General features: G+C 67.8%; 55 protein-coding genes and 1 riboswitch (2 of these 56 running past the window's edge). Of the genes, 27 read left to right on the forward strand and 28 right to left on the reverse strand.

Annotation, left to right across the window (positions count from 1 at the left end; all coding sequences use genetic code 11):
- Window positions 1–171, forward strand: partial view of a protein-methionine-sulfoxide reductase catalytic subunit MsrP gene (gene msrP / locus V5F74_RS16410; protein ID WP_394009229.1) — the 3' end only. 807 nt of this gene lie to the left of the window's left edge; only the last 171 of its 978 coding nucleotides appear in the window; the start codon falls outside the window, past its left edge; its stop codon occupies window positions 169–171.
- A 15-nt stretch (window positions 172–186) separates the two neighbouring features.
- On the opposite strand, the gene V5F74_RS16415 is transcribed toward msrP, so the two are convergent.
- Entirely contained in the window at window positions 187–1,416 is a 1,230-nt protein-coding gene (locus tag V5F74_RS16415) for an alanine racemase (protein ID WP_394009654.1), read from the reverse strand.
- A 307-nt stretch (window positions 1,417–1,723) separates the two neighbouring features.
- On the opposite strand from V5F74_RS16415, the gene V5F74_RS16420 reads away from it, so the two are divergent.
- A complete protein-coding gene (locus V5F74_RS16420; protein WP_394009655.1) occupies window positions 1,724–2,212 on the forward strand; it encodes a hypothetical protein in 489 nt (162 codons plus the stop codon).
- Between the two features lie 56 nt (window positions 2,213–2,268).
- Window positions 2,269–2,931, forward strand: a complete 663-nt coding sequence (locus tag V5F74_RS16425) for a ribonuclease T2 family protein (RefSeq protein WP_394009231.1) — start codon at window positions 2,269–2,271, stop codon at window positions 2,929–2,931.
- Window positions 2,932–2,962: 31 nt separating this feature from the next.
- On the opposite strand, the gene V5F74_RS16430 is transcribed toward V5F74_RS16425, so the two are convergent.
- Window positions 2,963–3,361, reverse strand: coding sequence for a hypothetical protein (locus tag V5F74_RS16430; RefSeq protein ID WP_029557107.1), 399 nt, complete (start codon window positions 3,359–3,361; stop codon window positions 2,963–2,965).
- 170 nt (window positions 3,362–3,531) lie between these two features.
- Here V5F74_RS16430 and V5F74_RS16435 point away from each other — a divergent pair, with 170 nt between their 5' ends.
- A complete protein-coding gene (locus V5F74_RS16435) occupies window positions 3,532–4,404 on the forward strand; it encodes a 23S rRNA (adenine(2030)-N(6))-methyltransferase RlmJ (RefSeq protein WP_250167665.1) in 873 nt (290 codons plus the stop codon).
- Window positions 4,405–4,525: 121 nt separating this feature from the next.
- Window positions 4,526–5,125: a glutathione S-transferase N-terminal domain-containing protein gene (locus V5F74_RS16440; protein ID WP_394009234.1), complete on the forward strand. Its 600-nt coding sequence runs from the start codon at window positions 4,526–4,528 to the stop codon at window positions 5,123–5,125.
- 57 nt (window positions 5,126–5,182) lie between these two features.
- On the opposite strand, the gene V5F74_RS16445 is transcribed toward V5F74_RS16440, so the two are convergent.
- Together V5F74_RS16445 and V5F74_RS16450 are read right to left on the reverse strand one after the other, a co-directional pair.
- The gene (locus tag V5F74_RS16445; protein WP_029557104.1) at window positions 5,183–5,584 is read right to left on the reverse strand and encodes a DUF1236 domain-containing protein; all 402 of its coding nucleotides are present in this window, start codon (window positions 5,582–5,584) and stop codon (window positions 5,183–5,185) included.
- 179 nt (window positions 5,585–5,763) lie between these two features.
- Complete coding sequence (locus tag V5F74_RS16450) at window positions 5,764–7,197, reverse strand: aspartate aminotransferase family protein (protein ID WP_250167662.1); 1,434 nt, start codon at window positions 7,195–7,197, stop codon at window positions 5,764–5,766.
- A gap of 130 nt (window positions 7,198–7,327) precedes the next feature.
- Between V5F74_RS16450 and tmpT the strand changes: the two genes are divergently transcribed.
- Window positions 7,328–7,966 carry a thiopurine S-methyltransferase gene (tmpT, locus tag V5F74_RS16455; RefSeq protein WP_394009237.1) on the forward strand — a complete coding sequence of 213 codons (639 nt, stop codon included), beginning with the start codon at window positions 7,328–7,330 and terminating at the stop codon, window positions 7,964–7,966.
- Between the two features lie 190 nt (window positions 7,967–8,156).
- Here the strand turns inward: tmpT and V5F74_RS16460 are convergent, their stop codons facing one another.
- From V5F74_RS16460 to V5F74_RS16470, 3 genes are all read right to left on the reverse strand, one after another.
- Window positions 8,157–9,638, reverse strand: a complete 1,482-nt coding sequence (locus V5F74_RS16460) for an aldehyde dehydrogenase (protein ID WP_394009239.1) — start codon at window positions 9,636–9,638, stop codon at window positions 8,157–8,159.
- Between the two features lie 92 nt (window positions 9,639–9,730).
- Window positions 9,731–9,937: a DNA gyrase inhibitor YacG gene (gene yacG / locus V5F74_RS16465; protein WP_394009241.1), complete on the reverse strand. Its 207-nt coding sequence runs from the start codon at window positions 9,935–9,937 to the stop codon at window positions 9,731–9,733.
- Window positions 9,934–10,554: a Maf-like protein gene (locus V5F74_RS16470; protein ID WP_029557100.1), complete on the reverse strand. Its 621-nt coding sequence runs from the start codon at window positions 10,552–10,554 to the stop codon at window positions 9,934–9,936. Before V5F74_RS16470 ends, yacG begins: the two co-directional genes overlap by 4 nt.
- Window positions 10,555–10,744: 190 nt before the next feature.
- Between V5F74_RS16470 and V5F74_RS16475 the strand changes: the two genes are divergently transcribed.
- The 5 genes from V5F74_RS16475 to V5F74_RS16495 all read left to right on the forward strand — a co-directional run bounded on the left by V5F74_RS16475 (window position 10,745) and on the right by V5F74_RS16495 (window position 15,030).
- Window positions 10,745–11,182 carry a thioredoxin family protein gene (locus tag V5F74_RS16475; RefSeq protein ID WP_374254302.1) on the forward strand — a complete coding sequence of 146 codons (438 nt, stop codon included), beginning with the start codon at window positions 10,745–10,747 and terminating at the stop codon, window positions 11,180–11,182.
- Window positions 11,183–11,189: 7 nt separating this feature from the next.
- Window positions 11,190–11,912 carry a cytochrome c biogenesis CcdA family protein gene (locus tag V5F74_RS16480; RefSeq protein ID WP_029557098.1) on the forward strand — a complete coding sequence of 241 codons (723 nt, stop codon included), beginning with the start codon at window positions 11,190–11,192 and terminating at the stop codon, window positions 11,910–11,912.
- Between the two features lie 200 nt (window positions 11,913–12,112).
- Entirely contained in the window at window positions 12,113–13,465 is a 1,353-nt protein-coding gene (locus V5F74_RS16485; RefSeq protein WP_394009244.1) for a (Fe-S)-binding protein, read from the forward strand.
- Between the two features lie 120 nt (window positions 13,466–13,585).
- Entirely contained in the window at window positions 13,586–14,401 is an 816-nt protein-coding gene (locus V5F74_RS16490) for a WYL domain-containing protein (RefSeq protein WP_029557096.1), read from the forward strand.
- A 77-nt stretch (window positions 14,402–14,478) separates the two neighbouring features.
- A complete protein-coding gene (locus tag V5F74_RS16495; protein ID WP_394009246.1) occupies window positions 14,479–15,030 on the forward strand; it encodes a hypothetical protein in 552 nt (183 codons plus the stop codon).
- A gap of 3 nt (window positions 15,031–15,033) precedes the next feature.
- On the opposite strand, the gene zapE is transcribed toward V5F74_RS16495, so the two are convergent.
- Complete coding sequence (gene zapE, locus V5F74_RS16500) at window positions 15,034–16,221, reverse strand: cell division protein ZapE (RefSeq protein ID WP_024277467.1); 1,188 nt, start codon at window positions 16,219–16,221, stop codon at window positions 15,034–15,036.
- Window positions 16,222–16,331: 110 nt separating this feature from the next.
- Window positions 16,332–16,976 (reverse strand): glutathione S-transferase family protein, encoded by a 645-nt coding sequence (locus tag V5F74_RS16505; protein ID WP_394009248.1) that lies wholly within the window; start codon window positions 16,974–16,976, stop codon window positions 16,332–16,334.
- A 148-nt stretch (window positions 16,977–17,124) separates the two neighbouring features.
- Here V5F74_RS16505 and V5F74_RS16510 point away from each other — a divergent pair, with 148 nt between their 5' ends.
- Together V5F74_RS16510 and V5F74_RS16515 are read left to right on the forward strand one after the other, a co-directional pair.
- On the forward strand, window positions 17,125–19,356 hold the full coding sequence (locus tag V5F74_RS16510; protein ID WP_029557093.1) for an FUSC family protein: 2,232 nt from the start codon (window positions 17,125–17,127) through the stop codon (window positions 19,354–19,356).
- A gap of 155 nt (window positions 19,357–19,511) precedes the next feature.
- Complete coding sequence (locus V5F74_RS16515; RefSeq protein WP_051679015.1) at window positions 19,512–19,841, forward strand: hypothetical protein; 330 nt, start codon at window positions 19,512–19,514, stop codon at window positions 19,839–19,841.
- Between the two features lie 164 nt (window positions 19,842–20,005).
- Here V5F74_RS16515 and V5F74_RS16520 read toward each other — a convergent pair whose 3' ends face one another.
- On the reverse strand, window positions 20,006–21,133 hold the full coding sequence (locus V5F74_RS16520; RefSeq protein WP_029557091.1) for a 2'-deoxycytidine 5'-triphosphate deaminase: 1,128 nt from the start codon (window positions 21,131–21,133) through the stop codon (window positions 20,006–20,008).
- Between the two features lie 69 nt (window positions 21,134–21,202).
- Window positions 21,203–21,283, forward strand: a riboswitch (SAM riboswitch).
- Window positions 21,284–21,366: 83 nt separating this feature from the next.
- Here V5F74_RS16520 and V5F74_RS16525 point away from each other — a divergent pair.
- The 3 genes from V5F74_RS16525 to V5F74_RS16535 all read left to right on the forward strand — a co-directional run bounded on the left by V5F74_RS16525 (window position 21,367) and on the right by V5F74_RS16535 (window position 24,751).
- Entirely contained in the window at window positions 21,367–22,584 is a 1,218-nt protein-coding gene (locus V5F74_RS16525; protein WP_394009251.1) for an O-succinylhomoserine sulfhydrylase, read from the forward strand.
- Window positions 22,585–22,708: 124 nt separating this feature from the next.
- Window positions 22,709–23,101 (forward strand): Co2+/Mg2+ efflux protein ApaG, encoded by a 393-nt coding sequence (apaG, locus tag V5F74_RS16530; RefSeq protein WP_024277461.1) that lies wholly within the window; start codon window positions 22,709–22,711, stop codon window positions 23,099–23,101.
- Between the two features lie 141 nt (window positions 23,102–23,242).
- The gene (locus V5F74_RS16535; RefSeq protein ID WP_024277460.1) at window positions 23,243–24,751 is read left to right on the forward strand and encodes a TrkH family potassium uptake protein; all 1,509 of its coding nucleotides are present in this window, start codon (window positions 23,243–23,245) and stop codon (window positions 24,749–24,751) included.
- Between the two features lie 8 nt (window positions 24,752–24,759).
- Here the strand turns inward: V5F74_RS16535 and V5F74_RS16540 are convergent, their stop codons facing one another.
- From V5F74_RS16540 to V5F74_RS16605, 14 genes are all read right to left on the reverse strand, one after another.
- On the reverse strand, window positions 24,760–25,515 hold the full coding sequence (locus V5F74_RS16540) for an SDR family oxidoreductase (RefSeq protein ID WP_029557088.1): 756 nt from the start codon (window positions 25,513–25,515) through the stop codon (window positions 24,760–24,762).
- 47 nt (window positions 25,516–25,562) lie between these two features.
- Entirely contained in the window at window positions 25,563–26,687 is a 1,125-nt protein-coding gene (locus V5F74_RS16545; RefSeq protein ID WP_394009254.1) for a hypothetical protein, read from the reverse strand.
- The gene (gene ccoS / locus V5F74_RS16550; protein ID WP_394009256.1) at window positions 26,684–26,878 is read right to left on the reverse strand and encodes a cbb3-type cytochrome oxidase assembly protein CcoS; all 195 of its coding nucleotides are present in this window, start codon (window positions 26,876–26,878) and stop codon (window positions 26,684–26,686) included. Before ccoS ends, V5F74_RS16545 begins: the two co-directional genes overlap by 4 nt.
- Window positions 26,875–29,103: a heavy metal translocating P-type ATPase gene (locus V5F74_RS16555; RefSeq protein ID WP_394009258.1), complete on the reverse strand. Its 2,229-nt coding sequence runs from the start codon at window positions 29,101–29,103 to the stop codon at window positions 26,875–26,877. The genes ccoS and V5F74_RS16555 overlap by 4 nt, the downstream gene beginning before the upstream one ends.
- 217 nt (window positions 29,104–29,320) lie before the next feature.
- On the reverse strand, window positions 29,321–29,839 hold the full coding sequence (locus tag V5F74_RS16560) for a FixH family protein (protein WP_051679013.1): 519 nt from the start codon (window positions 29,837–29,839) through the stop codon (window positions 29,321–29,323).
- A 26-nt stretch (window positions 29,840–29,865) separates the two neighbouring features.
- The gene (ccoG, locus tag V5F74_RS16565; RefSeq protein ID WP_081837824.1) at window positions 29,866–31,329 is read right to left on the reverse strand and encodes a cytochrome c oxidase accessory protein CcoG; all 1,464 of its coding nucleotides are present in this window, start codon (window positions 31,327–31,329) and stop codon (window positions 29,866–29,868) included.
- A 274-nt stretch (window positions 31,330–31,603) separates the two neighbouring features.
- On the reverse strand, window positions 31,604–32,485 hold the full coding sequence (ccoP, locus tag V5F74_RS16570) for a cytochrome-c oxidase, cbb3-type subunit III (protein ID WP_024277453.1): 882 nt from the start codon (window positions 32,483–32,485) through the stop codon (window positions 31,604–31,606).
- A 4-nt stretch (window positions 32,486–32,489) separates the two neighbouring features.
- Entirely contained in the window at window positions 32,490–32,651 is a 162-nt protein-coding gene (locus V5F74_RS16575; protein ID WP_029557082.1) for a cbb3-type cytochrome c oxidase subunit 3, read from the reverse strand.
- Window positions 32,652–32,654: 3 nt separating this feature from the next.
- Entirely contained in the window at window positions 32,655–33,404 is a 750-nt protein-coding gene (gene ccoO / locus V5F74_RS16580) for a cytochrome-c oxidase, cbb3-type subunit II (protein ID WP_029557081.1), read from the reverse strand.
- Window positions 33,405–33,414: 10 nt separating this feature from the next.
- Window positions 33,415–35,079, reverse strand: a complete 1,665-nt coding sequence (gene ccoN, locus V5F74_RS16585) for a cytochrome-c oxidase, cbb3-type subunit I (protein WP_394009261.1) — start codon at window positions 35,077–35,079, stop codon at window positions 33,415–33,417.
- Window positions 35,080–35,393: 314 nt separating this feature from the next.
- On the reverse strand, window positions 35,394–36,530 hold the full coding sequence (locus V5F74_RS16590) for an ABC transporter permease (RefSeq protein ID WP_394009263.1): 1,137 nt from the start codon (window positions 36,528–36,530) through the stop codon (window positions 35,394–35,396).
- Window positions 36,527–37,504 carry an ABC transporter ATP-binding protein gene (locus V5F74_RS16595; RefSeq protein ID WP_394009265.1) on the reverse strand — a complete coding sequence of 326 codons (978 nt, stop codon included), beginning with the start codon at window positions 37,502–37,504 and terminating at the stop codon, window positions 36,527–36,529. Before V5F74_RS16595 ends, V5F74_RS16590 begins: the two co-directional genes overlap by 4 nt.
- The gene (locus tag V5F74_RS16600; protein ID WP_029557077.1) at window positions 37,501–38,478 is read right to left on the reverse strand and encodes an HlyD family secretion protein; all 978 of its coding nucleotides are present in this window, start codon (window positions 38,476–38,478) and stop codon (window positions 37,501–37,503) included. Before V5F74_RS16600 ends, V5F74_RS16595 begins: the two co-directional genes overlap by 4 nt.
- Window positions 38,475–39,146, reverse strand: coding sequence for a TetR/AcrR family transcriptional regulator (locus V5F74_RS16605; protein WP_029557076.1), 672 nt, complete (start codon window positions 39,144–39,146; stop codon window positions 38,475–38,477). Before V5F74_RS16605 ends, V5F74_RS16600 begins: the two co-directional genes overlap by 4 nt.
- Before the next feature lie 232 nt (window positions 39,147–39,378).
- Between V5F74_RS16605 and V5F74_RS16610 the strand changes: the two genes are divergently transcribed.
- Entirely contained in the window at window positions 39,379–40,062 is a 684-nt protein-coding gene (locus V5F74_RS16610; RefSeq protein ID WP_029557075.1) for a transglutaminase-like cysteine peptidase, read from the forward strand.
- Window positions 40,063–40,173: 111 nt separating this feature from the next.
- On the opposite strand, the gene V5F74_RS16615 is transcribed toward V5F74_RS16610, so the two are convergent.
- Complete coding sequence (locus V5F74_RS16615) at window positions 40,174–40,704, reverse strand: gamma carbonic anhydrase family protein (RefSeq protein WP_024277444.1); 531 nt, start codon at window positions 40,702–40,704, stop codon at window positions 40,174–40,176.
- Window positions 40,705–40,860: 156 nt separating this feature from the next.
- Here V5F74_RS16615 and V5F74_RS16620 point away from each other — a divergent pair, with 156 nt between their 5' ends.
- On the forward strand, window positions 40,861–42,561 hold the full coding sequence (locus V5F74_RS16620; protein WP_051679012.1) for an O-linked N-acetylglucosamine transferase, SPINDLY family protein: 1,701 nt from the start codon (window positions 40,861–40,863) through the stop codon (window positions 42,559–42,561).
- 9 nt (window positions 42,562–42,570) lie between these two features.
- Here the strand turns inward: V5F74_RS16620 and V5F74_RS16625 are convergent, their stop codons facing one another.
- Window positions 42,571–43,080, reverse strand: a complete 510-nt coding sequence (locus V5F74_RS16625) for a low affinity iron permease family protein (RefSeq protein WP_051679011.1) — start codon at window positions 43,078–43,080, stop codon at window positions 42,571–42,573.
- Between the two features lie 157 nt (window positions 43,081–43,237).
- Between V5F74_RS16625 and V5F74_RS16630 the strand changes: the two genes are divergently transcribed.
- The 3 genes from V5F74_RS16630 (at window position 43,238) to V5F74_RS16640 (ending at window position 45,676) form a co-directional block, all read left to right on the forward strand.
- Window positions 43,238–43,597: a hypothetical protein gene (locus V5F74_RS16630; RefSeq protein ID WP_029557072.1), complete on the forward strand. Its 360-nt coding sequence runs from the start codon at window positions 43,238–43,240 to the stop codon at window positions 43,595–43,597.
- A 92-nt stretch (window positions 43,598–43,689) separates the two neighbouring features.
- On the forward strand, window positions 43,690–44,352 hold the full coding sequence (locus V5F74_RS16635; RefSeq protein WP_029557071.1) for a 5'-methylthioadenosine/S-adenosylhomocysteine nucleosidase: 663 nt from the start codon (window positions 43,690–43,692) through the stop codon (window positions 44,350–44,352).
- Window positions 44,353–44,374: 22 nt separating this feature from the next.
- A complete protein-coding gene (locus V5F74_RS16640; protein ID WP_394009269.1) occupies window positions 44,375–45,676 on the forward strand; it encodes an RsmB/NOP family class I SAM-dependent RNA methyltransferase in 1,302 nt (433 codons plus the stop codon).
- Window positions 45,677–45,686: 10 nt separating this feature from the next.
- On the opposite strand, the gene V5F74_RS16645 is transcribed toward V5F74_RS16640, so the two are convergent.
- Window positions 45,687–46,283: a T4SS efffector SepA family protein gene (locus tag V5F74_RS16645; RefSeq protein ID WP_394009271.1), complete on the reverse strand. Its 597-nt coding sequence runs from the start codon at window positions 46,281–46,283 to the stop codon at window positions 45,687–45,689.
- A 103-nt stretch (window positions 46,284–46,386) separates the two neighbouring features.
- On the opposite strand from V5F74_RS16645, the gene V5F74_RS16650 reads away from it, so the two are divergent.
- From V5F74_RS16650 to V5F74_RS16670, 5 genes are all read left to right on the forward strand, one after another.
- Complete coding sequence (locus V5F74_RS16650) at window positions 46,387–46,608, forward strand: hypothetical protein (protein ID WP_029557069.1); 222 nt, start codon at window positions 46,387–46,389, stop codon at window positions 46,606–46,608.
- Window positions 46,609–46,716: 108 nt separating this feature from the next.
- A complete protein-coding gene (gene guaA, locus V5F74_RS16655) occupies window positions 46,717–48,294 on the forward strand; it encodes a glutamine-hydrolyzing GMP synthase (protein WP_029557068.1) in 1,578 nt (525 codons plus the stop codon).
- Between the two features lie 316 nt (window positions 48,295–48,610).
- Window positions 48,611–49,867: a tyrosine-type recombinase/integrase gene (locus V5F74_RS16660; protein ID WP_394009656.1), complete on the forward strand. Its 1,257-nt coding sequence runs from the start codon at window positions 48,611–48,613 to the stop codon at window positions 49,865–49,867.
- A 298-nt stretch (window positions 49,868–50,165) separates the two neighbouring features.
- The gene (locus tag V5F74_RS16665) at window positions 50,166–52,487 is read left to right on the forward strand and encodes an AAA family ATPase (protein ID WP_394009273.1); all 2,322 of its coding nucleotides are present in this window, start codon (window positions 50,166–50,168) and stop codon (window positions 52,485–52,487) included.
- Window positions 52,484–54,364, forward strand: coding sequence for a UvrD-helicase domain-containing protein (locus tag V5F74_RS16670; protein ID WP_394009275.1), 1,881 nt, complete (start codon window positions 52,484–52,486; stop codon window positions 54,362–54,364). Before V5F74_RS16665 ends, V5F74_RS16670 begins: the two co-directional genes overlap by 4 nt.
- A 112-nt stretch (window positions 54,365–54,476) precedes the next feature.
- On the opposite strand, the gene V5F74_RS16675 is transcribed toward V5F74_RS16670, so the two are convergent.
- Entirely contained in the window at window positions 54,477–54,866 is a 390-nt protein-coding gene (locus tag V5F74_RS16675; protein ID WP_449361629.1) for a helix-turn-helix transcriptional regulator, read from the reverse strand.
- 362 nt (window positions 54,867–55,228) lie between these two features.
- On the opposite strand from V5F74_RS16675, the gene V5F74_RS16680 reads away from it, so the two are divergent.
- Window positions 55,229–55,256: the 5' end (the start) of a DUF2958 domain-containing protein gene (locus tag V5F74_RS16680; RefSeq protein WP_394009277.1), read on the forward strand. Its footprint extends 326 nt past the window's final position; the window shows 28 of its 354 coding nt (coding positions 1–28); the start codon lies at window positions 55,229–55,231; the stop codon falls past the right edge of the window.

Consider the following 55,256-nt stretch of genomic DNA (forward strand, 5'->3'; position numbering starts at 1 on the left):
TACGGCTTCTGGGCCAATGTGAACCCCAAGGTGCCGCACCCGCGCTGGAGCCAGGCGAGCGAAGAGGACATCGCCACCGGCCAGCGCGTACCGACCGAGATCTTCAACGGCTACGGCGAGTATGTGGCCGAGCTCTACAAGGGCCGCGAGACCCAGAAGATCTGGTTCTAGGGCCGGGAGGGGCGCCTATCCCTCCACTCGGCCCCGCCGCTCGGGCTCGGCGAAGCCGTCCGGCGCCTCACCGGCGTCGAACGGCGTCGTCACCTCCACGAAGGTGTCGGGGTAGAAGCCGTTGAAGCGGGTGCGCAGGGAGAGGGAATAGGCGCCGATGTGGCCGATCTCGATCCAGTCGCCCGTATCCACGCTCTCCGGCAGATAGAACGGGCGGGAGAGCACGTCCACGCTGTCGCAGGTGGCGCCGTAGATGCGGAACGGCGCCATCACGTCCGCCCGCCCCGGCCGGCGGCGGCGGGCGGGATCGGGGATGTGACGCACCGGAAGCAGGATCTTCCCCGTCCACGAATCCGACAAGGACGACCACACCCCGTCATTGATGTAGAGCCGCTGGCCCTTCTTCAGCAGCACCCGCACGATGACCGAGAAGGCGCGGGCGACGATGACCCGCCCCGGCTCCGCCACCAGCGGGATGCCGGAAAAGCCGTGCCGCTCCACCGCCCCCATCAGCCCGCCGACGATCTCGCCCAGCGGCGGCATGGGCGGCACCGGCCGGCGCGGGTCCACCGCATAGGTCGCGGGAAAGCCCCCGCCCACGTCGAGCACCGAGATGGGCACCTTCGCCGCGTCGCGCACTTCGGCGGCGGTGGCGACGGCGCGGGCATAGGTGTCCACATCCTCCACCTGGCTGCCCACGTGGAAGCACAGGCCGCAGCGGATGCCCAGGCCATGGATGCGCTGGAGCAGCTCCGCCGCATGGCCCGGCGCCGCACCGAACTTGCGCGACAGCTCGTAGGCCGCCTCCCCCTTGGAGGCGATGCGCACGAACAAGGTGAGGTCTTCCGGATCGAGATCGAGCGCGCGAACGATGCGCAGGATCTTCGCCACCTCGTCCTCATGGTCGAGGGCGGTGGCGCGGATGCGGTAATGCTCCAGCGCGAGGCGGATGTCCGACTGCGCCTTCACCGGGTGCATGTAGAACAGCTCCGCCCCCGGCGCCGCGGCCCGCGCCGCCGCGAACTCGGCGGGAGACGCCACATCGAAGGCGTTGATGCCCGCGCGCGCCAGCACGTCGAGCACCATGGGCTCGCCATTGGTCTTCACCGCATAGGCCGTCTTGCCGGGAAAGGGCTTGAGGAAGGCTGCGGCGTCGGCGGCCAGCACCTCCGGGCGGAAGCAATAGACCGGCTGGTCCGGCCGCATCTCCAGCGCCGCCTCCCGCCCGGTGGAGAAGCGCGGCAGGCCCGAAGGCACAGGTCCGCTCCGGCCGGTGGCCACGAGGTGGGGCGTCGTTTGCGGCATTCGGGGCTCCTCCCGCGAGTCGGACCCAGGCAGCTTGCCGTTCTTTTCCGGCGAGAGCACGACAGGCGCCATCGAACCGCTCGTTCATTTTCTCTTAAGGTGTTGCCGCCGCGTCCTTGACCGCGGCCGAACCCGGCCGCATCGTCCCGCCGAGGTACGCCCGGAGGGGCGGAAGGCCGAAGTGGAGACGACCATGGGTGAGCGGGCGCTGGGCGCGAAGGCCGTTGGCGAAAAGGCTGGCGGCAAGATGAAGCGCGTGCGCGCGGCCTTGGGAGCCTCCATCGGCCGGATCGCCGCGACGGCGGCCGTGGCTGCTCTTGCGTTCGCGCCCGTGTCCCTCGCCCCGGCCAAGGCGGCGAACCTCCTGGAGCTGAACTTCTGGCTCTCCGGTCCGAACTATTCCGGCGTCGTCCCGGCCTGCGACAGCCAGGAGGCGCTCGACCTCATCGCCACCCGCTTCGCCGAGACCGAGCGGCGCTTCTGGGCCTCCAGCCTCTCCATCACCGACTTCGAGAAGGTGCACGAGATCGCCTTCCGGCCGTGGGGGCAGGAATACCAGCCGCGCCGCTACTGCCGCGGCACGGTCTTCACCAACGACCTCAAGAAGCGCGTCATCTATTATTCCATCATCGAGGACGGCGGCTGGACCGGCGCCACCTGGGGCGTGGAATGGTGCGTGGTCGGGCTCGACCGCAACTACGCCTACGCTCCGTCCTGCAAGATGGCGGGTCCGTGACGCGGCCTTTGGCGCAGGCCTCTTTCGCACAGGCCTCTTTTGCGCAGGCCCTGCGGATGACCGCAGGCCGGCTCGCCGCCGGTTTCGCGCTGCTGCTGGCGCTCGCGGCTTTCGGCCCGGCGCGGGCCGAGGGCCAGCCCGGCCAGTTCGATTTCTATGTGCTCTCCTTGTCCTGGTCGCCGACCTATTGCGAGGACCAGGGCAAGCGCGCGGACAGCGAGCCGCAATGCTCGCTCACCCGCCCCTACGCCTTCGTGGTGCACGGCCTGTGGCCGCAATATGAGCGCGGCTTCCCGCAATATTGCCAGAACCCGCCGCCCTACGTGCCCAACCCGCTCGTCAATTCCATGCTGGACGTGATGCCGAGCCGGCGCCTCGTCATCTATGAATGGAAGAAGCACGGCACCTGCTCCGGCCTGTCGCCGCAGGCCTATTTCGATCAGGTGCGCGCGGCGAAGGCGAAGGTGGTCATCCCGGCAGAGTTCTCCCGCCTCGACGACTACAAGATGGTCGCGCCGCAGGAGGTGGAAAATGCCTTCCGCGCCGCCAATCCCGGCCTGGAGGCTGGCATGATCTCGGTGGACTGCGACCGGCGGCGCCTCAGGGAAGTGCGGGTGTGCCTCAGCCGCGACCTCGCCTTCCAGCCCTGCCCGGAGGTGGAGCGCCGCGCCTGCCGCCTCTCGCGCATGGTGATGCCGCCGGTGCGCGGCGGGCGCTGAGGGCACCCGCCGGCCGGTTTGCGAACCTGCCTTACGGCTGCTTGGTGAGGCGCGCGCAGAGCGCCAGCGCGTCGTCATCGTCCGCTTCGAGATAGCAGAGGTCGATCACGCCGTCGGGCTGGATCGTCCCGATGTGGATGCCGTCGTCACCCGAGAGATAGAGGGTTTTCAGATCGGGCGTGAGCGTGCCGAAGACCGGCTCGGACTTGGTGCCGCCGCGCACCGGATAGACCACCTTGGCCTTGAAGGAGCGGCCGCGCTGCTCCTCGACGACGAGGCCGTAGTCGGCGTTCACATAGCCCATTTCCATGCCCACACCGTCGCTCGGCCCCTTCCAGGTCCCGACGAGGGAGGGCGCCTGCTGCGCCGAAGCGGGCACCGCGACCGCGAGCGTGGCAACAAGGGACAGCGCGAAAACGAGAGGCTTCATGTTTCCCTCCTGCGGACGCGGGGGGCGCGGGTGGAGCACTGCCGCTTGACGTCCCGGCGTCCATGCGTCACGCCGGAACGGTCGCACGGCGTCACGAGGGCCACAATACCGCTACGTCACAGCTGCCCGCGCCATCCACACCCTCCCTTCCGCGCCATCGCCGAGCCGAGATGAATTATCGCCACGCCTTCCACGCCGGAAACCCGGCCGATGTCATGAAGCACGCCGCGCTCGCCCGCGTGCTCGCCTATCTCGGCAAGAAGGATGCGCCCTATCGCGTGCTCGACACCCATGCCGGCACCGGGCTGTATGATCTCGACGGCATCAACGCCCGCAAGACCGGCGAGGCCGATGCCGGCATCGAGGCAGTGCTGGCGGCGCAGGACGCCGGCACCCTCCCCGCCCCCGCCGCGGCGCTGCTCGCGCCCTATCTCGACTGCGTGCGCGGCCTGCGCGAAGGCGGCCGCAAGCTCTATCCCGGCTCGCCGGCCCTCGCCCTCGCCCTGTCGCGGCCGCAGGACAAGTTCCTGTTCTGCGAGCTGAACAAGGAAGAGCGTGTGAAGCTGGAGAAGCGCGTGGGCGAGGACCCGCGCGCCGAGGGCCGGGTGAAGATCCTCGCCCAGGACGGCTGGCAGGCGCTTGCCGCGCACCTCCCCCCGCGCGAGCGGCGCGGCGTGGTGCTGGTGGATCCGCCGTTCGAGGAGCCCGGCGAATTCCAGCGCATGGTGGCGGGGCTGGAGGCGGCGCACCGGCGCTTCGCCACCGGCATCTTCATGCTCTGGTACCCCATCAAGGATTTGCGCGCGGTGGACGCCTTCCGCCGCGATGTGGCCAGTCTGAAGCTGCCCAAGACCTTGCGCGTGGAACTGGATTTCGCGCAGGTGCGCGCGCTGGACACGCTCTCCGGCTCCGGCCTCATCATCGTCAATCCGCCCTTCACGCTGGCCGACGAGATGAAAACCGTGCTCAACGCCCTCGCCCCGCTGCTGGCACGGGACGGCAAGGGGCGGGCGCGGGTGTCGTGGCTGACGGAAGCCGGCTGAGGGCGCCGGAAGAACGGGGTAGCGACGACGCTGCGCCGAATCCCGTTGTTTTTGCGTGGCAGCATGGCCATGGCCGGGCTATCCAGAAGGTCCCTCCTCCCGTCCCCACGGACCCCCGCCCATGCTGCTCCGCCACTCCCCCACCTCTCCCTTCGTGCGCAAGGTGCGCGTCGCCGCGGCCATCCTCGGCATTCCGCTCCAGCTGGAGGCGGCCGACACGCTCGATCCCAACGACACGCTGCGCCAGCAGAACCCGCTGGGGAAGATCCCCGCGCTGCTGGCCGACGACGGAGAGGTCCTGTTCGATTCGTCGGTGATCCTCGCCTATCTGGACCATCTGGCCGGCGACGGGCGCATCCTGCCCACCGCGCCGGCTGCGCGCATCAAGGTGCTGCGCCGCGAGGCCCTCGTGGACGGGATGATGGATGCTGGCATCCTCATTCTCTATGAGACGCGCTTCCGGCCGCAGGAGAAGCACGAGCCGCGCTGGCTGGAGCATCAGGCCGGCAAGCGCCTGCGCGCGATCGATGCGCTGGAGATGGAGGTGGAGCCCTATTCCGGCACGCCGAACGCGGGCGACATCGCCCTTGCCTGCGCGCTGGGCTGGTTCGATTTCCGCTTCGGCGGCGACTGGCGGGCCGAGCATCCCAAGCTCGTCGCATGGTTCGACGCCTTCAGTGCCGCGCATCCTGAGTTTGCGGACTCCGCGCCGGTGGCCTGACACGCCAAAGGCGCCACCCCGAGGGGTGGCGCCTTCGACGCGGTACCAGCGCTTTCGTCACTCGACGATGTAGACCACCTTGCGGGTCTTGGGCTCGACGATGACGCGGCGGTCGTTCACCACCGTGTATTCATACTCGCTGTTCTGCGGGATGTCGTAGAGCGTCACGCTGGGCGGAAGCTGTCGGCCCACCACCACTTCCTGCTCCATGCGGACGGAAGGACGGCGCTCCTTCATCACATAGGTGCGCACCTCCTGCGGGGGCTCGGCGGCCGCGCCGACACCGGCACCGACCACGCCGCCCACCACCGCGCCCACGGGGCCACCCACCACGGCGCCCACGGCGGCACCGCCGACCGCGCCCGTGGCGGTGGAGGCCTGCGCGAAGGCCGCGGCGGGAGCGATCACGGGAGCCGCAAGGGCGGCGATCACGGTACTCATCAGCAACGTCTTTCGCATCTTACCTCTCCTGCTGCGTTCAGATCGCATCAGAAACAGTGGTCGAGGCAAAAACGTTCCCGGCAGCGTCCAAGAGCTGCAGATACCTGGGACTGACGTGGGGCAAACAGGGGGCGAAAACCTTGGCCTTCGCCCCAATGCCGTCATCTTTGACTTCGGCTTTGCCGTGCGCGGCGCGCTCAGGCGCTCGCCACGGCCTTCGCAGGCACGCGCGGAACGGGAACCATCATCCCCCGCTTGATCAGCTCCGCATGGGTGAGGTCCAGCACCCGCCAGGCGGTGGCGACCAGTTCGTCCGCCTCCTCGTGCGACAGCGTGAAGGGCGGGGCGAGGATCATGCCGTCGCGCACCGCGCGCATCACCAGCCCCTCCTTGAATGAAAAATCGCGGCAGATGAGGCCCACCGTGCCCTCCTCGGCCGCGAAGGCGGCGCGGGTGGATTTGTCGGGGGTCAGCTCCATGGCGCCGATCAGCCCCACCATGCGCGCCTCGCCCACCAGCGGATGCTCGGCGAGCTTCAGCCAGCGTTCCTGCAGGTAGGGGCCGATATCGGTCCGCACCCGGTCCACCAGCTTTTCCTCGTGCATGATCTTGAGGTTGGCCAGCGCCGCCGCGCAGCCGCCGGGATGGCCGGAATAGGTGTAGCCGTGGTTGAAGTCGCCGCCATGCTCGATGAAGCCTTCGGCGAAATGATCGCCGACGATCACGCCGCCCAGCGGGAAGTATCCGGAGGTCACGCCCTTCGCGAAGGTGATGAGGTCCGGCTTCACGCCCATGAATTCGCAGCCGAACCAGCGGCCGGTGCGCCCGAAGCCGCAGATGACCTCGTCGCAGATCAGCAGCACGTCGCGCTCGCGGCAGATCTTCTCCACCTCGGGCCAGTAATTGGCGGGCGGGATGATGACGCCGCCGGCGCCCTGGATGGGCTCGCCGATGAAGGCCGCCACATTCTCCGGCCCCGCCTCGTCGATGGCGCGGGCCACCTCGCGCGCGGCATAGAGGCCGAAATCCTCGCGGCTCATCTCGCCACCCTCGGCCCACCAGTAGGGCTGGGCCACGTGGATGATGCCGGGAATGGGCAGGCCGCCCTGGGCATGCATGGGCTTCATGCCGCCGAGCGAGGCGCCGCCCATGGTGGAGCCGTGATAGCCGTTGCGGCGGGAGATGAAGATGTGCTTCTCGGGCTTGCCCAGCGCCGCCCAATAGTGGCGGACCATGCGCAGCACCGTGTCCACCGCCTCCGAGCCGCCGGAGGTGAAGAACACATGGTTCATATGGGCCGGCGCCACCTCGGAGATGGCCGCCGCCAGCTCCGCCGCGGCGGGGTGGGTGGTCTTGAAGAAGGTGTTGTAATAATCGAGCTGGTAGAGCTGCTGCGCCATGGCATCGACGATGGCGTGCCGCCCGTGCCCCACCTGCGAGCACCACAGGCCCGACATGCCGTCGAGGATTTTGTTGCCGTCGCTGTCGAAGACATAGACCCCCTCGGCCCGCGTGATGACCCGCACCCCCTCGGCGTTCAGCGCCTTCGTGTCGGAGAACGGATGCAGGTGGTGCGCCGCATCCAGCGCGCGCCAGTGGGCGGTGGAGTTGGACAGGGGGGCGGACGTCACGATGGCGATGCTCCGTGTTGAACCTCTGCGGTTCTAGCGCGAAAGCGGGACCGTGGGCACCCCCGCGCTCGCACGGCGCGCCTGATCTGCTAAAGCTGCGACCGGTGATGGAGTCAGCGGAGGCGAGGGCATGGAACCGGGGTTCTGGCAGGCGCGGTGGGAGACGAAGCAGATCGGCTTTCACGAGGGAAAGCCCAACGCCTATCTGGTGAAGCACCTCGACCGCCTCGGCCTCGCGCCCGGCGCGCGCATCTTCCTGCCCCTGTGCGGCAAGACACGGGACATCGCCTATTTGCTGGGGCAAGGCTTCGCCGTGGCCGGCGCGGAACTGAGCCGCATCGCGGTGGAGGAGCTGTTCGCCGAGCTGGAGGTGGTGCCCGAGATCACCGCGGCCGGCGACCTCCTGCGCTTCAGCGCGCCCGGCCTCGACATCTTCCAGGGCGACATCTTCGCGCTCGAAGCCGAGACCCTCGGCCCGGTGGATGCGGTCTACGACCGCGCCGCGCTGATCGCCCTGCCGCCCGACATGCGCCCGAGCTATGCCGCCCACGTCACGGCCATCACCGGGGCGGTGCCGCAGCTGGTGGTCACGATCGTCTATGACCAGTCCCTGGTCGGAGGCCCGCCCTTCTCCGTGCCTGCGGTGGCGGTCCATGCGCTGCACGACGCCGGCTATCGGGTGACGCACCTCGATGCCGTCACCCGCCCCGATGCCCTCAAGGGCCAATGGGAAGCGACCGAAGAGGTGCATCTGCTGGAGCGGCGGTGAGGGGTCTCGCATCCCGGCCGACTGGAGCGCAGCGGAAGGAGAGCCGGGATCCAGCGCAAGGACGACCGCGCAGCGGACAATTCCTGCAACCGCTGGATTTTGAAGCGCCTGCGGCGGACTTTTGCGCTGGCCCCCGGATCGGCGCTCCACCTCCGGTGTCGCTTGTCCGGGGAGCCGGGCCGCTCCAGTCTCAGAGCCGCGTCCACACCGTCTTGAGGTCGGAATACTTCTCCAGCGCGTGCAGGGACTTGTCGCGCCCGAAGCCGGACTGCTTCACGCCGCCGAAGGGGGTGGTGATATCGTCGGCGTCGAAGCAGTTCACATAGACGATGCCGGCCTTGAAGCGCCGCGCCACCTTGTGCGCGGCGGCAAGGTCGGCGCTCCACACCGAGGCGCCGAGGCCGTAAACGGTGCCGTTGGCGATCTCCACCGCCTCGTCCAGCCCGTCGAACCCGATCACCGACAGCACCGGCCCGAAGATCTCGTTCTGCGCCAGCGCGGAGGACGGCGCCACGTCGTCGAACACGGTGGGCGCCACGAAGGCGCCGCCGGTCTCGGTGCGCACCGCCGTGCCGCCCGTCACCAGCCGTGCACCGCTCTCGCCGCCGGCCTGGATGGCGGAGAGGATGCGGCCCTGATGCTCGCGGCTCACCACCGCACCGGCCGGCGCATCGGGATCGAGCGGATCGCCCGGCATCCAGCGCGGGGCGAGCGCGGCGACGCGCTCCACCAGCTCGGCGCGGATGCGGTTGTCCACGAGCAGCCGCGAAGCCGCCGTGCACATCTCGCCCTGATTGAAGAAGATGCCGCCGGCCACCGCCTCGGCCACGGCGCCGAGATCCTTCACGTCGTGGGCCACCACGAAGGCGGTCTTGCCGCCCAGCTCCAGGGCCACGCGCTTGATGTTGCTCTCGGCGGAATAGCGCAGGAAATAGCGGCCGACCTCGGTGGAGCCGGTGAAGGCGATGGCGTCCACATCCATGTGGAGCCCTAGCGCCTTGCCGGCCTCGACGCCGAGCCCCGGCACCACGTTGAACACCCCGGCGGGAATGCCGGCCTCCGCCGCCAGCTCGGCGAGGCGCAGCGCGGTGAGCGGGCTTTCCTCCGCCGGCTTCAGCACCACAGAATTGCCCATGGCCAGCGCCGGCGCCACCTTCCAGGCGGCCATGATCATGGGGAAATTCCACGGCGTCACGCAGCCGACCACGCCGAGCGGCTCGCGCAGCACGAGGGCGAGGTTGTCGTCGGTGGTGGGCGCGACCTCGCCATACACCTTGTCGCAGCACTCCCCGTAATAGGCGAAGCAGTCGGCCGCCGCGCGCACGTCGATGGCGCGGGCATCCGAGATGGGCTTGCCCATGTTCAGCGTCTCGGTGAGGGCCAGCTCGTCCCGGTGGGCGCGGATGAGCTCGGCGAAGCGCAGCAAGGCGCGCTTGCGCTCCAGCGGGCGCTGGCCGGCCCAGCGGCGATCCTCGAAGGCGCGGCGCGCGGCCTTCACGGCGCGGTCCACATCCTCCGCATCGCAGGCAGCGACCTCGGCGATGGCGTGGCCGGTGGCGGGATTGACGGCGCTGAAGGTGCGGCCCGAGGCGGCCGGCACGAAGGCCCCGTCGATGAAGGCGTGGGTCCGGAAGGAAGGAATGTCCGCCGCCGCCCGTTCCACCGCCGCCATGATGTGCGCTCCGCTGCCAGACCCGGCCCGTGCCAGACCTGCGGCACCCTCGCGCGCCGTAACAGGAGCCGTCAAGGTGGGGCGGCGGGCGCCTATTCGCGCTCGGGCGGGCCGCTCTCCCCGTCCTCGTCCTCTTCGGGACGGCCGGGGATGGCGTAGCTGCCGGACAGCCAGCGGTTGAGGTCCACGTCGGCGCAGCGCTTGGAGCAGAAGGGCTTGTAGCGCTCCACCGGCGGCTTGCCGCAGATGGGGCACGGCCGGGCGGCGGGGATGGGCTTCGTCGGTGCTTCCCCGCTCACGCCGCGCGCTCCACCCAGCCGGCGCGCACGTCGTAGCCCTGTCCGGTCAGCAGGCCGAGGGTTTCCGAAAGCGGCAGGCCGACCACGTTGGTGTAGGAGCCCACGAGCTTCACCACGAAGCCGCCGGCGATGCCCTGGATGGCATATCCACCGGCCTTGCCGCGCCACTCGCCGCAGGCGAGGTAATCGTTGATCTCGTCACGCGACAGCCGCTTGAAGCGCACCCGCGTCTCGACGAGGCGGGTGGCGGTGCGGCCGCGCGGATCGATGAGGCAGACGCCGGTATAGACGCGATGGGTGCGGCCGGAGAGCAGGCGCAGGCACGCCTCCGCCTCGTCCACGAGATCCGGCTTGGGCAGGATGCGCCGGCCCACCGCCACCACCGTGTCGGCGGCGAGCACCAGCGCGTTCATCTCGGCGTCCTTGGCCCGGCCGGCCACCAGCTTCGCCTTCTCCTGCGACAGGCGCTGGGCGAGGCGGCGGGGCAGCTCGCCGCGCTCGGGCGTCTCGTCCACATCGGCGGGCATGAGAAGGTCCGGCTCGATGCCGGCCTGGTTCAGCAGCGCGAGGCGGCGGGGAGAGCCGGAGGCAAGGACGAGCTTCACCTGATCGTTCACGGAGCAAAATCCTCCCGGGCCGGATCGCGCCGGCCGAATGCAGGACCGTGGTCTAGCGGAATTGGGGGAGCCTGTGAACGCCGATCAACTGCCCGTGATGGCAGTCGCCACCGGTAACCGCCGCCGGCCGGCGCCCGAAAAGCCCCATGTCGGCCAAGCGCAGCCGATCCAGGGAAGAAGGACGCCATCCATGTTCACCCGCCGTTTCACCCTCGCCTTCGCGATCGCCCTCCCCCTCGCCGCAGCCGCTTTCGCCGGCGCATCCGCCCTCGCCGGCACCGAACACGGCGCCACCACACACGCCGCAACTGACCATGCCGCCTACACGCCCGCCGCCTTTGCCGACGCGCAGAAGGCGGGCAAGCCCATCCTCGTGGAGATCCACGCCAGCTGGTGCCCGGTGTGCGCGGCCCAGGCCCCCATCCTCGGCGAGTTGCTGGCCACCCCCAAATTCAAGGACGTGGTGGTGTTCCGCGTGGATTTCGACAGCCAGAAGGATGCGGTGAAGGCGTTCGGCGCCCGCTCGCAGAGCACCCTCATCGTCTACAAGGGCAAGACCGAGGAAGGCCGTTCCGTGGGTGATACCGCGAAGCCCTCCATCGAGGCGCTGCTGGCCAAGGGCGTCTGAGGCGACCATGGCCCTCGGCAGCCTCGGCCTCGCGTTTCTCGCGGGCGTCCTCTCCATCCTGTCGCCCTGCGTGGTGCCGCTGCTGCCCCTGGTGCTCGGCGCGGCAGCGGCCGAGCACCGCCTCGCCCCGCTGGCGCTGGCGGTGGGGGTGACGCTCTCCTTCACCGTCATCGGCCTGTTCGTCGCCACCGTCGGCTACGCCATCGGGCTGGAGGGCGACGCTTTCCGCATGGTGGGCGCGGTGCTGATGATCGGCATCGGCGCGGTCCTCGCCGTGCCGCCCTTGCAGACGCGGCTCGCCACCGCGGGCGGGCCGGTGAGCGACCTCGCCAGCCGGCACCTCTCCGGCTTCGCGACCGAGGGGGTGGGCGGCCAGTTCGCCGTCGGGCTGCTGCTCGGCGCGGTGTGGAGCCCCTGCGTCGGCCCGACGCTCGGCGCCGCCTCGGTGCTCGCCGCGCAGGGCCGCAACCTCGGCGAGGTGGCGGCGGTGATGGGCCTGTTCGGCCTCGGCGCCGGCCTGCCGCTGGCGCTTGCCGGAACCCTCTCCCGCCCCACGCTGATGCGCTGGCGCTCGCGGATGATCTCCGGCGGCAAAGGGGCGAAGGCGCTCATGGGTCTTGTGCTGGTGGTGGTCGGCCTTTTGATCGCCACCGGCGCCGACAAGCGGATCGAAGCGGCGCTGGTTCAGGTCTCCCCGGCCTGGCTCACCACGCTGACGACGCGGTTCTGACCTCCCGCAGGTCGTCTCCGCTTCGATCCAGAGACGGGCCGCACAGGGGCCGTCTCCCTCCGGCCGCAGGTGTCCTGCTCGTCCCGCAGGCTGTGGCCGGCGCCCGGTGGCGCACGCCTATCCCACGTGCGCCGCCGGGCTCTTCGCGTGTCCGGGGGTATGCCTCTTGCATGGGCGCGGGTGAAAAGGACCCGCGCGGCATGAAAACCTTCCTGGATTGGTCGGCTTACGACACCTACGGCATCGGCGACGCCTATTCCGGCATTCCCGCCACGGGCGGGAACTACGCCAAGGCCGTGGCCGTGTGCATGCACAGCCGCGATTGTCAGAATACCGGCAAGGGCGTGATGTGCCCGAGCTACCGCATCACCGGCGACCGCGCCCACTCCACCGAGGCCCGCGTCGCCGCCTTCAAGACGGCTTTGAACGACGGCGGCGACGCGGCCGCCTTCGCCGATCCGCGGCTCGACGCCGCCATGGACCTCTGCGTGTCCTGCAAGGCCTGCAAGAAGGAATGCCCGAGCGCCGTCGACATGACGCTCATCAAGACCGAGTATCTGGCGCAACGGCACGAGATCAAGGGTGTGCCCCTGCGCACCCGCCTGTTCGGCGGGGTGCCGGAATGGACCGGCCGCCACCGCCGCCTGCTGCGCCGTGCCATTCTCCTGCGCAACCGCGTGCCGCTGATGGCCCGGCTCGCCGAGTGGTTCCTCGGCATCACCGCCCGCCGGCCGATCCCGGAGCCGGCACCAGCGGCCTATGTGGCGCCGCCCGCCGCGCCGCATCTGGCGGAACGGGGCGACGTGATCCTGTTCGTGGATACCTTCTGCCACCATTTCGAGCCGGAGGTGGCGGAGGCCGCACGTGAGGTGCTGACTTTCGCCGGCTATCGCGTGCGCATCGCCAAGCCCGACCCATCGGACGCCGAGCCCGACCGGCCTTTGTGCTGCGGCCGCACCTATCTCACCACCGGCATGGTGGAAAAGGCGCGCAGCGAGGGAAAGCGCGTGCTCGCCGCCTTCGAGAGCGAGATCGCCATCGGCACGCCCATCATCGGCCTCGAGCCTTCCTGCCTGCTCTCGCTGCGGGACGAACTCTACAGCCTCGGCCTCGGCCCGAAGATCGGGGCGCTCGGCAAGCAGCTCTATCTGTTCGAGGAATTTCTCGCCCGCGAGCACCAGAACCGGGGCCTGCGGCTGAAGCTGAAGGCGCTGCCCGGCGCGAAGGCGGTGCTGCACGGCCACTGCCACCAGAAGGCGTTCGGGGTGATGAAGGCGACGCGCAAGGTGCTCTCCTTCATTCCCGGCTTCTCCTACGACATCGTGGAGACGAGCTGCTGCGGCATGGCCGGCAGCTTCGGGCTGGAGGCGGAGCATTATGATGCCTCCATGCAGATGGCCGAGATCGCCCTGCTGCCTGCCATGCGCGCCGCACCGGACGACGCACCCCTGATCGCCAACGGCTTCTCCTGCCGCCACCAGATCGAGCACGGTTCGGGCCGCAAGGCGCGCCACATCGCGCTCCTGATCCGGGATGCGCTGGACCGGGACTGAGGCACAGACAGGGGTAGGCCCCACGGGGAAAAGCTTTATCGGCGACGCTGCGCCAGCTATCTATGGGAGAACCGTCGTCGGCCCGATGCGTGAACCGTCGGCCTCAATGCGAGCGCCCCCATGAACGCCATCACCTCGCTGAAGTCCTTCATCCTCGACCGGGTCGAGATGATCGGCGCCCCTTTCTATACCGACGCCCACCGCCTTTCGGTGCCCGAGGACGATCCGCACGACACCCTCGCCGCCGGCGCGGCGGAGGACCATGACCCCGCCGACGGGCAGTCCTTCGCCATCGATTATGTGGACCATGCGGGCAACATCAGCCACCGCCGCATCTCGGTGTGGGCGGTGCAGCGCAATGTGGAGGGCGTGCCCATCCTCATCGCCAAGTGCCACGAGCGGCAGGCGGCGCGCGCCTTCCGGGTGGACCGCATCACCGGCGTGACGGACCTCGACGGGGCGAAGCGCGAGCCGCTGTCGCGCTTCTTCTACGAGACCTTCGGCTTCATCTGGCCCAAGGACGCCGAGGTGGTGGCCCCCGAGGAGCCCGAGGACCAGCGCTGGGACCGCATCCGCATGGTCATCCGCAAGGCCGGCATCGCGCTCCTCGCCGCCTTGGCGCGGGCGGACCGGGAGATCGGCGCGGCGGAGGTGGAGGAGATGGTCTTCTTCTGCGAGCGCGCCTGCGCCGCCGAGGAGATCGACCTCACCGGCGCCGAGCGCGAGCGCCTTGCCGCCTGGGTCGCCCGCCTGCGGCCCACGCCCGAATCCGTGGAAACCTCCCTCGACACCCTGTTCGAGAGCGGCACCGAGGCCATCGCCACCCTGCTGAAGGCCGGCATGCGCGTCATCAACGCCGACGGCTCGCTCAAGGAAGCCGAGGCCGAGATGCTCGACGCCTTCTGCTATGCCCTCACCGGCCGGCACGTAAGATAGGGTTCACCGAAAGCAGAGGCGCGGCGGCACCATATGGCCGCGCCTGCGTTGTCCTCCGAAACCATCCGGAGGACACAATGCCGTCTGCCCGCCCGATCCGCCTCTTTCGTCCCGTCCTTGCGGGAGCCTTCCTCGCGGGTGCGCTGCTGAGCGGCCCCGCGCTGGCGCAGCAGGCCGCCCCGGCCGATCCCCTCCCCTCACGGCCCGCGCCCGCCACGGCCGCGCCCGCACCGGGGACATCGCCCGTCGTCTCGCCCCAGATCGCGCCGCCGCTGGCCGCGCCAAAACCGGGGGATGCGCTGAAGGCGCGGGCGGAACAGACCGTCACCGAGGAGGCGCTCAAGGACGCCGAGGCCGAGGCGCCCGAGGATGCCGAGCGCGCCGCCGCCTGCAAGGCCCACGCGATGGCGCGGCTCAAGGCCCGCTCGCCCTCCGTCGACGACATCTTCATCGACATGGACGGCCTCACCATCGCCAAGGCCGACGCGACCGTGGGGCAGGAGAAGATCACCGCCGTGCTGATGGGCGAGGCCTATATCAAGCGCGACCGCTCGGACAAGGCCCACCGCTTCCTCTGCCTCGTGGGCGAGAAGGACAAGGTGGTGATGACCTTCTTCACCGAACGATAAGCCTCAGGTCTCGACCAGGCCCGTGGTGTTGCCGGAGGCCACCGAATCCGTGCGGCCGTGGGGCTTGGCCAGATATTCGTCCGAGCGCATCTCGTGCAGGCGCGAGATGGTGCGGGCGAACTCGAACGCCTCCGCCCCCTCGGTGCCGAGATAGAGCTGCTCCGGCTCGGCGGCCGCCGAGGCGATGAGCTTCACGTTGGCGTCGTAGAGCGTGTCGATGAGCGAGATGAAGCGCTTCGCCTCGTTGCGCTGGTCCGGCCCGAGAATGGGGATGTGCTCCAGCACGATGGTGTGGAACTGGCGGGCGAGGCTGAGATAGTCCGGGTTCGGTCCCAGCGCCGCCTCGCACAGATCAGCGAAGGAAAAGCGCGCCGCGCCCTGCCCCATGGCGGGGATGGCGAGCTTGCGCCCCTTCAGCAGCATCTCCCCCGGCTTGCCGCCGGTGGGGCCGGCGAGACGCCGCCAGGCCGCCGCCACCGCCGCGTCGGCGGCCGGGCCGAGCGGCGTGTGCCAGGTGCTCACGCCTTCCAGCTTTTCCATACGGTAGTCGGTACGGGAATCGAGGGACATGACACGCATGCGCTGCTCGATCTCGCCGATGAAGGGCAGGAACAACGCGCGGTTGAGGCCCCCGGCATAGAGGTCCTTCGGCGCGACGTTGGAGGTGGCCACCACCACTACCCCGTCGGCGAACAGCTTCTCGAACAGCCGGCCGAGAATCATGGCATCGGCGATGTCGGTGACGTGGAATTCGTCGAAGCACAGCACCTTGGCCTCGTCGGCCAAAGCCTGCGCCACCGGGGCGATGGGATCGGCGCTCTTGCGCTCGCCCTGCTTCTGCGCCTGCCGCTCGCGGAAGATGCGCTCGTGCACGTCGCCCATGAATTCGTGGAAATGCGCCCGGCGCTTGCCCTTGGCCGGCAGCGCATCGAGGAACAGGTCCATGAGCATGGTCTTGCCGCGGCCGACCTTGCCGTAGACATACATGCCCTTGGGCTGGACCGGGGCGCGGCGCTGGAACAGCCAGCCGAGCGCCGAGGATTTCTGCGCCAGCGCCCGCTGCCGCAATTCCAGCTCCAGCCGGGCGAACTCGTTCACCACTTCGGCCTGGGCCGGATCCTCCGAGATTTCCCCAGCGGCAAGTTTCGCCGCATAAAGCTCCGTGACCCGCGCCGTCGTCTCACCCGCCATGAACGTGTTCCCGTTCACCCGCCGTTCCCGGCGCCTTCACCTGCCGCGCCGCGGTTCGGCGCTTGTGCACTGCCGCATCCGCTTAGAGCAGATCGGCGGAAAGTTGAAGCTCAGAGCGTCTCGGCGATGACCAGAGGATGGCCGGGCATGAGCTCGTAGGGCGCCTTCCACCCCGGCAGGGCGGCGATGCGGCCGGCCCAGCGGGCCAGGGCGGGATAATCCTCCACCACCACGCCTGCCCGTTCGGGATAGTAGATGTATCCGGCGAGCGAGATGTCGGCGATGGTGGGCCGGTCGCCCACGAGGAAGTCGGAAGCCTGCAGGTGCTTGTCCGCGACGGCATAGGCCGCCCTCGCGCGCGTCCTGAGGAAGGCGCTCAGCTCGTTCTCGCCCTCGCCCCGCAGCTCGACCATGAAGCGCAGGGTGGCGAAGTAGGATGTGAACTTGTGGTTGTCGAAAAGAATCCAGCGTAGCACCTCGCGCCGGCCTTCCTCGTCGTCGGGCAGGAAGTGGCCGGTCTTCTTCGCGAGATAGTCGAGGATCACGCCCGACTGGGACAGCTTCAGCGCGCCATCCACCAGCACCGGCACCTCGCCCATCTCGTTCACATCGCGCTTGTAGGCCTCGGTGCGGGTCTCGCCGTTGAAATAGTCGACGAACCGGGCCTCCCAGGCGAGCCCGCACAGCTCCAGCATGAGGGCGACACGATAGGCATTGCCCGACTGGGCGAAGCAGTAGAGTTTGAAGGGTGACACGCCGACCGGTCTCCGTGTTGACCACCAGAGCACACTATCCCCATCAGACCCGCCCCCGTCAGGCCCGCCTGCGAAAAGGCGACCGCGCTTAGGCCAAATTCTTTCGTCATCCACCGTCCCGCCCGACAGGAACAGCCGAGCCCGCACGATGGAACCCCTTGCCCCGCCCCGCCACCGTCCGCGCGAGCCGTTCGCCCGCCGCGTGAAGCACTGGCTGGCCGACCACGATCCCGGCGGCATCGACACCACGCGCGCGCTCGCGCTGGGCATCTCTTTCGTCATCGTCATCGCCACCGGCTACGCCACCTCGGTGGGGTTCCGCTTGGGAATGGACACCACCTTTCCGATGATGGCCGGCTGCGCCGCGCTGGTGATGATCTCGTTCAATCCCGGCGCCAGCGCCGCCGCCGAGGGGCGCACCATGCTGCGCCTGTTCGGCGTCTCCGTCGCCTTCCTCGTGCTGCTCACCGCCATCGGCCCCGGCAACGGCACGGCCAACGACATGGTGCAGAAGCTGCTGCTGATCCCGCTGTCCTTCATCGCGCTGGCGCTCAGGCGCTCCGGCATGGACGGCCAGCGCCTCGGCCTCGCGCTGATCGTGGTGGCGACGGTGGGCACCATCATCCGCCCGACGCGGATGGAGGCGGCCATGCTGCTCCTCGCCTTCTGCCAGGGGGCGCTGGTGGCGGCGGCGGTGCGGCTCTCGCCGTGGCGGCCGTCGGCGGTGAACGCCTTCGTGGACACCACCCTCGACATGCAGAGCGCCGTCGCCACCTACCTGCGCGAGCTGTCGGCGGCGGTGCGCGACAATCATCCCTTCCCGCCGGACGCGTCCGAGGTTCTGGAGCACCTGCGCGGGCGCGTCTGGAACGCCCTCGCCAACGCCATCGCGGAAGATCCCGCCGCCCAGCCCGATTTCGAGCAGCTGCGCGTGCGCTTCTATCGCCTGCGCGTGGCGGTGCAGCTTCTCGCCGGCTGCGTGCCGCAGAAGACGCCCGACACCGTGGACTGGCGCCAGCCCTTCGCCGCCGCAGCCGACCACATCGCCCGCCGGCTGGAGGCGGTGGATGTCTCCGATGTCCATGCGGAAGAACGGTTCGAGCGCGCGGTGGCGCAATTGCGTCTCGTTGCCTTCTCGCCGGACCTGCCCGGCGAGGCGCGCTTCGCGCTTCTGCGGGCGCTCACCGCCTTCGATCGCCTCTCCATGGTGGTCACCGGCATCGCGGCGGCCGAGATGGCGCCCTTCCCGCCGCCCCATCCCGATGACGAGCAGGACGCCCTGCCCCCGCCGCCCAGGGCGATCCCCCTCTTCGTCAAGGGGCCGGACGGCCGCCAGATCCTCTCCGCGCCCTACCGGGTCGCCTGCCAGGGCGCCATGGCGACCGCCATCACCACCGCCTTCGACCTCCTCGTCCATCTCGATCACGCCTATTGGGCGACGATGACGGTCATGTTCGTCATCGGCAACAGCGTGGGCGAGACCTACATGCGGGTGCGCTATCGCACGGTGGGCACGCTCATCGGCGTGGCGCTGGGCTTCGGCCTGTTCCTCGCGCTGGAAGGGCAGATCTGGGTCATGGCCGGCTTCTGCATGCTGGCGCAGATGATCGCCGTGGTGACCCAGAAGGACCGTTACGATATCGCCTCCGCCGCGGTCGGCCTCTCGGTGGTGCTGGGCCTTCACATCATCTCCGGGCTCGGGCCGGAGGGCATGGTCGCCCGCGTCTACGAGACGGCCATCGGCGCGGCGGTGGCGCTGGCGGTGTCGTTCATCGTGCTGCCGGTCTACCTCACCGATCAGGTGCGGCCCGAGGTGCGCGCGCTGCTCCGGCGCTGCCGGGCGGCCTTTGCATCGTGGTGGCCGCACCCCGGCGAGACGACCAGTGTCGCGGCGCTGGTGCGGGATGTCCGCTCCCTCGGCCTGCGCCTGCCCAATCTCGGCGCCGAGCAGGTGTTCGGCCATTCGGCGGGAGACGTGGCCAACATCGTCTCCACCCTCGACGTGCTCATCACCTATCTCGCCCTCATGGAGGACGTGGCCCACCGCCTCGCCGCCGCGAACCCCTCGGAGCAACTCGTGACCGTGGTGGAGGCCGCCCGCTCGCGCACCCTCACCGCCTTCGAGGTGGTGCTGGGGGAGGCCGGCGCCGGCAGCGCCGATGCCGCCAATCCCGCTGTGGCCGCCGCCGTTTCCACCGTGCTCGGCCTCGCCGACGACGCCAAGCTCAGGGAAACGTTGCCGCTGGTGGCGGACTATCTCGCCTATTCGGAAGCGCTGCTGCGCCCCCTGCGCGAACTCAATGCGGGCCTGCGCGACAAGCCATGGCGCAAGGAAGACATGATCGCTGCGGGTGCCGCCCCGGCCACGCCAGCGCCTTAGATCCCGCCTTGCCCGCAGTCCACGTGGCTGTACAGTCGAAATCGGGGTGACGGCCGGGCAAAATTGGGGGCCACGACCATCACCCATGGGGGGAGACGATGACGCGGGCTGGCGTTTGCAATTTGGTCGCCGTGATGGCGCTTACGACTGCGGGAATGCATCTGGCCAACGCCCAGACGCCCGTCGATCTGGGCACAATCTGGAACGAGCAGGAAGCCGGATGGCAGGGCGTGTGGACGCGCGTCGGCCGGTCCAACACATTTCAGGCCGTCTGGACCAAAGACAATCGCGTTGTCCGCGCCAGTCTTCAGATGACCGTGAGTGGAAATGTCGTTTCGATCACGCGGGATGACACGTCCGGGCCCGGCGTCGGCAAGGCCGGCTGCGAATATACCGGAACCGTAAAGGGCAATATGATCGCCGGCGATTACAATTGCGCCTGGTCGAAAGCTGCCGGAAAGTGGAAGGCGACCATTTCGCGTTGACCCGTCATACGCAAGCCGTGTCTGGCGCCCGCAGCGGCTTTCTTTAGCGGCGGCCCCCTCGACACGCGCAACGGAGCGCTCCAAGGACGAGCCGGCGCGTTCTCCACTCTGGGTTCAGAGGCCACTCACTGAGCGGGTTGATTCTAATCCGCTCGGGTCGCGCTCTAGAGCGCGACCGGCTTGAAGTGCTTGGAGAGCTTCAGCCCCTGGCCCTGATAGTGGGAGCGCATGTCGGCGCCATAGAGCGTGTGGGGGCGCGCGGCCATGCGCTCGTAGACGAGGCGGCCCACGGTCTGCCCGTGCTCCAGGATGAACGGCACCTCACGGGAGCGCACCTCCAGCACCGCTCGCGCACCGCGCCCGCCGGCCGCCGGATTGCCGAAACCGGGATCGAAGAAGCCGGCATAATGCACCCGGAACTCGCCCACCAGCGGATCGAACGGCACCATCTCCGCCGCATAGTCCGGCGGCACATGCACCGCCTCGCGGGAGGCGAGGATGTAGAAGGCGTCCGGGTCGAGCACGAGGCTGGCCGGCCGGTCCGGCCGCACATGGATGGGCTCCCAGAAGTCCGCCACGTCCAGCACGCCCGCCTGATCCACGTCGATCACGCCCGTATGCTTCTTGGCGCGGAAGCCCATGAGCCCGCCCAGCGCATCGCCCGCGAGGTCCACCCCCAATGCGATGCCGCCCGCCGCCACATCCGGGCTCGTCGCATCCACGAGGCATTCGGCGGTCTGGAGGTTCAGAAGCTCCAGATCGGACAGGCGCGACACACCCCGGCGGAAGCGCACCTGCGACAGGCGCGAGCCGGTGCGCACGAGAATGGGGAAGGTGCGCGGGGAAATTTCGAGATAGAGCGGGCCATTATAGCCGGCCGGGATGGTGTCGAACGCGCGGGCGCCATCGGTGATGACACGCACGAACACGTCGAGCCGCCCGGTGGAGCTTTTGGGGTTGGCGGCGGCAGCCAGATCCGCCGGCAGCTTCAGCCGCTCGAACAGTTCCACCAGATAGACGCAGCCGGTTTCCAGCACCGCGCCCTTGGTGAGATCGAAATCGTGCAGGGCGAGGTCGCCGAGCCGTTCCTTCACCGAGACGCCGGCGCCCGGCAGGAAGCTCGCGCGCACCCGCCATGCGGTGCGGCCGAGGCGCAGGTCCAGGCTCGCCGGCTGGATCTGGTCGTCGTCCAGCGCCTTGCGGCAGGCGATGGCGCCGGACGCCTTCAGCGCCCCGATTGCCTCTGCAGGCAGGATGCCGGGCTTCAGATGCTCCGTGGCACGCATCGTCATATCCGCTTTCCCGTCCTTTTTGTTCGATTTACCGGACGGAGCCCTTGACGCCAAGGGGGCCCCGCTCTTTAGTGCGGCCGTGGAGAATTTGAGCCGGCCGGCTTGCAGCCACGTTAAACAACCATGCTAAAAGGCCGGGGAGACGACAAGGTCGGTCCGTCTGTGCAGCAGCTCCGTCTGCGCATATGGCGAACGCCCGGTCCGGTCCCCTCGGCCTCCCCTCGGAGACCGTCATGTCCGTGGCGCCAAAGCCCCCCCGGTTCGTCCCCCGCGATCCCCTTACACTCCACCCGGAAACACGGCTAGTCCATGGCGGGACGACGCGCTCCCCCTTCGGCGAAACCTCCGAGGCGCTCTTCCTGACGCAGGGCTTCGTCTATGACGATGCCGAAAGCTGCGAGGCGCGCTTCAAGGGCGAGGACCCCGGCTTCGTCTATTCCCGCTATTCCAACCCCACCACCGCCATGTTCGAGGAGCGCATGGCGCTGCTCGAAGGGGCGGAAGCGGCGCGCGCCACAGCGTCCGGCATGGCGGCGGTGAATGCCGCGCTGCTGTGCCAGCTCTCCGCCGGCGACCACGTGCTCGCCGCCCGCGCTTTGTTCGGCTCCTGCCGCTGGATTCTGGAGGATTTCCTCCCCCGCTTCGGCGTCGAGACCACGCTGATCGACGGGGGCGACCTCGACGCCTGGAAGGCGGGCGTGAAGCCCAACACCAAGATCCTGTTCCTCGAAAGCCCCACCAACCCGACGCTGGACCTGATCGACATCGCCGCGGTGGCCGAGATCGCCCACGCGGCGGGGGCGCGCCTCGTGGTGGACAACGTGTTCGCCACCCCCCTCCTCCAGCATCCGTTCGAGCTGGGAGCGGACGTGGTGGTCTATTCCACCACCAAGCATGTGGACGGCCAGGGCCGCTGCCTCGGCGGGGTGATCCTCTCCTCCAAGCAGTTCGTCACCGACCACCTCCAGACCTTCCTGCGCCAGACCGGCCCCTCCATCTCCCCCTTCAATGCGTGGATCATGCTGAAGGGGCTGGAGACGCTGGCCCTGCGCGTGGAGCGCATGCAGGCGAGCGCCGGCAAGGTGGCCGACGCCCTCGCCGCCCTGCCGGGCGTGGAAAAGGTGATCTATCCCGGCCGGTCCGATCACCCGCAGGCGGAACTGGCGAGACGGCAGATGAAGGGCGGCGGCACCCTCGTCACCTTCGTGGTGAAGGACGGCAAGGCCGGTGCCTTCCGCTTCGCCAACGCCCTGCGGCTCATCCGCATCTCCAACAATCTGGGCGATGCGAAGAGCCTCATCACCCACCCCGCCACCACCACGCACCAGCGATTCACGCCGGAGACGCGGGCGGAAATGGGCATTTCCGACGGCCTCCTGCGCCTCTCCGTGGGCCTCGAGCATGCCGACGACCTGATCGCCGACCTGACCGGAGCCGCCGAAGCCTTGTGATTGCAGGCTTCCTGCCGCGCGGACTGCCGCGCCGCACCATGTCCTGTTGCGCGCGGGCGACAACGCAGGTTCACTATGCGCCGCGGGGGCATTTTCTCCCGCGGTGTGAGGAGGTCGAGCGGGTATGTACCGCGCCATCACTCGGAATATTCAGGTGACTGCGACGCCGCGTTATGTGGCCGAGCGGTCGGAGCCCGACCAGGGCCGTCATTTTTGGGCCTATACGATCGAGGTGGCCAATTTGGGCCAGGAGACGGTGCAGCTCAAGGCGCGCCACTGGATCATCACCGACGCCAACGGCCGCACCGAGGAGGTGCACGGGGCCGGCGTCGTCGGCGAGGAACCGACCCTGCCGCCCGGCGGCCGGTTCGAATACACGAGCGGGGTGCCGCTCAACACGGCCACCGGCATCATCCGCGGACGCTACGAGATGGTCACCGACACCGGGGAGGCCTTCTCCATCGAGATCCCGGCCTTCTCGCTGGACGTGCCGGACGTGCGCCGCGTCCTCAACTGACCCCACCCATCCGCCCGGCTCAGGCCGGGCGGGGAAACCTGTTCAGCTTTAACCTTTTTCAGCCTTGGCCTTTTCGGCTTTAGCTTTTTTTGGCCCCTGTCCTTTATTGACGTTGCAGCGAACCGGGCGAGAGGGGAGATCATGCACGCGGGCATTCCCACCGTGGAGGCCGAGGCCGTATCGGTCCTCAGCCTGCGCCCGGTCGCGGCCACGCTCGGCATCCTGCTCGCCATCCTCGGCGCCGCCATGCTGGCACCCGCCGTGGCCGATTTCGCCGCCCGCGCCAACAGCCGGGAGACGTTCGCGGGCGCGGCTTTCGTCGGCTCGGCCGCCGTCACCATCTTCGTCGGCGTGCTCCTGTGGATGACCGGGCGCGGCCAGCTCACCCGCAAGCTCGATCTGCGTCAGGCCTTCGTGCTCACCACCTCGGTCTGGGTGGTGCTCTCGGTGTTCGCCGCGCTGCCGCTCATGTGGGGGTCTTCGCGCCTCTCCTTCACGCGGGCCATGTTCGAGAGCATGTCCGGCCTCACCACAACCGGCGCCAGCGTCATGTCGGGGCTCGACGCCATGTCGCCGGGCATCCTCCTGTGGCGGGCGCTGCTCCACTGGTTCGGCGGCATCGGCATCATCGCCATCGCCATCGCCGTGATGCCGGTGCTCTCCATCGGCGGGATGCAGCTGTTCCGCACGGAATCCTCTGACAAGTCCGACAAGTTCCTGCCCCGCGCCGGCAGCATCGCCAAGCGCCTGCTCCAGGCCTATGTGCTGCTCACCGTCATCTGCGCCGGGTGCTATCTGGCGGCGGGCCTCAAGCCGTTCGATGCGGTGACGCTCGCCATGTCCACTTTGTCGAGCGGCGGCTTCGCCAATTCGGACGCCTCGCTCTCGGTTTTCGCGAGCCCGGCGGTGGACTATGTGGCCATCGTCTTCATGCTGGCCGCGGCCCTGCCCTTCCCGCTCTATGTGCGGGCGCTGTCGGGGGATGCGAGCCGGCTGTTCACCAATCCCGAGGTGCGGGTCTTCCTCGCCATTGTCGGCGTGTTCACGCTGCTGTCCTTCGCCCAGCAGAGCCTGCAGGGCATCGCCAGCGGCGAGATGGCGCTGCGCAGTGCGCTGTTCACGGTCAGCTCGCTCATTTCCACCACCGGCTTCATGTCGGTGGACTACACGAACTGGGGCCCGTTCTCGGATGCCCTCTTCTTCGTTCTGATGTTCCTCGGCGGCTGCACCGGCTCCACCTCGGGCGGGCTGAAGGCGCTCCGGCTCGCCATCACCGCCAAGGCCATCCGCCAGCACCTGAAGCGCATCTCGTTCCGGGCCGGCATCTTCCCCATCCGCTATGGCGGGGCGCCGGTGTCTGACGACGTTGTGGGCTCGGTGCTCTCCTTCGTCTTCCTCTATCTCCTCACCTTCTTCCTGGTGGGCGTCGCGCTGAACGCGATGGGGCTCGATCTGCGCACCGCCTTCTCGGCGGCCATCGCCTGCCTCGCCAATGTGGGGCCGGGCCTCGGTCCGGTGGTGGGTCCGGCCTCCAATTTCGGGGGGCTTCCCGATCCCGCCTTGTGGCTGCTGACCGCTGCCATGATGCTGGGGCGGCTGGAAATCCTCACCGTCCTGGTGCTGTTCATGCCGCGCTTCTGGGTGCGCTGAGGCGCGCCTCAGAAGTGGGCCATATAGCCCCCGTCCACCGCCAGGATCTGGCCGGTGATGTAGGACGCCGCTGGCGAGGCGAGGAACACCGCCGCCCCTGCCACCTCCTCCGGATGCCCCCACCGGCCGAGCGAAGTACGGCGGGAGAGCCATTCCCGCAGCGTCTGGTCGCGCGACTGCGCCTCGTTGGCCGCCGTGAGCATGTAGCCGGGGGCGATGGCGTTCACCGTGATGCCGTGCGGACCGAGATCGGCGGCGAGCGCGCGGGTCAGCGCCTCCAGCCCGCCCTTGGCCGTGGTGTAGGCGGCATCCCCGGCGCGGGAGAGCGGACCGGCGATGGAGGTGATGTTGATGATGCGCCCGCCCGCCTTGCGCGCCACCATGCCCCGCGCCACCTGCCGGGTGAGATGGGCGGGGGCGAGGAGGTCCATCTCCACCAGCCGGCGGAAGTCGGCATCCTCCATGTCGAGGAAGGCGCGGCGGTCGCGGGCGCCGGCATTGTTGACGAGGATGTGGATGGGCGGGGCCTTGGCCAGGACCGCATCCACCGCCGCCGCGTCGAACACGTCGAGCAGGAACGGCTCGGCCTTGCCGCCCTTGCGGATGATGGCGGTGACGGCGGCGCCGAGCCGCTCGGCATGGCGCCCGTTCACCAGCACATGGGCGCCGGCCTGCGCCAGCGCCAGCGCCATCTCGAAGCCGAGGCCGGAGGCCGAGCCGGTGACGAGGGCGGTCTGTCCATCGAGGGCGAAGGGATGGGTCACGGCGGGCCTCCGGGGTTCGTCTCCCCTGCCTACCGCTCCGGGACGATTCAGGCCAGCAGGTAGCCGGTGAGCGCGCCGCAGATAGCGAGGGCGAACAGCCCGCCGTCATGGAGCGCCAAAGCGAGGCGGCTCGGCTGGCCGGACTGGTAGATCCAGGCGGTCGCCCCCACCGTGGCGACGGACCAGCCGGCGCCGACGCAGATCAGCGCCGCCGTGATGCTCTCCGGCGTCGCGAGCCGCTGGAGCGGCACGCCGATGGCGACGAGCACGACGCCCGTCAGCGCGATGGCCAGCGGCGGCAGGCGGTCCCCGGCGAGGGCCAGCGGCACGGCCGGCGCATACATGGCGGCGACGTGCAAGGCGATGAAGCCGAACACCGCCGCCCCGCCGATGCCGCAGCCCACCAGCGCCAGCGGCGCCCCGGACATGACGGCGTTCATCCCGAACCAGGCGACGCCGGCCACCAGCGTCGGCCAGACGATGGCCGAGAGGGGGGCCGTCACCTTGGGGCGGAAGGTGGAAGTGGGATCGTCCGCCAGCATCACCGCGACGCCCAGCGAGCAGGTGTGCGCCAGCGCCGCCAGCGCAGCCGCGCCGACGAGGAAGAAGGGGGCGGCGAGGCTTTCGGCGAAGCCTGCCAGCGTCGGCCCGGCGACGGCAGCAAGAAGGCCGCCGGCCAGCACCCCGGCCGTGGCGGCGGCGGGCCGCCCGCTCGCGGCGGCCGCCTCGTGCCGGTAGAAGAAGGAGAAGCCCTGCGCCATGCCGAGCCAGAGGGCACCGAGGCAGGCCCAGGCGAACTGCCGCTGGATCAGCGCCGCCACCAGCAGGGCGCCGCCGGCGATGCCCACCGAGGCGCCGAGCGCAAAACCGGTGCGGCGGCCGAAGGCATCGCGCAGGAAGGACGCAGGGAAGGACGCGAGCGCCGCGCCGAGCAGCAGGGCGGCGAACGGCCAGGTGACGAGTTCCGGCCGGGGGGCCAGCTGCGCACCCGCGAGCGGCAGCGCAGCGGAGGCCACCGTCTGCGCCAGCACGGCGAAGGCGAAGCCCACCGCGAGACCGAAGGTGGAGACGGCACGGGGGCCGTTGTCATTGGCCGGAGCGTCGAGCTGCGGGTCGCAGACGCAGACCAGCATCCCCGCGCGGGGCTCGGGAGCGGGCGCGGCGCGCCTCACGAGGGGTGCCTTTCCGGTGCGGCGCTGGACGCGGGTCTTGCACTGTCCGGCAGGTCGTCGTCGGAGAGCACGCGAACGGCCGCGCCGTCGAGGTCGTCATACTGCCCGCTCTTGAGGCTCCAGAGGAAGGCGAACAGGCCGCCGAGGCCGAGCAGCAGCGCGAGGGGCACGAGATAGACGAGGACGTTCACGCCGCCACCTCCGTGAGCGCACCGGCTTCGCCCGTCGCGCTGTCATCCCCCACCGCCTCTTCCTTGCGCCCGGGACGGGCCGCGCGCAAGGCGTTCACGGTCACAAGGATGGAAGAGCCGGACATGGCGAGCGCCGCCACCAGCGGCGTCACGAAGCCGGCGATGGCGAGCGGCACCGCGATGATGTTGTAGCCGACCGCAATGGCGAGGTTCTGCCGCATGAGCCGCGCCGCGGTGCGGGCGCCGTCCACAGCGGCGAGCACGGGCCACAGCCGACGGCCGAGGAACACCGCGTCCGCATGGGCCTGGGTGACGGCCGCACCGGTCGCAGGCGAGAGGGACACGGCCGCCGCCGCAAGGGCCGGCGCGTCGTTGAGGCCGTCGCCCACCATGAGCACGCGGCGGCCCTCGGCCTTGAGGGCATCCAGCGCGGCGATCTTGTCGGCGGGCTTGAGGCCGGCCTCGGCCTGCGCAATGCCGAGCGCCGCGGCGACCGGGGCCACGGCGGCGGGACGATCACCCGAGAGGATGCGCACGTCGAGCCCACGCGCCTTCAGCTCGGCGACCACCTCGCGCGCATCGGGCCGCAGCGCCTGGGCGACGCCCATGACGAGCACTTTCTCGCCATGGCGGAAGGCGATGAGGGAGGCGTCGGCGGGCAGATCGGCGGGAGCCACGGCGTCGCAGAAGGAGAGGCTGCCGAGGCGGGCGCGGCGGCCGTCGATGATCGCCTCGATGCCCTGCCCGCTCACCTCGGTGACATGCTCCAGCGCCGGCCCCTTCGCCCGGGCGGCGATGACGCCGGCGAGGGGATGACGGCTCGACAGGGCCAGCCGGCCGGCCAGCGCCACCAGGTCCGGATCGGCACCGCGCGGCAAGGCCAGCGCCGGCTCGGGCAGGGTCAGGGTGCCGGTCTTGTCGAACACCACCGTGTCCACGGCGGCGAGACGCTCTAGCATGTCGCCGGCATTGATGAGCATCCCGGCGCGGAACAGACGGCCCGTCGCCGTCACCTGCACCGCCGGCACGGCGAGCGCCAGCGCGCAGGGGCAGGTGATGATGAGCACGGCCACGGCGATCATCACCGCATCGTGCAGCCCTGCCCCGGCCAAGAGCCAGCCGATGGCCGAGACGAGGGCGGTGAGGTGCACCATGGGCGCATAGAGCCGCGCCACCCGGTCGGCGAGGCGGACATAGGCGCCCTTCTCGGCCAGAGCACCGTCGAGCAGCCGCTGCACGTCGTCCACCAGCGTGTTTTCGCCACCCGCCGTGACGGTGAGGTGCAGCGCGCCCTCGCCGTTGAGGCTGCCGGCATAGACGTGATCCCCCGCCTTCAGGGCGCGCGGCAGCGTCTCTCCGGTGACGAGGCTTTCGTCCACCGCCGAGAGGCCGGAGGCGACGACGCCATCCGCCGCCACCCGCTCGCCGGGATGGATGAGGATGGTGTCGCCCGGCTGGAGCGCCTGCACCGGCACCAGAACGGGCACGCCGTCGGCGCCGATGCGATGGGCCATCTCGCCCCTCAACGCGGCGATGTTGCCGGCGGTGGCGCGGGTGCGCCGGCGCGCCTCGTGATCGAGGTAGCGGCCGGCGAGGAGGAAAAACAGCAGCATGATGGCGCTGTCGAAATAAGCGTGGGGCTGGCTCATGGCCGTTTCCAGCACGCTCATGCCCAGCGCCAGCGTGACGCCAATGGTGATCGGCACGTCCATGTTCAGCCGGCCGGAGCGGATGGCCCGCACAGCGCTCTGGAAGAAGGGCTGCCCGGCATAGGCGGCCGCCGGCAGCGCGATGAGCGCGGAGATCCAGTGGAAGAAGTCGCGCGTCTCGGGGGTGATGTCGGTGACGTTGCCCGACCACACCGAGACCGACAGCAGCATGATGTTCATGGCCGCAAAGCCCGCGACGCCGAGGCAGCGCAACAGCCAGCGGGCGTGCCGCGCCTCGCTCTCCTCCGCCCGGCCGGCGAAGGGATGGGCGCGGTAGCCGAGCGCCTCCAGCTGCCCCACCACCCGGTCCGGAGAGGTGCCTTCCGACCACGCGACGGTGAGGCGGTGGGTCGAGTAGTTGAGGCGGGCGCGCACCACGCCGGGCAGCGCTTTCACCCCGTTCTCGATCTCGCCGATGCAGGCGGCACAATCGATGCCGTCGATGGCGAGACTCATCTGCGCCAGACCGTCCTCGGACGTGCCGACGAAGATGGAATAGTCGATCGCCTCAGACATCTTCAGGTCCCCGGGGGCTGCAGGGAGGGGTGCGGGCTCAGCCCGCGACACGGATCAGCACCGTGCCATGAAATAAAAAGAGTACGACAGGCCGGCGGCGCGACGAGCCGCCCAGCCTCTCGTACCCAAGGCACGGACGGCACTGGACGGTAGCCGCCCGGCAGTCTCGATGCCGCCTCGGGAGGCCCGGAGGATGCCGGTTGCCCGTTCAAGCGGCTTACGGAAGCTGCACACGATTCTTGGACCGGAAGACCCGCTCGCCGCCTTGCGCAAAATCAATCACCAGATCCCACTGGCCGGCTCCGGCCTGGGTCCGGGCGCGGTAGCGGCCGTCGCCCAGCGGTTCGAGGTCCAGCGCCACGTCGCGGCGGGCGTCGGTGGGATGGGCCAGCTCGCCATCGGCGACGAGGTTGGTGAGCGGCTTTCCGTTGGCGTCGCGCACCACGATATTGACCTCGCGGGCGCCGCCGCCGGGCGAGCCGAGCGATACGTCCACCTTCCAGTGCATGGCCGCCTGCCGCTCGGCCGCCTGATGCTCGGCGGTGAAGGCAAGGCCGGCCTTGTAGGAGCTTTCGGTCTCCACCCCCGCGAAGGTGGTGACGGCGAAGCGCGCCATGATGACGTTGACGCCGATGACCACGCCGAAGAAGGCGAGGAGGATGGCGAGCACCGCGCGGCCGGTCAGTTCGCGCGGTGCCTTCGGGGGGGTGGCGGCCGGGGCAGAGGCTCGAGCCATGGTGTATTTCCCTTCGTGCGGCCCGCTCAGGGGCCGATGAAATGGTCGGTGACGGAGGCCGACAGGCCGGAGGCCTTGTCGCGGATGCGGAACGTCACCGGCAGGGAAGCCGCGGGCGGAAGCTTGTCGCCGGTGGTGACGAGCACGCGCACCTCCCGCGTCTGGTCCGGGCCGATGGTGAGGCCGTCCGCATTGTCGCCGATCACTTCGAGGCTGGCGTCGGGAACGCCCTCGACGGAGAGGATGAAGGTCCGCTCCTCCAGCTTCTTGTTGATGAGGCGGATGGTGTAGGCATTGCGGATCGCGCCGCTGGAGAGCCGCACAAACAGCGGGTTGCGGTCGTGGATGGCGGCGACGCCTTCCGTCGAGCGCCCGATCAGCGCGGTGAGCATGAGGCCGGAAACGAGGGCGATCAGCACGCCGTAGAGGATGGTGCGCGGGCGCAGGATGCGCTGGACGAAGGGCTTGCCTGCGGCGCGCGCCTCAAGATTCGCCTCGCTCTCATAGGTGATGAGGTTCCCCGGACGGCCGATCTTGTGCATCACCGTATTGCAGGCATCGATGCACAGGCCGCACTGGATGCAGGGCAGCTGGAGACCATGGCGGATGTCGACGCCCGTGGGACACACCGCGACGCACTGGCCGCAATCCACGCAATCACCCGCGGGCAGGCCCTTCTCGCGCAGCACAGCCGCCTTCTTCACCGAGCCGCGGGGTTCGCCGCGATCGTAGAGATAGGTGACGTTGAGCGCGTATTCGTCGGTCAGCGCAGCCTGGATGCGCGGCCAGGGGCACATATAGGTGCACACCTGCTCGCGCATGTGGCCGGCGAGGGCGTAGGTGGTGAAGGTCAGCACCCCGATGGACATGTAGGCCACGGCAGACGCCTGGAACGTGGCCAGCTCGACCACCAGAGTGGGCGCATCGGCGAAATAGAGCACCCAGGCGCCGCCAGTCCACCAGGCGATCAGCAGCCAGACGGAGTGCTTGAGCGTCTTGTGGGCGACCTTCTCCATGGTCCACGGCCCGGCATCGGAGATCATCCGCTCGCGGCGGTCGCCCTCGATGAGGCGCTCCACGGCCATGAACAGGTCGGTCCACACCGTCTGCGGGCAGAGATAGCCGCACCAGACGCGGCCGGCCACCGCGTTCATCAGAAACAGGATGAGCGCGGAGAGGATGAGCAGGCCGGCGACGTAATAGAATTCCTGGGGCCAGATCTCGAGGAAGAAGAAGTAGAAACGGCGGGCCGGGAAATCGATGAGCACCGCCTGATTGGGCGCGTCCGGCCCGCGGTCCCAGCGCACGAACGGCAGCAGATAGTAGATGCCGAGGGTGATCCCGAGCAAAACCCACTTGATGGTGCGGAAGCGACCGTGGACGCTCTGGGGATAGATCTGGCGCCGGGCTTCGTAGAGCGGGATGTCGTCGTCGCCGCTCACGACCACGGGGGCCTTCTTGTCCTCGGACTTGGTGGACAGGGCAGTCATCATCTTCACCGCGGTTCGCCGGTCAAGACGGACCGGCCATACGTGTCGGGGCCGAGCCCCTCGGGCGCAGACGCGAAGACCCCCGTCTCCGTTCTGCTGCACTACATTCATATCTTAGAATGTAGATGTGATCCCCAAAGCAAAAGGTCGCGCCGACGTTTGGTCGCGCGACCTTTTGGCATCTGCGCCTCTCGGCCAATCCGGGCGGTGCGCGTGTCCGCCCGGAAGACTGGCCGGTGGGCGCGTCCGGGGCGGAAAGCCCCGGACTTCAGGCTCAGCGTCCGCCGCCCAGCGAGTGGACGTAGACGGTGAGCGCCTTGATCGTGGTCGGGTCGAGGCGCGCGTGCCAAGCCGGCATCACGTTGCCGCGTCCGTTGGTGACACCATACTCGATGGTGGCCTTGTCGGAGCCATAGAGCCAGATGCCGTCGGTGAGGTTCGGAGCGCCCATCTCCTGGTTGCCCTTGCCATCCTCGCCGTGGCACGCGGCGCAATTGCCCTCGAACACTTCCTTGCCCTTGGCGAAATCTGCGCCGGGCTTGGCGATGCCGGAGAGGGTCCGCACATAGTCCGCCACCGCCGAGATTTCCGGCTTCTGCAGGATGCCGTCCTTGCCGAAGGCCGGCATGCTGCCCTGGCGGGTGTCGGGATCGTTGGCGCGAATGCCGTGCTCGATGGTCGTCTGGATCTGCTCCAGCGAACCGCCCCACAGCCAGTCGTCGTCATTGAGGTTGGGGAAGCCGGTGGCGCCGCCGCCGCCCGCGCCGTGGCAGGGCGCGCAATTGTCGGCAAAGGCCACGCGGCCCTGGGCCCGGGCGAGGGAGAGCAGCGTCGGCGTCTGCTCAATCTGCTCAAGCGAGGCGTTGGCGAGCTTGGCCGCGCTCTCCGACCGGATGGCGTTGAGATCGGCGATCTGCATCGCCACCGCCGAGCGCGAATGCCAGCCGAGGAGGCCCGGCGTCGCGGAGGAAACGAGCGGCCATGCCGGATACAGGATCCAGTAGCCGATCGCCCAGACGATGCAGGCGTACCACACCCACAGCCACCAGCGCGGCAGCGGGTTGTTCAGTTCGGAGATGCCATCCCATTCATGACCGGTGGTCGAGACGCCGGTTGCCTGGTCGACCTTGCCGTGGGTGTCGTTGGTCGTGCTCACGGGATCAATCCTCTTTGAGCGGAATGTTGGCGGCGTCGTCGAATTCCTTCTTCCTCGCTTTAGAGGGCCAGAAGGCGTAAGCGACCACCAGCAGGAAGGCGACGACGAAGAGGATCAGGCCCCCCGTCTGAGCGAAGGCCGCGAGACCGAGATAGGTGTCGTGCATCGATCACCTCACATTCGCCTGGTTGTCGTAGAGCTTGAAGTCGACGAGCGTGCCCAGCATCTGCAGATAGGCGATGAGCGCGTCGGCCTCGGTGAGTTCGCCGGGATTGCCGTCGTAGTCGCGGCCCTGCGCCTTGGGATAGCGCTTCTGCAGGCCGTCGGAGTCGGCCGCGTCGGTGGTCGCCTGGGTCTTCAGGTCATCCTGCGCCTTGGCGATCATCTCGTCGGTGTAGGGCACGCCGAGGACCTGCTGGACCCGCATTTCCTCGCCGATGTGCTTGGCGTTGAGCTTGGTCTTCGCCAGCCAGGGGTAGCTCGGCATGATGGAGGCCGGCACCACGGAGCGCGGGTTGTTCAGGTGCTCCACCTGCCACAGGTCCGAATACTTGCCGCCGACGCGGGCAAGGTCGGGACCGGTGCGCTTGGAGCCCCACTGGAACGGGCGGTCGTACATGCTCTCGGCCGCCAGCGAGTAGTGACCGTAGCGCTCCACCTCGTCGCGCAGCGGGCGGATCATCTGCGAGTGGCAGTTGTAGCAGCCCTCGCGGACGTAGATGTTGCGACCGGCCAGCTCGAGCGGGGTGTAGGGACGCATGCCCTCCACCTTCTCAATGGTGCTCTTCAGGTAGAAGAGCGGCGCGATCTCGACGAGGCCGCCGATGGAGATCATCACCAGGATGCCCAGCATCAGCCAGTAGGAGTGCTTCTCGAAGATCTGGTGCTTGGACCAGATGGAGGTGCCTTGGGTTGCCATGCTCGCCTCCTCACTCGGCCGCCTGCAGGGCGAGCTCGCGCTCGGCTGCGGTCTGGGGCGTGGTGATGGTCTTCCAGATGTTCCAGGCCATGATGAGAGCGCCCGTGAGGAAGAGGATGCCGCCCAGGGCACGGATCACGTAGAGCGGATGCATCGCCTCGACCGTCTCGATGAACGAGTATTCGAGGAAGCCCAGCTGCGTGTAGGCGCGCCACATGAGGCCCTGCAGGATGCCCGCGACCCACATCGAGGAGATGTAGAGCACGATGCCGAGGGTCGAGACCCAGAAGTGCCAGTTGATGGCCTTGACCGAATACATTTCGCGCTTGTTCCAGAGCCAGGGCACCAGGCAGTAGATGGCGCCGAAGGAGATGTAGGCCACCCAGCCCAGCGCGCCGGAGTGCACGTGGCCGATGGTCCATTCGGTGTAGTGGCTGAGCGAGTTCACCGCCTTCACCGACATCATCGGACCTTCGAAGGTGGACATGCCGTAGAAGGCGACAGCCACCACCATCATGCGGATGACGGGATCGGTGCGCAGCTTGTCCCAGGCGCCGGAGAGCGTCATGAGGCCGTTGATCATGCCACCCCAGGAGGGCATCCACAGGATCACCGAGAAGGTCATGCCCAGCGTCTGCGCCCAGTCCGGCAGCGCCGTGTAGTGCAGGTGGTGCGGGCCGGCCCAGATGTAGATGAAGATCAGCGCCCAGAAGTGCACGATGGACAGGCGGTAGGAATAGACCGGCCGCTCGGCGCGCTTCGGGATGAAGTAGTACATCAGGGCGAGGAAGCCGGCGGTCAGGAAGAAGCCCACCGCGTTGTGGCCGTACCACCACTGGAACATGGCGTCCTGCACGCCGGACCACAGGATGTAGGACTTCGGCGAGAAGACCGACACCGGGATGGTGGCGTTGTTGCCGAGATGTAGGACCGCGATGGTGATGATGAAGGCAAGGTAGAACCAGTTGGCCACATAGATGTGCGGCTCGTTGCGCTTCAGCAGCGTCACCAGGAACACCAGCAGGTAGGTGACCCAGACCACGGTGAGCCACAGGTCGGAATACCACTCGGGCTCGGCGTATTCCTTGCCCTGGGTTATGCCGAGCAGGTAGCCCGTACCGGCAATGACGATGAAGAAGTTGTAGCCGAGGATCACGAACCAGGGGGCGAGGTCGCCGGCGAGGCGGGCGCGCGAGGTCCGCTGCACCACGTAGAAGGACGTGGCGAGGAGCACGTTGCCGCCGAAGGCGAAGATCACCGCCGAGGTGTGCAGCGGCCGCAACCGGCCGAATGAAATCCAGGGCAGATCGAAGTTGAACAGCGGGAAGGCCAGCTGCAGCGCGGCGATCACACCCACCAGGAAGCCGGCGATGCCCCACACCACGGCGGCGATGGTGGCGAACTTCACCACGCCCATGTTGTAGTTGGGCTTGCCGTCAATGAACTGCGGCACCGGGCCGGCCGGGCGGTTCATGTAGCGGTTGCCGATCGCGAACACGGCCGCGATGCTCGCCGCCGCGAACAGGTAGGCATGGAACGCATATTCCGGCGTGTAGGCCTTCGCCGCCACGACGATCGAGAAAAGGGCGAAGAGGGAGAACACCCCGATGAGAGCGCCCTCACCCCACCTCAACGACTTCGCCGGGGGCTGGATTGGAGCTTGCAATGTTGTCATCTGTGGACCCTTCACGCCGGAGCGCAGAACTACACCCGGGGGACTAGGACGCAGAACAACGCCCTAGGACCGTTTTTCACCTTGACGCAGGTCAAAGGCTATGCCCGTCGAAATACGGATGTGCGCTGTGGCGGGCCGTCGCAAGTCGGCAAGCCTATTGCCGCAGTGCAGCGGACATCAGGTCGCATAGCCATCGTGCAAACGCTGGACGCGCGAGCCTGGAACGCCTCCAGGCTCCACCAGAAGGGCCACTATTTTCCACAGCCCGATTTCCGGCAAGCGCCAAAACTTCGCGGCCACATGCCGCACGGCTTTTAGTCCAGAGTTTGCCGGAATCTCGCCACGGCTATGGCCATTGCGACCAGCATCAGCACCACCAGCGCGCCCGCATCGGTGGTCAGGTCGGAGAAGCCGGACCCTTTCAGAAGGATGCCGCGCACCATCCTGAGATAATGGGTAAGCGGCAGCCCCTCGCCGATCCATTGCGCCCAGAGCGGCATGCCCGAGAACGGAAACATGAAGCCCGACAGCAGGATGGAGGGCAGGAAGAACATGAACGACATCTGCACCGCCTGGAGCTGGTTCTGCGCCAGGGTGGAGAAGGTGTAGCCGATGGACAGGTTGACGATGATGAACAGCAGCGTCGTCACTGCCAGCAGGATCGCGCTGCCCTCCAGCGGCACGCCGAAGAGAATCATCCCCGCGCCCATGATGAGGAGGGCCTGCAGGATGCCCACCAGCACGTAGGGCGTGATCTTGCCCAGCATGATCTCCACCGGGTGGATGGGCATGGAGAGCAGGCTCTCCATGGTCCCGCGCTCGATCTCGCGCGTCACCGACAGGGCGGTGAAGATCAGCATGGTCATGGTGAGGATGGTGCCGAGCAGGCCCGGCACAATGTTGAGCTGGCTGGTGCCGGCGGGGTTGTAGCGCCGGTGTTGCACAATCTCGAACGCCGCGCTGCCCGGCGCATCCACGAATCGCTCGCGCACGAGGGCCGAATTGACGACGCCGGCAAGCGCGGCCAGCGCGTTCGCCGAGCCGACGGGATCGGTGGCGTCCGCCGCCACGAGAAGCTGGGGCGTCTCCCCCCGACGCAGCGACCGCTCGAACCCGGCCGGGATCTCCACGAAGAACAGCACCTCGCCCGAGCGGATCATGTGCTCGGCATCCTCCGCGCTCTTCACCTCGCGCACGAAGGCGAAGAAGGCGGTGTTGCGCAGGGCTGCGAGGATGGCGCGGCTCACCTCGTTGTTCTCGTGGGTGAAGACCGCCGTGGGCAGGTTGCGCGGCGTGGTGTTGATGGCATAGCCGAACAGGATCAGCTGCAGCAGCGGGATCATGATCATCGTCGCGAACGTCACCCGGTCGCGGCGGAGCTGGATGAACTCCTTCACGATCATGGCGCCGACGCGCGTCAGGAAGCCGCCCCGCGCGGCGCGGGCGCTCATCGCAGCTCGTCCTTGGAGCGGCGCATCAGGTCGATGAACACGTCCTCCAGCGTCGGCGCATCGGCTCGGAACGCGAGGCGCTCGTCCGCGCGGAAGGGCGCGAGGGCCGCCTCCAGCGCCGCGCCGTCACGGCCGGAGATGTGCAGGGCCGTGCCGAAGGGCGCCACCATGTCCACCCCCGCACGCTGGGACAGGTCGCGGGCGAGGTCACGGGCGATGCGCCCGGCCTCATGCCCCGCCTCGCCCTTCACCTCCACCGTCACGGTGGTGAGGCCGGCGGCAGCGATGACGCTCTGCACCGTGCCCTGGGCGAGGAGCTTGCCATAGGCGATGTACGCAATCTCGTGGCAGCGCTCCGCCTCATCCATGTAGTGGGTGGAGACGAGGACGGTCAGCCCTTCGGCCGCAAGGTCGTGGATCTGCTCCCAGAACTCGCGCCGCGCCTGGGGATCGACGCCGGCCGTGGGCTCGTCCAAGAGGAGAAGGTCCGGACCGGGCAGGATGCAGGCGCCGAGCGCGAGGCGCTGCTTCCATCCGCCGGAGAGCGCGCCGGCAAGCTGCTTGCCACGCCCCTCAAGCCCCAGCCGCTGCAAGGCCGCGCTCGCCGCCGCCTCGGGCTGCGGCACGCCATAGAGGCGGGCGACGAACTCCAGATTCTCCCGCACCGAGAGGTCCTGATAGAGCGAGAAGCGCTGGGTCATGTAGCCCACGTGCTCGCGGATGGTGCGGGACTCGGTGAGGATGTCCATGCCGAGGCAGGTGCCCCGCCCCGCGTCCGGCGTCAGCAGCCCGCACAGCATGCGGATGGTGGTGGTCTTGCCGGAGCCGTTGGGGCCGAGGAAGCCGTAGATCTGCCCGCGCCGCACCCGCATGGTGAGATTGTCCACCACACGATGCCCGCCGAAGCTCTTGGAGAGGCCCTCCACCTCGATCACCACATCCGGATCGAGCACCGGCGCCGCCGCCGTGCTCACGGCGCGGCTCCGAGCGTCACGTTCACCGGCTGGCCGGGCTTCGCTTTGGCGGGATCGTCGGGCCGCGCTTCCACCATGTAGACGAGCTTGGAGCGCTCCTCGCGGCTGTAGATCACCGGCGGGGTATATTCAGCCTGCGCCGCGATGAAGGACACCTTTGCGGTGAACGGCGCGCAGCCGTCGCAGGTGACGGTGACCGGGGCACCGGCCTTGACCTTCGGCAATTGCGCCTCGGGCACGAAGAAGCGCACCTTCACCAGCCCCGGCGGCAGCACGGAGACGATGGGCCGGCCCTCCGGCACCATCTCGCCCGGCCGGTAATAGACGGTCTGCACCGGGCCGTCCGCCGGAGCCTTCACGCTGCGACGGTCAAGCCGGATCTGGGCCGCCGCGAGGTTCGCCTTCGCCGTCTGGGTGGCCTGCTCGGCCGCCTCGATGTCCTGGGTGCGCGCGGCGATGCGGGCGGCCGCGATGCGGCGCTGCGCCTCGTCGAGGGCGGCCTGGTTCTGGTCATACAGGTGCTGGGCGGAATCGAGGTTCGCCTGGGAGGAGGCGCCCTTGGGCACCAGCGTCTTCTGGCGATCCAGATCGATGCGGGAGAGGTCGAGGGCCGCGGCGGCGCGCCGCTCGGACGCTTCCAGCACCGCCACCTCCTCCGGCCGCTGGAGCGGCGAGCGGGCGTTGGCGAGGCGGGCCTCGGCCTCCTTGAGCTGGGCGGCGGCCGCGTCCCGGTCGGCGGTCTGGAGATCGTCCTCCACCTTCGCCAGCACCTGCCCGGCCTTCACCTGCGTCCCCTCCTCCACCAGGAGCGCGGTGACGCGCCCGGCCTCGGTGGGACCGATGAACACCAGATCCCCTTCCACATAGCCGGAGAAGCCCCCTGCCCCGTCGCCGTTGCAGCCAGCAAGGCCGAGCGCGGCGGCGAGAGCGAGGGTACGTGCGAGCATGGCGCACAATGCGGGAGCGCGTGTCACGTCTCTCTCCATCCAAGGCCACGCAGGATCATGTCGCGATGGGCGGCGAGGAACTGGCGCACGTCGAGCGGGTCGAACGCGCCGAACATGCTGTTCCACACCACCGCGACGATGGCGGGGGCGATGACGAGCTGGGGGAAGCGGGCGGGAATGTCGCTGTCGATCTCACCGCGGGCGATGCCCCGCGCGACGATGGCGCGAATGAGCGCGAGGCCGCGCACAACCACTTCCCGGTGATAATAGGCGGCCAGCTCCGGAAAGCGCGGCCCTTCAGCGATCATCAGGCGCACCAGCGCCTGCGCCGGCGTTTCCAGCACCCGCTGGGCCAGCAGCTCGATGAGCAGGTCCAGAAGCTCGCGGGTCGTCCCCGGAAACAGCGCCACCATGCCGCCGGCATCGGCGAGGACCGGCGTCAGAGTCTCCTGCACCAGCCCGCGGAACAGCGCCTCCTTGTCGGAGAAGTAGAGATAGAGCGTGCCTTTGGCGACGCCTGCCCGGCGCGCCACGTCATCCAGCCGCGTGCCGGCGAAGCCGTGGGCCGCGAACTCCGCCAGCGCCGCATCGAGGATGGAGCGGCGCCGCTCGCCCTTGTCCATGACCGGCGCGCGGCGCCGCCGGGCCTGTGGCTCGGGCGCGGTCTCGCGTGGGTCCGAAGGGCTTCGCGCCATGGGCGCCTCGCTATGACTGACGCGTCAGTCATTAGCATCGGTCGAGGGACCCGCCAAGCGCGACAGTGTCGCGTCGCGCGTGCCGGGGTGGCGGCGGCGCAACAGCCCAAAAGGATCGCAAAATCGGGAGGTATTTTGAAACCGGGCCGTTAAGGTTAACAGAAGGTTGACGGAGCCAAGCCCGGCGGCTTGAGGCATTATCTTTTTGTTAACTCCGCTCGGACCCCCGGCAATGTCGAAGCGCGTTTCGCTCCTCAGCCTTCCTCTGGCGCTGGCCGCATGGGTCGCGCTTCTGGGCGCAAGCGTCCCCGCCGCCGCGCAGGAAAATCGCGCGCAGGACGCCCGCGGGCAGCTCCGTCTCGCAAACCTCGCCGCCGCCTTCGCGCCGCGCCACCTCGCGGATGGGCGCTACACCTCCGCCCCGTCGGGCTATGTCCGTTTCTGCGCGGAGAACGGCACCGACTGCCGCGCCGCCGGTCCCCTCATGCCCGCGATCCGGCTCGATGCCGAGCACAAGGCCGAGCTTGAGCGCGTCAACCGCACCGTCAACGAGGTGGTCCAGCCCGAAACCGACCTCGACCATTACGGCGAGACCGAGCGCTGGGCCTATCCCGACGACGGTCGCGGCGATTGCGAGGACTATGTGCTCGAAAAGCGCCGCCGCCTCATCAACGCCGGCTGGCCGACTTCTGTTCTGCTCATCACGGTGGTGCGCGACCACGAGGGCGACGGCCATGCCGTGCTCACCGTCGTCACCGACAAGGGCGACCTCATCCTCGACAATCAGGAAGCCGAGATCCACACCTGGACCGACACCGGCTATCGCTTCGTCAAGCGTCAGTCGAAGGAAGATCCCTCCCAGTGGGTGTCCCTCGGCGAAACCCGGGTGCCGCCGGTGGTGGGCACCGGCCGCTGACAGCCTGACCTTCAAAGGGTCGCCTCGCCGGCTTCTGCCTCAGCGAGACGAAAACGGGCCGGAACCGACGCCGCGGTTCCGGCCCGTTTTGCATTGAAATACGGCGGACCCTCAGTCGATGCGCTTGAGGCCGGCCGCATACTGGGGCCAGCGGTGCTGGTAGCCGGCCGCCGTCGCGATCAGCCGCTCGGCCGCCGCCTCATCCAGCGTGCGGGCGACCTTGGCCGGAGCGCCGACAATGAGCGAATAGGGCTCGAAGGTCTTGCCCTCGGTGACCAGCGCCATGGAGCCGACGAGGCAGTGATCGCCGATGACCGCGCCGTTGAGCACGGTCGCGCCCATGCCCACCAGCGCCCCCTCCCCCACCGTGCAGCCATGCAGCGTCACATTATGGCCAATGGTGGCCTTGGGGCCGAGCGTCATGGGATAGCCGGGGTCGGTGTGGAGAACGCAGTTCTCCTGGATGTTCGTGCCCTCGCCAACGACGATGGGCTCATTGTCGCCGCGCAGCACCGCGCCGAACCAGATGCTCGCGCCCTCCTTCACGATCACCCGGCCGATGAGGACGGCGGTGGGGGCGATCCAGAAATTGCCGGAGGCGGGCAGCTCCGGGGCGATGCCGTCGAGGGCATAAAGCGGCATGGGGTTCCTCCAGAAGATCGGTCGGTGGCCGGCGTGGCGGCCGGGCGCGCCAGCCCCTGCCTATCGCCATCGGCGCCCGCATGCTAGAGGCGCCCAACGCCTCCCCTTCGCGCTGGCCGCGCCCAGCCGACTTGCAGAGCCCAGCCGACCGAGACCATGTCCCAGCCCCCTCCGCTCCCCCCGCCCCTCGCGAAGCTGCTCTATGACGGCTACCAGCTCCAGTTGCGCGAGCAGTATGAGGACGCGGCGCGGGCCTATCGCAAGATCCTGAAGTCCGTCCCGGACCATGCCGACGTCATCCAGCTGCTCGGCATCTGCCGCGCCCGGCAGGGCCGCGAGGCGGAGGCCATCGAGCTCTATCGCAAGGCGCTGGCGCGGCGGCCGGACGATCCCAAGCTCCATTACAATCTCGCCCTCGCTTACGGCGCGCTGAAGCGCACGGCCGAGGAAGTCGCCGCCATGGGCGAGGCCTTCGCACGCGACCCGACCCTGCCGCTCGCCGCCAACGTGCTGTTTCCCGCCCGCCGCGCCACCTGCGACTGGCGCGGCCACGCGCGGCTTCTGGAAAACCTGCGGCTCGGCGCCATCGGCCAGAGCGCGCCCTCCATTCCCTTCCTCACGCTCTATCTGGACGACCCCGCGATGCATCTCGCCGGGGCACGGCGCTGGGTCGAGGCGGAGAAGACGCCCGCGCGGCCGCTCGTTTTCGATCACTCCGCCCGGCGCGCCGCCACGGGCCCGATCCGCGTCGCCTACGTCTCGGCCGACTTCCGCATCCATCCCACCACCCACCTCATCGCCGGCCTGCTGGACCGGCACGACCGCAGCCGGTTCGAGATCACCGCCGTCTCCATCGGCCCGGACGACGGCTCGCCCGAGCGGGCGCGGGTGAAGGGGGCGGTGGACCGCTTCCTCGATGTGGAGAAGGCGAGCACCGAGGACATCGCCCGGCAGATGGCCGGGCTCGGCATCGACATCGCCGTCGACCTCATGGGCCACACCCAGGGCGAGCGCATGGCCCTGTTCGCCCATCGCCCGGCACCGGTGCAGGTGGCCTTCCTGGGCTATCCCGGCACCAGCGGAGCCAGCTTCTTCGACTACGTGATCGCCGATCCGGTGGTGCTGCCCTTCGCGGATGCGCCCTTCTACAGCGAAAAGATCGTCCAGCTGCCGCACTGCTACCAGCCGAACGATCCCGACCTGCCCGTCGCCGAGCCGCCGGGACGCGCCGCCTGCGGTCTGCCCGAAGACGCCTTCGTGTTCGTCTCCTTCAATGCTGCCTGGAAGCTTGATCCGGAAGCCTTCTCCAGCTTCGCCCGCATCCTCGCCGCCGTGCCGGGATCGGTGCTCTGGCTGCTGGAGGGGCGGGCCGGCACAGACGACAATCTGCGCCGGGAAGCCGAGCGGCGCGGGCTCGACCCGTCGCGGCTCGTCTTCGCGCCGCGCGTGCCGCTGAAGGAGCATCTCGCCCGCATCGGCCATGCGGACCTCTTCCTCGACACCTTCCCCTACACCGCCCACACCACCGCCAGCGATGCGCTGCGGCGCGGGGTGCCCATCGTGACCCGCACCGGCCGCTCCTTCGCCTCGCGGGTGGCGGACTGCCTCATGCGTCAGGTGGGCCTGGGTGATCTCGCGACGACCACGCCTGCGGCGTTCGAGGCGCTCGCCATTTCGCTCGCCCGCGATCCCGCGGCGCTTGCCGAGGTGCGCGCCCGCCTCCAGGCGGGACTGCCCGCCTCGCCGCTGTTCGCCGTGGACCTTTATGCGCGCCACATCGAGAGCGCCTACGAGACCATGGCGGCGCGGATGCGCGCCGGAGCGCCGCCCGAGGCATTTGCCGTCGCGGCGCTCTGAACAGAAAGCTCAGCCGGCGACCGGCGCGCCTTCGGCCTTCCCCTGGCCCGGATCGCACTCCGGCGCCTCGGAGAGGGGCACCCGGCCCCGGCTGTCTCCCTCCTCCCGCGCCTTGTCGGCGAGCAGCGCATATTCCAGCCGGAGGCGCTCCAGCACCTCCTCGTCCAGGTCTTCCAGGTCGAGCAGGCTCTCGCGCGGGCCATCGAGGCGGGCGATCAGCTCGTCCAGCTTGATCTGGAGCGCGGCCGTGTCGCGGTTCTGGCTGTTCTGGATCAGGAACACCATCAGGAAGGTGACGATGCTGGTGGAGGTGTTGATGACCAGTTGCCAGGTGTCGTTGAAGCCGAAGATCGGCCCGGTGAGCCCCCAGACCACCAGAACCAGCACCGCGATGATGAAGGTGACGGGCTTGCCCGCCCACCGCGACACGGCCTGCGACACGCGGGTGAAGAACGGGCGCGGGGCGCGGCCGGATTCGACCTTGCGCCGCAGTTCGCGGATGTCGTCCTGATTGCTCATGTGTGATGCCTCCGCGGGGCCGTGCAAAAACGGGACGCCGCGCACCGGATGCGTTCGTCATGGAAAGAACGCAGCGAGGGAACGAACGGCCGCGCCGGCGGTTCCGCTCATGGCTGCGCTGGCGCTTGATGGACACGCGCGCCGCCCGGAGGCTTCCATGACCGTTCAGATGATCCTGCTGCCGCTTTTCGTCCACGTGGCCCTGGTGCTCGCCGTGCTGCTGCGCGCCGTGCGCTCCACCGAGGTGACGGCGGACGGGCTGCGCGCCGGCCTTGCCGCCGTGCTGTTCTACACCCTGACCTGCCTCGCCCTGTTCACCCGCAAGGCGGACGTGGCGTTCGTGGTGCTGGCCTGGATCTTCGTGCTGCTGCGCCTCGCCGCCGCCTTCCCCCAGATGCTCTCCCCCAAGCTGCGGGCCGAGCGCGGCATCGGCGGCGTCAGCCTCGATCTTGCGAGCCTTGCCGTGCTGACCCTGATGTGGGTGCTGTTTGCGTTCGCCATCCTCCTCGCCATCTGACAGCGGGGCGGTTGACAGGCGCGCCGTGGCGTCCGAGGAGTCTCGTCCTTGCGCCCGGGGCGCCCGCACGGGTGCTCGCACTGGAACTTGCGATGACCGATCCCGCCCGCCACGTCCTCGCCTTCGGCGGCCATGACGTCCTCTTCGTCATGGCGACCAGCCAGGAATACGGAGAGCACCTGAAGGCCCGCATCGACCCGCTCATCACCGGCGTCGGCCCGGTGGAGGCGGCGGTGGAGACGGCGCGGGCGCTCGCCATCCTGCACCATCAGGGCCGCCATCCGGACCTGGTGGTGACGCTGGGGTCGGCCGGCTCGCGGCGGCTCGATCACGCGGAAGTCTATCAGGTCGCCCGGGTCGCCTATCGCGACATGGATGCCTCGGCGCTCGGCTTCGAACGCGGCAAGACGCCCTTCCTCGACGAGCCGGTGGTGGTGGAGCTGCCCCACCGCATCGCCGGCGTGCCGGAAGCCTCCCTCTCCACCGGCGGGGCCATCATCTCGGGCGCGGCCTATGATGCCATCGCCGAGGACATGGTAGACATGGAAACCTTCGCCGTGCTGCGCGCCGCCCGCCGCCACGGCGTGCCCCTCCTCGGCCTGCGCGGCATCAGCGACGGCAAGGCTGAGCTGACCGGCTATGCCGACTGGACCGAATATCTCCACATCATCGACGAGAAACTGGCCCGCGCCCTGGACCTTTTCTCCCGCCAGCTGACCGCGGAGGGGCTCGCCCCCGCCGTGAAGCAGGCCTGACCCGACAACCAGAAGAGCCACCGTGACCCCTGCCGCCCGCCTTTCCGCCGCCATCGAGATCCTCGCCGACCTCTCCGCGCGCCGCCGCCCCGCCGCCGATGCGCTGAAGGACTGGGGCCTCTCCCACCGCTTCGCCGGATCGGGCGACCGCGCGGCCATCGCCGGCATCCTCTACGACACCCTGCGCCGGCGCGCCTCCGCCGCCCATGTGATGGGATCGGAGGAGCCGCGTGCCCTGGTGTTCGGCATGCTGGCGCTCATGCGCGGCCTTTCGGTGGATGATATCGCGGCGCTCGCCGATGGCGGACGCTTCGCCCCGGCGCCCCTCTCGGAGGCCGAGCGCGCCCGCCTCGCGGACTCAAGCCTCGAGGGCGCGGCGCCCTTCGTGCGCGGCGACTATCCCCAGTGGCTGCACGCCTCGCTGCGGCATGTGTTCGGCGAGAGCGTGATCGAGGAAGGCGCGGCGCTGGCCGCACGCGCCCCGCTGGATCTGCGCATAAACACGCTGAAGGGCGAGCCCGAGGCGGTGAAGGCGGAACTCTCCCACCTTCACCCCGAGCCCTGCCGCTTCTCGCCCCTTGCCCTGCGCATCAGGCTTGATTCCGAGGGCAAGGCGCCGCCGGTTTCCGCCGAGCCCGCCTTCCTGCGCGGCGAGGTGGAAGTGCAGGATGAGGGCTCCCAGCTCGCCGCCATCCTCGCCCGCCCCATCCCCGGAAGCCAGGTGCTGGACCTGTGCGCCGGCGCCGGCGGCAAGACGCTGGAATTCGCCGCGCTGATGGACAACAAGGGCCAGATCTACGCCCACGACAGCGACATCCGCCGCCTGAAGCCCATGCACGAACGCCTCGCCCGCGCCGGCGTGCGCAATGTGCAGGTGCGGAGCCCGCGCGGCGCCGAGGACGTGCTGCACGACCTCGAAGGCAAGATGGACCTCGTCCTTGTGGACGCCCCCTGCACCGGCACCGGCACCTGGCGGCGCAACCCCGACGCCAAATGGCGCGTGCGCCCCGGCGCGCTGGCCCAGCGCACCGCCGAACAGGCCAAGATCCTGGAACAGGCCGCCCATTATGTCCGCCCCGGCGGCCGCCTGGCCTACGTCACCTGCTCGCTTCTGGACGAGGAGAACGGCGCCCAGGTGCGCGCCCTCCTCAACAAGCGGGAGGATTTCTCCCCCGTCGCCCCCACCGAGGCCGTTCTGGCGCTGGGCGCCTCCGGCCCCGCGCTGGCGGAAGCGGCACTGGCCAGCCGCGAGGGCCTGCTGATGACCCCGCGCCGTACCGGCACGGACGGCTTCTTCGTGAGCGTGATGAAGCGGGCGGGGTGAGGCGGGGGCATTAGAATTCCAGGATCATTTGACCCTCAACGCCCGGATACTGCGCTTCTGGCTTAGCTCTCCATTCAAACTCGACTGAAACTCCGATCTGTAGGTGATCCGCGACTTGTACGATAGCTCGCCAAGCCGCATTGGCATCTTGGCCTTGAACCGAAAAATTACCTCCCGGAACGTAGCGATAACCTTCATCACTCTTTGCTCCTTCGATCAGGTTAACGTTTACGATCCGTCGGAGTTCGGAAAGTGCCCCTAAGCGCGTTAACGCCAGACGTAGGACAAACTCCATAAGACCGTTCCATGTAGGGTTTGGAATCGGCAGGTTATGGGTACTTGCTGCTGTCATCTTCGTGTGCGTTAGGCTGGGCGGATTCCTGGGATCAAACCTCCTACGAGCGGAAGCTCCGGCTTCATTAGAATGGGTTACGCTGGAGGGGCCAGTGCCGCCTCTTTCCCAAGCCAGAAGTAGCTTGACGATCACAGTTTCGGGCGTGGTGTCGACAAATGGCTCGGCAACAGCCTGTAGCCGACGGTATGTTTCGTCTGAGATCGAAATCGAAACCGGCATCGCTTGCAGCCCATCCCTCTGTAATTCACGCATAAGCCATACGCCGTATAACGTCAAGACAGTCGAAGGCGGGGTGAACTTTCAGCGCAAGCGGGGCGTTGTCCGCGCGTATGCCACTGCGCTGAAAGGACAGGCCATGGGTCTCATCCGCCTGCTGCTCCTCGTGGTCGTCCTCGTCGGCGGCTACTGGGCCTATTATGTCTATGCCTCCGGCGAGCCCTATGACGAGATCGGCACCGCCATCAATTCCCGCCTCCCCGAACAGGCCCGTTCATTCGGCTGTGCCGAGCTGAAGCGCCGGCATTCCGGCGCCGTGAACCCGCCCACCGGTTGCGAGCCGTTCTGGACGCGCATCTGACCCGCGCCGCGCGCTCATACGAGCCCTGCGCGGCGCTTGACTTTTGGAATCGGCGCTTTGCGGTTAAAGGAGGTGCGAAACTCGCCCTCTGGCCCAAGGCTTGCCCCAATGAATGCAGCGCCCGCCGCGCCCGCCACCTCCCAGGACACCGTCCTCATCATCGATTTCGGCAGCCAGGTGACGCAGCTCATCGCCCGCCGGGTCCGCGAGGACGGGGTCTATTCCGAGGTGGTGCCGTTCCAGAAGGCGGAGGAGGCCGTTGCCCGCCTCAAGCCCAAGGCCATCATCCTCTCCGGCGGCCCGGCCTCGGTGATCGAGGGGCAGAGCCCCAAGGCGCCGGATGCGGCGTTCGCGGCGGGCGTGCCGGTTCTGGGCATCTGCTACGGCGAGCAGTGCATGGCGGCGCAGCTCGGCGGCGCGGTGGAGGCGGGCCACCACCGCGAGTTCGGCCGTGCCGAGGTGACGGTCCAGAAGTCCGTGCCCCTGTTCGACGGCGTCTGGCGCCCCGGCGAGCGCCACACCGTGTGGATGAGCCACGGCGACCGCGTGACCCGCCTGCCCGAGGGCTTCGAGGTGGTGGCCACCTCCGAGAACGCCCCCTTCGCCGCCATCGCCGACGTGTCGCGCAATTATTACGGCGTGCAGTTCCATCCCGAGGTCGTGCATACGCCGGACGGCGCGCGCCTTCTCTCCAATTTCGTGCGCAAGGTGGCGGGCCTCGAAGGCACCTGGACCATGGGCGCCTTCCGCGAGCGCGCCATCGCCCGCATCCGCGAGCAGGTGGGCACGGGCCGGGTCATCTGCGGCCTCTCCGGTGGGGTGGATTCCTCCGTCGCGGCCGTGCTGATCCACGAGGCCATCGGCGACCAGCTCACCTGCGTGTTCGTGGACCACGGCCTGATGCGCCAGGCCGAGGCGGACGAGGTGGTCTCCCTCTTCCGCGGCCACTACAACATCCCCCTCGTCCATGTGAACGCCGCCGACCTGTTCCTGAAGGAACTGGAGGGCGTTGAAGACCCGGAAGTGAAGCGCAAGACCATCGGCCGGCTCTTCATCGACGTGTTCGACGCCGAAGCCAAGAAGGTGGGCGGCGCCGATTTCCTCGCCCAGGGCACGCTCTATCCGGATGTGATCGAAAGCGTTTCCTTCGCCGGCGGCCCGTCCGTCACCATCAAGAGCCACCACAATGTGGGCGGGCTGCCCGACCGCATGAACATGAAGCTGGTGGAGCCCCTGCGCGACCTGTTCAAGGACGAGGTGCGCGCGCTCGGCCGCGAGCTCGGCCTGCCGGAGAGCTTCGTCGGCCGCCACCCCTTCCCCGGCCCCGGCCTCGCCATCCGCTGCCCCGGCGCGGTCACGCAGGAGAAGCTCGACATCCTGCGCAAGGCCGACGCCATCTATCTCGAAGAAATCCGTTACGCCGGCCTCTACGACGTGATCTGGCAGGCCTTCGCCGTGCTCCTGCCCGTGCGCACCGTGGGCGTGATGGGCGACGGCCGCACGTACGACCACGTCCTGGCCCTGCGCGCCGTCACCTCGGTGGATGGCATGACCGCCGATTTCTACCCCTTCGACATGACCTTCCTCGGCCGCACCGCCACCCGCATCATCAACGAGGTGAAGGGCGTCAACCGCGTGGTCTACGACGTGACGTCGAAGCCCCCGGGGACCATCGAGTGGGAATGAAATGATGTGGTTCGCGGCGTTTCGCGAACTATCGCAACATCATCATAACTAGCTGAAATAAAACAAAAAATCAAGCGTTCACTATCGGAGCCTATCGCCTTGAAGCGATGGGCTCTGACGGTGCGCGCGACGGTATGCGTTTTTCGCTGTCAGCCGGATTTTTGCTCTACCGTCAGGGAAAAAACTGAAGCAGCTCACCGAAAACCAAGTTAGTGCGCTGTTTTATAAGGATTATTATCGTTGATTGACGGTATCGGATTTGACGGTAAAATTGGGGCTCAAAAAGGCGCTTTGGATCGTCAACGAGGCCGTCCCCATGCTCACCGACATGGCCATCAAGAGGCTGAAACCAAAAGATAAATTATACAAGGTGGCCGACCGTGACGGTATGTACGTTTCCGTCGCCACGACAGGCCAAATCACCTTCCGGTACGACTACCGTTTGAACGGTCGCCGGGAGACGCTGACGATCGGCCGTTATGGCGCCGATGGCCTCACGCTGGCCGAAGCCCGCGAGCGCTGCATCGCGGCCCGCAAGCACGTGGCGGAGGGGCTTTCTCCCGCGCACGAGAAACAGCGCGACAAACGGCGCAAGGCCATGGAGCGCAGCTTCGGTGCGGTGAGCGCCTTATGGATCAAGGAAGCGCGGATGGCGGAAAGCACCCGCTCCATGCGCAAGGCGATCCTCGATCGCGACATTCTCCCTGCCTGGAAGAACCGCCTTCTGACCGAGGTGACGCCGGATGATCTGCGCCAGCTCTGCGCCAAGGTGAAGGAGCGCGGCGCGCCAGCGACCGCCATACACGCCCGCGACATCGTCAAACAGATCTTCGCCTTCGCCATCCTGCACGGCGAGAAGGTGCCGAACCCGGCCGACGAAGTGGGGCCTGCCTCGATCGCGACCTTCCAGCCGAAGGACCGGGCGCTGTCGCCGGCCGAGATCAAGATCATGCTCCAGCAGATCGAGCACGTGCCGACGCTGCCAACCATACGTCTCGGCCTGCGCCTGATCCTGCTCACCATGGTGCGCAAGAGCGAGTTGCAGGACGCGGTCTGGGACGAGGTCGACTTCGAGAACGCCGTCTGGACCATCCCGAAGGAGCGTATGAAGCGGTCGAAGGCGCACAACGTCTATCTGTCGCAACAGTCGCTCGACATCCTCATCGCCTTGAAGACCTGCGCCGGCAACTCACGTTACCTCCTGCCGTCCCGCTATGACGCCGATGCCCCCATGTCGCGCGCGACGTTCAATCGTGTGACCACGGCCGTCGTAGCGCGAGCGAAGAAGGAGGGGCTGCCGCTGGAGCCCTTCACGGTCCACGACCTCCGCCGGACTGGCTCGACGCTCCTGAACGAGATGGGCTTCAACAGCGACTGGATCGAAAAATGCCTCGCCCACGAGGACGGTCGCTCATCGCGCGGCGTCTACAACAAGGCGGAATATGAACCACAGCGCCGGCACATGCTCCAGGAATGGGCTGACATGGTCGATGCCTGGGTGAACGGAGTGAAGCGCGCGCCGGCGCTGTTGCCGCCGTCGATGGCGTTTATGGTGAGGGAAGCGGCACCCTGATCGTAGACAACGCAGTAGCGACCGATGCCTCGACAGCTTCTGATTTCCCGGGCCGGCCCTGCAGAAACAGATGGAATCGATCCGGCCTGAGCAAGCGGTTGACCCTCTCCAACCCTCTTCGCGGGGCGAGGCGGACCTGTGGCGATCAGCAAAGCTGAGCCTAAATCAGCCACCTGTTCCAAATGATCACCAAAGAACATAGACTGCAAACAGCTCTTGAGTGAATTTCTCCTTCGCCATCGCGAGGTGAGCAAACGGAGGGGCTGAAGTAATTAAGCTATTGCTCCGGGGGGAGAACGTGCTCATCAAATTCATTGAGATTGCGAACTTTCGTAAACTACTGTCGGTGCGAATCGACCTCGCTGAGAAGCAGACGTTGTTCGTCGGTGCCAACAACAGTGGCAAGAGCTCGGCAATGCTTGCATTGCGGCGCTTCCTCGTACCGCGACGCTGTCCGTTCGAAATTTATGACGTTACGCTATGTCATTGGCCGGCGATTGATCGGATAGGCCGGAGTTGGATCGACGCGAAGCGGACCGATGAAGTAGTCGAGCTCACACTTGAGACGTGGCTATCGCTGCTCCCCACGCTCGATCTCTGGTTCGACGTAGATCCCGGGGAGATGCACCACGTTCGCGACCTGATTCCGACGCTGGATTGGGAAGGCGGTCTGCTCGGGGTGCGACTCCGCTACGAGCCAAGCAATCTTGGTGATCTCTATAAGGATTTCTTGGCTGCGGTTGCCGATGCCGAGGCACTGCGCGCCGCTGCGACGCAGGCGCATGCCGAGAAGATTGCTGCCGAGGGTCAGGAGAGGCCGGAGCCCAAGCTCACGCTATGGCCGTCGACACTTGTCGATTACTTGAGTCGGCGGCTGGCCAAGAGCTTCACCATCCGCGCATTCACCCTCGATCCCGCGCAGCTCCAAGCTCCGCTCAATGGCCAGGCGCGCCCGCAATCGCTGCCCGCCGCTTCACTCAGCCTTGAGGGCGAACCGCTGAAGGGGCTGGTGCGCATCCACGATATTCCGGCGCAGCGCGGGTTCGGCGAGGAAGCGCCGAGCGATGAGGACGAGGAGGCGCCGGCCGGATCGTCCGGCAGTCGGCTCTCCGATCAGCTGCGCAGCTATTACTCCAAGCACCTCGATCCGACTAAGGTACCGGATGTCAAGGATTTGGGGGCGCTGCAGGCGATCGAAGCGGCGCAAGACGCTTTCGATCAAAAGCTTACGGAGAGCTTTGAAGCTGCGTTCAGCGAGGTCGAGGGCATGGGCTATCCCGGCGTCACCGACCCTAAGCCCAAGGTATCGACTCGGCTAAAGGCGATCGACGGGCTCAACCACTCCTCGGCGGTGACCTTCGTGGTCGACGTGACGCCAGCAGAGGGCGAAGCGGTGGTGCCGGTGCTGCGCTTACCCGAAAACAACAACGGGCTCGGCTATCAGAACCTCATCTCGATGATCTTCCGACTGATGAGCTTCCGGGATTCGTGGATGCGTGTGGGAAAAGCCGCGATCACCAATCCCGCTGCCGTGATAGAGCCGCTGCACCTCGTCCTAGTCGAGGAGCCCGAGGCGCATCTCCACGCGCAGGTGCAGCAGGTGTTCATCAACAAAGCCTACGAAGTACTTCGCGCCCATCCAGATCTCAGAGACACCAAACTGCGGCGCAGCCAACTCGTGGTCAGTACGCATTCGAGCCATGTCGCGCATGAGGTATCGTTCGAATGTTTGCGCTACTTCCGGCGCCTGCCCGCCGGCATGGTGTCGCGGATACCAGTCTCCACGGTTATCAATCTCTCGGAGGTGTTCGGTGCGGGCAACGAGACGGCCCGGTTCGTGACGCGCTACTTGCGCGCGCAACACGCCGACCTGTTCTTCGCGGATGCCGCCATCCTGGTCGAAGGGCCGGCCGAACGTATGATCGTTCCCAACTTTATTCGCCACAAATTTGAGGCACTCAGCAAGAGCTACATCACCCTGCTTGAGATCGGCGGCAGCCATGCCCATCGCCTTCGTCCGCTGATCGAACATCTTGGTCTGCTCACGCTGATCATCACCGATCTCGACAGCCAAGCGTCCGGAACGACCACATCGGCACCGCCCAGACCGGGTGAGGGACAGAGCACCAACAACACAACGCTTCGACAATGGGTGCCGGCGCGAACCAGCGTCGACGCGTTATGGGAAGCCACGCCGGCGGAGCGAACACTCGAACCCGCAGGTGATCCGCTGTTCGCAGTGCGCGCCGCTTATCAGTTGCCGGTCGATGTGACGCTTCCGGGCGCCGCCACGAGTGAGACTGCCTATCCCTATACGTTCGAGGATGCGCTCGCATTTGAGAACCTTTCCTTCTTCGCTGCGCTTCCGGGGACCGGGCTGGTCGCCAAGTTCCGCGACGCGATCGCTGCGGGGGGCGGCGCGACCACGGTTGGCGCGGCGATGTTCACGGCACTCAAAACCGGGAAGAAGGCTGAGTTCGCTCTCGACGTACTTGATGCCGAGATGTTCGAAACCCTGAGCGTGCCGCGCTATATCAACGAAGGTCTGACCTGGTTGCAGGAGCGACTCAAGAAGAAACAGATCGAGATATTGCCGGCCAAAGAGGGAGTGGCCGCATGACCAGCGCGAATGCCGACGATTTGTTTGATGCGAAGGCGGACGAGACTATTCGCACCTGTCTGGATGTTGCCGCGCCACGCAGCTTCTTCCTCTACGCGGGTGCTGGTTCTGGCAAGACCCGGTCGCTGGTCCAGGCAGTACGTGACCTGTGCGAGCGCCAAGGCCGCGAGCTGAAACTGACCGGTCAGAAGGTCGCGATCATCACCTATACCAATGCCGCTTGCGACGAGATCGTGCAGCGGCTCGAATTCGATCCGCGGGTCGACGTTTCTACCATCCACGCTTTCGCGTGGTCGCTGATACGCGGCCATGACGACGACATTCGCAAGTGGCTCGACACAAACCTGCTCGCCGAGATTGCCGATCTCGAGGAGAAGCAGGCGAAAGGTCGGTCGGGCAAAGCTGCGATTGAGCGTGCGCAGTCGATCGAGAGCAAGACACGGCGCCGTGATGGCCTCCCAACGATAGCGAGGTTCATCTACAGCCCAACCGGAGACAATCGTACGCGCGATTCGCTCAATCACGCCGAGGTTATTGCCATGACCGCGGCGTTTCTGAACGCAAAGCCGGGCCTGCGCCGGCTCCTGATTGCCAGCTATCCGATCCTTTTGATCGACGAGAGCCAGGACACCGCAAGACGCCTTATGGACGCGCTGCTCGACGTCCAGGCGGCTTTCCCAGCACAGTTCTGCTTGGGACTATTCGGCGACACCATGCAGCGCATTTACGCTGATGGTAAGGTCGGCCTCGCCGAGGCAATTCCTGAAACCTGGGCAAAGCCGCGCAAGGCGATGAACCACCGCTGTCCCAAGCGCGTGATTGCGCTCATAAACAAGATCCGCTCCGACGACGACAAACAGGAGCAGCAGGCGCGCAGTGACGCTCCCGAGGGGACCGTTCGGCTGTTCCTCGCGCCAGAAACTGTCGGCAACAAGAGGGATGTCGAAGCGACAGCGGCAACGAAAATGGCCGAGCTGACTGGCGATGAGGCTTGGCTCCCCGACCGCGACGGGGTGAAGATGCTCGCCCTTGAACATCTAATGTCGGCGCGCCGTTTCGGGTTCGAACATTTCTTTGGGTCGCTTTACGCCTACGAACCGATGCGCACGGGGTTGCTCGACGGCACGGGCCGCGGTCTGGGCTTCTTCACCCGCGAGTTGCTCCCGCTGGCGAACGCGCTGGCGGCGGGCGACCGTTTCGCGACCGCAGCGGCGATCCGCCGGACCTCACCGTTGCTGGATCGCCAGCGGTTGGCGGACGCTGGAGATAAGCAGCAAGCGGAGCTTGAACGCGCGAAGGTTGCGTGTGATGGCCTCAAGGTGTTGCTGCTGGCGGAGAACCCGCCGACCCTACGCGCCGTACTGCGCTACGTGGCCGCGACAGAGCTTTTTGTTATTCCCGAGGTGCTGCAACCGTTCGTTCCCGAGGTGCTCGCGGATGCGGCGACCGAGCCGGAAGATGATGCGAGCACCGAGGCGGGTGCTTGGCGTCGGGCGCTCGACGCACCTTTCCCCGAGATCGAAAAATATGATCGCTATGTCCGTGGCGTGTCGCAGTTTGATACCCATCAAGGTGTGAAGGGGCGCGAGTTCCCGCGTGTTATGGTGGTGATCAGCGACGATGAAGCACGTGGCTTCCTGTTCAGTTACGGCAAGCTCATGGGGACCAAAGAGAAGACCAAGACCGACCTCGAAAATGAGGCAGCGGGTAACGACACCAGCATCGCCCGCACTCGTCGTCTCTTCTACGTGACCTGCAGCCGAGCGGAGGAGAGCCTCGCCATCGTCTATTATTCCGACGATCCCGGCTTGGCGCGCACCGCGCTCCTTGAGCGTGGCTGGTTCGCCGATGACGAGATCGAGATTGTTGCCGCCTGAAGGGTGGTCGCGGACAGTACTGAAGGTGTAATCGGATGAATTCGATGCGCTCAGTCGGCAGTAACTCTCAGGGACGCCGGTGAGCTACCTAAGTGTGGCTTATGGCGCCGTGTTATCGGTCATGCCGCTGAAGCGATGATTTCACTGGTCGCGCACGCCGTTGACGAACATCTGGCGGAGATGCTTTGCGCACGATGTCCGCATCCGATGCGCGGCGCCGTTCATCGAGCCAGGTCTCAACTTCGGCCAAATCCCACACCACGCAACGCGGAGTCAGAAAAAAGCGCTTTGGGAACTCGCCGCGCTGTTCCATCTCGTAGATCGTCGTGTCGGCGAGCGGCACGATTTTGCGAAGCTCCGGGCGACGGATCACGCGCTTGAACAGGGCAGCGGGCGGCTGAAACCGCTTGGAGCCGCTCTCGACAGGCTCGTTGGCGGGTAGCTGCACGGTGTCGGAGGCCAAGGCCGGATCTTCTTGTGAAGTAAGCTGTTCGTGTTTCATGTCGATCGCCCTCGATCGCAGTGGAATGACTGCGACCAAGGTGACGCGCACTGCCTGCGTATTGAAGACTCCAGAGGTGGGCGTGCGGAAATCGGCGGCCATCGCGAAAGAAACGGAAGGTGAGCGCGGGCGACTCCACGACCCTTGCTACCGGAGGTCCGGATTTGTCGTTTCTTCGAGTGTGCGCTGCCTGTGGCCTTCGATCTTCCCCTCTCGAAAAGCTCCGGTAACGCTGGCCGCCGCCGCGGCGCGGTCAAGCCCGGCCCGCACCAGACCGAGTAGGGCCTGACCGCGCCGCTCGATTGCGCCGGCCGAACGCCTCCTCGCCCTCGATCGGAGGGTGACATCGAAGGGAGGCCGACATGGCCGCAGCGCTCATCACCAACGAAC

This window comes from Xanthobacter aminoxidans (assembly GCF_043193615.1).
Classification (GTDB): Bacteria; Pseudomonadota; Alphaproteobacteria; order Rhizobiales; family Xanthobacteraceae; genus Xanthobacter; species Xanthobacter aminoxidans.

Coding starts and splice junctions, on each gene's coding strand:
- V5F74_RS16420 (WP_394009655.1), top strand. CDS start 1,724: ATGAAGCGCGTGCGCGCGGCCTTGGGAGCCTCCATCGGCCGGATCGCC.
- V5F74_RS16425 (WP_394009231.1), top strand. CDS start 2,269: ATGACCGCAGGCCGGCTCGCCGCCGGTTTCGCGCTGCTGCTGGCGCTC.
- V5F74_RS16430 (WP_029557107.1), bottom strand. CDS start 3,361: ATGAAGCCTCTCGTTTTCGCGCTGTCCCTTGTTGCCACGCTCGCGGTC.
- V5F74_RS16435 (WP_250167665.1), top strand. CDS start 3,532: ATGAATTATCGCCACGCCTTCCACGCCGGAAACCCGGCCGATGTCATG.
- V5F74_RS16440 (WP_394009234.1), top strand. CDS start 4,526: ATGCTGCTCCGCCACTCCCCCACCTCTCCCTTCGTGCGCAAGGTGCGC.
- V5F74_RS16445 (WP_029557104.1), bottom strand. CDS start 5,584: ATGCGAAAGACGTTGCTGATGAGTACCGTGATCGCCGCCCTTGCGGCT.
- tmpT (WP_394009237.1), top strand. CDS start 7,328: ATGGAACCGGGGTTCTGGCAGGCGCGGTGGGAGACGAAGCAGATCGGC.
- V5F74_RS16460 (WP_394009239.1), bottom strand. CDS start 9,638: ATGGCGGCGGTGGAACGGGCGGCGGCGGACATTCCTTCCTTCCGGACC.
- V5F74_RS16475 (WP_374254302.1), top strand. CDS start 10,745: ATGTTCACCCGCCGTTTCACCCTCGCCTTCGCGATCGCCCTCCCCCTC.
- V5F74_RS16480 (WP_029557098.1), top strand. CDS start 11,190: ATGGCCCTCGGCAGCCTCGGCCTCGCGTTTCTCGCGGGCGTCCTCTCC.
- V5F74_RS16485 (WP_394009244.1), top strand. CDS start 12,113: ATGAAAACCTTCCTGGATTGGTCGGCTTACGACACCTACGGCATCGGC.
- V5F74_RS16490 (WP_029557096.1), top strand. CDS start 13,586: ATGAACGCCATCACCTCGCTGAAGTCCTTCATCCTCGACCGGGTCGAG.
- V5F74_RS16495 (WP_394009246.1), top strand. CDS start 14,479: ATGCCGTCTGCCCGCCCGATCCGCCTCTTTCGTCCCGTCCTTGCGGGA.
- zapE (WP_024277467.1), bottom strand. CDS start 16,221: ATGGCGGGTGAGACGACGGCGCGGGTCACGGAGCTTTATGCGGCGAAA.
- V5F74_RS16510 (WP_029557093.1), top strand. CDS start 17,125: ATGGAACCCCTTGCCCCGCCCCGCCACCGTCCGCGCGAGCCGTTCGCC.
- V5F74_RS16515 (WP_051679015.1), top strand. CDS start 19,512: ATGCATCTGGCCAACGCCCAGACGCCCGTCGATCTGGGCACAATCTGG.
- V5F74_RS16520 (WP_029557091.1), bottom strand. CDS start 21,133: ATGACGATGCGTGCCACGGAGCATCTGAAGCCCGGCATCCTGCCTGCA.
- V5F74_RS16525 (WP_394009251.1), top strand. CDS start 21,367: ATGTCCGTGGCGCCAAAGCCCCCCCGGTTCGTCCCCCGCGATCCCCTT.
- apaG (WP_024277461.1), top strand. CDS start 22,709: ATGTACCGCGCCATCACTCGGAATATTCAGGTGACTGCGACGCCGCGT.
- V5F74_RS16535 (WP_024277460.1), top strand. CDS start 23,243: ATGCACGCGGGCATTCCCACCGTGGAGGCCGAGGCCGTATCGGTCCTC.
- V5F74_RS16555 (WP_394009258.1), bottom strand. CDS start 29,103: ATGTCTGAGGCGATCGACTATTCCATCTTCGTCGGCACGTCCGAGGAC.
- V5F74_RS16560 (WP_051679013.1), bottom strand. CDS start 29,839: ATGGCTCGAGCCTCTGCCCCGGCCGCCACCCCCCCGAAGGCACCGCGC.
- ccoG (WP_081837824.1), bottom strand. CDS start 31,329: ATGACTGCCCTGTCCACCAAGTCCGAGGACAAGAAGGCCCCCGTGGTC.
- V5F74_RS16575 (WP_029557082.1), bottom strand. CDS start 32,651: ATGCACGACACCTATCTCGGTCTCGCGGCCTTCGCTCAGACGGGGGGC.
- ccoO (WP_029557081.1), bottom strand. CDS start 33,404: ATGGCAACCCAAGGCACCTCCATCTGGTCCAAGCACCAGATCTTCGAG.
- ccoN (WP_394009261.1), bottom strand. CDS start 35,079: ATGACAACATTGCAAGCTCCAATCCAGCCCCCGGCGAAGTCGTTGAGG.
- V5F74_RS16590 (WP_394009263.1), bottom strand. CDS start 36,530: ATGAGCGCCCGCGCCGCGCGGGGCGGCTTCCTGACGCGCGTCGGCGCC.
- V5F74_RS16605 (WP_029557076.1), bottom strand. CDS start 39,146: ATGGCGCGAAGCCCTTCGGACCCACGCGAGACCGCGCCCGAGCCACAG.
- V5F74_RS16610 (WP_029557075.1), top strand. CDS start 39,379: ATGTCGAAGCGCGTTTCGCTCCTCAGCCTTCCTCTGGCGCTGGCCGCA.
- V5F74_RS16615 (WP_024277444.1), bottom strand. CDS start 40,704: ATGCCGCTTTATGCCCTCGACGGCATCGCCCCGGAGCTGCCCGCCTCC.
- V5F74_RS16620 (WP_051679012.1), top strand. CDS start 40,861: ATGTCCCAGCCCCCTCCGCTCCCCCCGCCCCTCGCGAAGCTGCTCTAT.
- V5F74_RS16625 (WP_051679011.1), bottom strand. CDS start 43,080: ATGAGCAATCAGGACGACATCCGCGAACTGCGGCGCAAGGTCGAATCC.
- V5F74_RS16630 (WP_029557072.1), top strand. CDS start 43,238: ATGACCGTTCAGATGATCCTGCTGCCGCTTTTCGTCCACGTGGCCCTG.
- V5F74_RS16635 (WP_029557071.1), top strand. CDS start 43,690: ATGACCGATCCCGCCCGCCACGTCCTCGCCTTCGGCGGCCATGACGTC.
- V5F74_RS16645 (WP_394009271.1), bottom strand. CDS start 46,283: ATGCGTGAATTACAGAGGGATGGGCTGCAAGCGATGCCGGTTTCGATT.
- V5F74_RS16650 (WP_029557069.1), top strand. CDS start 46,387: ATGGGTCTCATCCGCCTGCTGCTCCTCGTGGTCGTCCTCGTCGGCGGC.
- guaA (WP_029557068.1), top strand. CDS start 46,717: ATGAATGCAGCGCCCGCCGCGCCCGCCACCTCCCAGGACACCGTCCTC.
- V5F74_RS16660 (WP_394009656.1), top strand. CDS start 48,611: ATGCTCACCGACATGGCCATCAAGAGGCTGAAACCAAAAGATAAATTA.
- V5F74_RS16670 (WP_394009275.1), top strand. CDS start 52,484: ATGACCAGCGCGAATGCCGACGATTTGTTTGATGCGAAGGCGGACGAG.
- V5F74_RS16675 (WP_449361629.1), bottom strand. CDS start 54,866: ATGAAACACGAACAGCTTACTTCACAAGAAGATCCGGCCTTGGCCTCC.